Source organism: Ruegeria sp. AE4, assembly GCF_056542185.1.
The window spans coordinates 1-57,371 of sequence record NZ_JBQFZK010000013.1 but is presented as its reverse complement, the minus strand read 5'-3'; the positions used below and the strand labels follow the sequence as shown (position 1 = coordinate 57,371).

Genomic DNA, 57,371 nt, shown 5'->3' with positions numbered 1-57,371 from the left:
CCAACTTGACTATTGTCATGTAAGGGCGGGCGCCTCTGGCATAGGTTCAACGAAATTTCAGTTATCCGGGGAGCACGCCAGATGGACTTCGAGCAATTTTTCAGCCAGAGCCTCGACACTTTGAAAGACGAAGGCAACTACCGGATTTTCATCGACCTGCAACGCCGTCGTGGCGCGTTTCCGAACGCGCGTCAAACCGACGGGCCGGTTCAGCGGGATGTGCGGATCTGGTGCTCAAATGACTATCTGGGCATGGGGCAGCACCCTTCGGTGATCTCTGCCATGCACGACGCACTGGATCGCTGCGGAGCAGGCGCTGGCGGTACGCGCAATATCTCGGGCACCACGCATGATCACGTTCTGCTTGAGGCTGAGCTGGCTCATCTGCATGGGAAAGAAGCCGCGTTGCTGTTCACCTCGGGATATGTGTCGAACTGGGCTGCTTTGGGGACATTGGCCGCGCGAATTCCCGGGCTGATCGTGTTTTCTGACGCGCTCAACCACGCCTCGATGATCGAAGGTATCCGGCATTCGCGTGCCCAGAAGGTGATTTGGAAACATAACGACTTGGCGGATTTGGACGCCAAATTGGCCGCAGCGGATCCCGACGCACCCAAGATGATCGCATTTGAATCGGTTTACTCCATGGATGGCGATATCGCTCCCATCAAGGAAATCTGCGATCTGGCTGACAAATACGGCGCGATGACCTATCTGGACGAGGTTCATGCCGTCGGCCTTTACGGCCCGCGCGGTGGCGGGATTGCTGAACGCGATGGATTGATGGATCGCCTGACTGTCATCGAAGGTACATTGGGCAAAGCGTTCGGCGTGGTTGGTGGGTATATCGCGGCCTCAGCCGCGCTGTGTGATTTTGTCCGCAGCTTTGCCAGTGGCTTCATCTTCACGACTGCCCTACCCCCATCGATTGCAGCCGGCGCTGCCGCATCGATCCGGCATTTGAAGCATTCAAGTGCAGAGCGTGACTTGCAAAAGACCCGCGTGGCGCAGGTACGCGCCCGATTGGATGCCGAGGGCATTCCGCATTTGCCCAACCCCAGCCATATCATCCCGGTGATGGTTGGCGACCCTGTGAAGTGTAAATTCATTTCGGACACCCTGCTTGAGGAGTTTGGCATCTACATTCAGCCGATCAACTATCCCACGGTTCCAAAAGGAACCGAGCGCCTGCGGATCACGCCGTCACCCGTTCATACGGATGAGGATATCGATCATCTGGTGGGCGCCCTGTCGGCGCTGTGGCAGCGCTGTCAGATCGCGCGGATGCCAATGGCCGCACAATAACCTAAGCGTCCCTTTGCTTGGTAACCTGCCGTCCCTTTTAGGGGCGGCTTTTTTCAGATCAGGTAAAGTGCGAAGATCACAGCAGAGAAGCCCGTCAGAACCAAGGTGAAGCCACGCAGCCAGCCCGGGCTTTCAGCCAGGTCCAGATATCGGGCCAGAATCACACGGGTTTTGATCAGGGCAAGGAGCAGGATACCGCCTGCAATGAGTGCGTCAGGCGTTTTCATCAGGGTCAAAAGCGTTGAAGCCAGACTGAGCGCCAAAAGCGCCAGCCACGCGCCGGTGAGTGAGTTCGGACGCCTCCGGCGGGAGTATTTAGCAAAAGATGAAGTTGCCGGCATATTGTTTATCCCAGAAGATAAATCACGGGAAACAGCACGATCCAAACCAGATCGACCATGTGCCAGAACTGTGCGCCCGCCTCGATGTTACGAGGATCATCGCGCCACGCGACCAGCAACAGGATACACACCCCGGCCAGAACATGCGCCGCGTGAAATCCTGTCAGCAGGTAGTAGAACATGAAAAACGGGTGGGTTTCATAGGTAATGCCCTGCCCCGCCTTTCCAGCATATTCCACGCTTTTGACAACCAGGAATGCGATCCCAAGTACGGCCGCCCCTGTCAGGGCAAGTCTGGCCTTGAACCGGAATGCTGCGCGGCGCCAGTTCAGGGCCTGCGCGGCCAGGTAGCCAGATGTGACCAGTATTGCAGTGTTAAAGGCTGCACCTGTTCGATAAAGATGCGATTGCGCCTCGGCAAAGCCTGCAGGGTCGGTCAGGCGAACGCCCATGAACGCGATCAGCCCCGCACCAAAAACCAGCAGCTCACTAATAATCAGAACCCACATCAGCAATTCGCCCGGAAGCTCGTCGATGAAGGAGGTTTCGCTCATGCACCGACCAATTGGCGATATATTTGCGGCAACGCCATGGTCAGGCGATGCGGATCTGGGATAACAGCGAAACCGCCCTGTCCGAACATGCGGGGGAACCAGCTTTTGCCGGTTTTATCGATGGTGACGCCAAAAACCGATTGCCCGGCGCGGCGTGCCTCACGCACGGCCATGCAGGTGTCTTCAATACCGTGACGCCCTTCGTAATGGTCAAGGTCATTGGGTTTGCCATCGGTGATCACCAGCAACAGGCGGCGTTTGCGGGTCTGACTTGCCAGATCCTTTGAACAGTGGCGGATCGCGGCCCCAAGCCGCGTGTAGTGACCGGGTCGCAGTGACGCGATACGTTGTTCAACTTTGGCGTCCATCGGCTCATCAAACCGTTTGCATCGCTGGATATAGACGCGCTGACGTTTCAGCGAACTGAAGGCATGAATGGCGAAATCGTCACCGCAGGCGTTCAGGCCCCAGGCCAAAGCAGCCAGGGCTTCACGTTCAATGTCGATCACGGCGCGACCGGTTACGGCACTTTCAGTGGACCGGCTGACATCCAGCAGGATCGAGACTGCCAGATCGCGCGCCTCGGGGCGGGATTGTTGCCAAATGCGGTCGTTGCTTTCGCCACTGGCCATGCGGTCAGTTTCGGCGCGCACGGCGGCTTCGATATCCAACTGGTCACCGTCCAGATGGCCGCGTGTCATCACGCGTCCAGGGCGCAGCGCCTCGAACTGGCGTTTGACCGCGCGGATACGGCGGGCGGTGGCAGGGTCCTTGCCAAACGCGGCAGCATCGTCGCGGATATCCGCATCCGACAGCAGGACGTTGACGTGATCTGCTAGATATCGGCCCGAACGCACGTCCCATTCGGGATAAAGGATGCGACCGGACAGACGCTCCCGGTTCACATCCTCGGGTGCCAGATCAAGGTGCAGTTTCAGCCGCGTTGGCGGGGCTTTTGATATCTGACCCAGGCCAATCTCTTCCTGGTCATCGGCCGCTTTCTTGGCATTGTCGGGATCATCATCGTCGATGCGGCGGTTGATGTTCAGGAACTCGGCCCAGCTGAGGATGGCTTCGAACTTATGCAGAATGAAACTGTCGCTGCGCTCGGCCTGATCCGATTTGCGACGACGGGCGCGGTGGGTTTTCTCACCGGATTCCTCGGGTGGACCTTCAGTTTCGGGGTTTTCCACCTCGTTATGTTCGGAAAAGCCAACTGCGCGCAGTTCGGGCCACAGGGGAACCGGGCGCATAGGCTGATAGCCGCGAGGGGCGATCAGGTCCTCGTCCAGTGTCAGAAGCTGCTCGGCTTTCGCCGACAGCGGTTGAGGGTCACCCAACTTATGGCGGATCAGCTCTTCAACTGCGTCTTCAATCGGTGGCAGGTTGGGGATATCGCGCTGATGCAGCACGCCCTTGCAAAGTTCGGTGTAAAGCGGGCGCAGGCCGGGGGCGTCGTCCAGCGTCGTATCAACCATTCTCTGCGCAGCGATCAACGCGCGCAGGTCGGCGCGCAGCGGATCGTCTTCATCAATTCGCGTTCCCGCATGGGCAGCCGCAGCGGCCAGCCAGACATACAGCGCGCCATTGGCTTCGCGCGCAGGAAAAACCGCCAACCGGTCCGGCAAGCGCAAGACTTCGCCATCAAACGAAGCGCGCGGCATCAGCTCCACTTCGGTCGCCAGACGCCGACGCCAACTTAGGCGGTGATGTGAAACCTCGGGCGAGACCGGGCGCAATTCTACGCCCGGACCACCGCCCAGCCCTCGAAAGAGGACGGCCAGCCGCCCCGCGACCTCTGAGAGGTCGACCGCGGCTCCATCGTGCACCAGGGGTGCATCGAGGCGGCTGGCAAGGGTGTGCCACAGTTTCCCGATCGTTTCTTCGGGTTCCCATGGCTCAAAATCGATCTTGACCATCGGCCGGCCTCACCCAAAGACAGCCGTAACAAGATCGAGGAGCCCGCGTTTGATATCCTCGTCATCTGTCAGAGGTTCGATCATGGCGGCAAGGATGGCGCGGTCGGTGGACATTCCTTGTGCGATCAGTGTCGCGGCATAAACAACCAGTCGGGTGGAAACGCCTTCCTCAAGATCCTGACCCTTGAGCCCGCGCAGCTTACCCGCCAGCCGCACCAGCGGCTTGCAACGTTCCAGCGGCAGACCGCTTTCCTGTGCAACCACTTCGGCTTCCATCTGCGCGGACGGGAAATCAAACTCCAAAGAGATGAAGCGTTGCCGAGTCGAAGGTTTCAGGGTTTTCAGGATATTCTGGTAACCGGGGTTGTACGACGCCACCAGCATGAAGCCATGTGCGGCCTCAAGCTCTTCGCCGGTGCGGTCGATTGGCAGGATGCGCCGGTCATCGGTCAGCGGGTGCAGAACGACAGTCACATCCTTACGGGCCTCGACCACCTCGTCGAGGTAGCAGATCGCGCCTTCGCGCACTGCGCGGGTCAGGGGGCCATCGACCCAGACGGTTTCCCCGCCTTTCAGCAGATAACGGCCAATCAGGTCAGCAGCCGCCAGATCATCATGGCAGGCTACGGTATAAAGCGGGCGGCCAAGTTTTGCGGCCATGTGGGCCACAAAGCGGGTCTTGCCGCAGCCCGTCGGACCTTTCAGCAGAACTGGCAAGTCGTTGTTATAAGCCGCGGTGAACACATCGCATTCATCGCCTTGGGGCAGGTAGAAGGGGGCGTTTGCCGCCCCCTCATTCAGTTTTATGGAGCCATCCATATCCATCATCACTCCGCAGGGGTTTCGGCGGCGCCGGGTTCAATAACTTCTTTCCGGGGAACCCAGATCGAGTAGATGAACAGCAGCGCGCCAAGGACCACGACGATACCGGAACCCAGACGCATCCAGTAGAAGATTGCGATCTGGTCTTGTACGTCCATGAAGTAATCTCCGACCACACGTTGCATGTGCGTCTGCACGGTTCCGCCGAAGGTCAGCACGAAGGTCATAAAGACCATACCGCTGGTCATCAGCCAGAACGATCCCATGTTCAGCACCTGATTGTAAGGATCACGGTTCTTGAGGATCGGCATCGCATAGCTGAAGATCGCCAGGTTGAGGCAAACATAGGCTCCGTAGAAGGCCAGGTGACCGTGGGCCGCAGTGATCTGTGTGCCGTGGGTATAGTAGTTTACCCCGTGCAGCGTATGCAGGAAGCCCCAGACACCAGCACCGAAGAAGGCAAGCGTTGCGCAGCCCAGCGACCACAGCAAAGCGGCCTTGTTGGGATGGTCACGACGGCCTTTCCAGACCATGACGAAGGCAAAGGCCATCATCGCGAAGAACGGGATCACCTCGAGGCTTGAGAAGATCGACCCAATCCACTGCCAGTAACCGGGGGTGCCGATCCAATAGTAGTGGTGACCTGTTCCAAGAATTCCCGAGAACAGCGCAGCGGCCACGATGACATAAAGCCATTTTTCGACCACCTCACGGTCCACACCGGTCAGCTTCAGCATCAGGTAGGCCAGGATCGACGCCATGATCAGTTCCCACACACCTTCGACCCACAGGTGGACAACATACCACCAGTATTGCTTGTCCAGAGACAGGTTGCCTGGGTTGTAGAAGGCAAACAGGAACAGCAGCGCCAGACCCCACAGGCCCAACAACAGGATATTGGTAATTGCGGTCTTCTTCCCCTTCAGAACGGTCATCGACACATTGTAAAGGAACATCAGAGCGGCAACGACGATACCGGCCTTGACCCATTTGGGTTGCTCAAGGAACTCGCGCCCTTCTTTGCCCAGCAGCCAGTTGCCTTCGAACAGGTTGAAGACATAGGTCAGAACCACGCCCAACGTACCGACCACAAGGATGATCAGCTGCAGATAAGCCAACTTGGGCGAATGGATTTCACGCTCGGCTTCTTCCGGAATAAGGAAGTAGGCTGCACCGAAGAAGCCCAGTATCAACCAGACGATCAGCGCGTTGGTGTGCAGCATCCGCACGATGTTGAACGGCAGAAGCTCGCTCAGGAAGTTAGGGAATACATAGATGAAGCCGGCCAGCAGGCCGCCGATCACCTGTATCGCGAACAGTGCCATGGCTACCGCAAAGTAGGCATAGGCGATTTTTTGGGATTCGTATTTCATTGCTCCATTCCCCTTCTCAGCCAGCCTCGTTGGGCGGCCAGTCCTGAGCGTCGATGTTGTCCGTCCAGATCAGGAAGTTGGTCAGATCCCGGATCTCTTCGTCGCTGAGGTTGAATTGCGGCATCTGCCGACGACCGGGAATGCCGGTGGGTTGTGCCTCCATCCAGCCCTTGAGGGATTCAAAGGCCGATTCCGGGTCGTCCAACACGCCCCAACGTGTCATCACATTGCCGACCTCAGGGGCAAAGTACGCCCCTTCGCCAAGGATTGTGTGACAGTTGATACAGGCGTGTTTTTCCCAAACATGTTTGCCCCGAACCACACTTTCGTCGAGCTTCGCGGCATTTTCGGAATTGACGATATACAGATGTGAATGGGCTGATAGAGCCAGAAAGATGAGGATGAAGAACAGTGACCCGCCATAGAAAATATTGCGAGCCATGCTCTTTGTCATGACTTCTCGCATCGCGCTCTCCTTTGCGCAGATTAGCTAGTGCAGGCAACATGACGTGCGGGTCACAGGGCTGCCTTAACGAAAGTCAAGACTTCTAAAGTATCCTCAGGAACGAGATCAGACATCCGCAAACAGCGAAAATAACGAAATGACCTTGGGATTGCCTTTAAATCTGAGGCAATTGTGAACACTTTCGCGTCGACTTTTTGACATGAAGGACCTATTCAACCACCTGAGAAAAAGGTGAAAAATTCCGTTTCAATGATTGATGGGTGAAAATGGCGAACTATTCCTATATCGGTTATACCCCTGGTGTAATCACGGTGAATACGATTGGGCCGGACACGGTTACGTTGGATGTCAATTTTGATCCCGACACGGATCGACGTTTGTTTAGTGTGACTGACGCAGCTGGTGGTTTTATTCAAAACGGAGGCGGAGCACCTGTTGTCGATACAGGGGATGTTTTCAACGGTGACCGCTTTGACGACGAAGACGGCGATGACCTGACGCAGACCGGTACTATCACCACCCTCGATGGTTCGACCACCTTTTTGAGTGGCTCAATATACCTGGAAGAATCCTACATTCTGTCCAAACCAGGCGGAGGCACAATCACTGTATATCGCGTCGAAGTTGACGGCGTATTGGGCGGCTATATTACCTCTGAACCTCTTGTGCCCGGTACGACCTACTCGATGAACATCGTGAATGTCACGCCGACCAATGCGCCCGACACAACTGACCCTGCTGCCATTATTGACGTGCCGTGCTTTGCTGCCGGAACACTTATCATGACGCCAGAAGGTCCGATACCCATCGAGGATCTGAAGGTGGGTGACATGGTCGTCACTGCCGACAATGGACCGCAACACATACGTTGGATCGGGACGCGAAACCTATCGCATGAAGAGCTGGTGAAAAAACCCAAGCTGCTACCAATCCTCATCAAGGCCGGGGCCTTGGGGTGTGACTTGCCAAAACGCGACCTGCTTGTTTCGCCACAGCACCGCATGCTGGTTCGATCCCGAATCGCCGTCAGAATGTTCGACGCAGAGGAAATCCTGGTCCCCGCTCGTATTCTTGTCGCCAGCCCTGGTATCAGCGTTGCAGATGACACCATGTCAGTCACATATTTCCATCTTTTGTTCGACCGCCATGAAATCATCTACGCAGAAGGTGCCCCGTCAGAAAGCCTTTTTGTCGGCGCACAGGCTCTGTCCAGCGTTCCCCCAGAAGCAAGGGCGGAAATCTTCGACCTGTTTCCGGAACTAGAGACCCCAATGTACGTTCCTCAAGCTGTGCGGCACATACCTGAAAACGGAAGACGCGCTCGTGCGCTCGTGTCCCGCCATGTAAAGAACGAACGCCCCTTGATATTCTGAATAGCAATACGCGGTTAAGGTTCCGTGTCAGCCGTGTTTCGCTGCGCGCGGGCCTGTCAGCGCGGGCCACATGGCAAACAGGTACAACCCGATTGCGGCAATCCATAACCCGTCAGCCGTCAGCATGGCCGTCATATATCCACCTGCCAGCCCGGACCCCAACCAGCGGACCAAAGCCGCCGCCGCCATCAGCCCGTATCCGACCGCCATTGGCGACGGTGCAACAAGGGGGCGGCCACTGTGGCCAAGGGCGGCGCGGCTCATGACGGCAAGGGTCATGCCACCAACGCACCCAATCCCCAAAATGTGCAGCGCGCCGATCTCATTACCATATCCGATGACGGCAGACCCCCACAGCAACAACCCGAGGGCCAGCATCATCAAGCCTAAGTGCAGAGCAATCAGGATCGGCTGCCGCAGCGCCCAACCCGCTCTCCACCGTGCCATGCGCATCAGCTGGGCGCCGCCCAGCAACAACGCGCAGATACCCGCCAAGGAAACACTGCCCAAGCTCAGCACCAACAACGGCAGCACAAGGGCAAGCGCCATCACGGCCTTTTCCAGCGCCGCGTTTGAAGCCGGCCACAGGGCCTCGGGAACACCCTCGCGTTTCATTGCATTGCGCGTAAAGGCCGGAGTTATACGTCCCCCCAGTATCGCTATCATTGAACACAAGGTCAGTAGCCCTGCACGAACCCCGGTATTCAACGTGTCTGCGGCGACACCTATCCATTCCAGATGAACCATCAGGTTGGCCACCCACACCAAACTCAGAAGATACAGAAATATCATGTTCTGTGGCTTGGGCCTTCGTACCAGCTGGCTGGCAATTTTCAGGACAAGAATCGGAACAAAGCTCAGGTCAACAATCGCGACGGTAATCGGAGAGAGCGATCCTGAAAACCACACCGCCAACCGCCCCGCCATCCAGATCAGCGCTACGATCGTGACAAAGCGCGCCCGCACTTCGGGCGTGCCGGTCCAGTTCGGAACCGCGGTCAGAAAGAACCCACCCAGTGCTGCCGTTGCATAACCAAAAATCATCTCATGGGCATGCCACATGACCGGGGGCATTCCATAACTTTGCTCGGCATAGGGTAAGAGCCCATCCAGTGAGGCCAGCCAAACACCCCAGGCGACACCAGCAAACACACCATAAAGACCGGCAGAAAGGAAAAATACCCGAAAGCCTTCGCTGAAAATGCGCGATATTGCAGATGACATGCCTGCTCTCCATGGCCCATCTCGTCCTTCAACAAGCAGTACTGTCCGACGGGATTCGGGCACTTAACCGAAATCAAGACGACAAAAACATGTGCGAAAAAAACAGGTTTTATTGCTGAAATCTGCGTCTGGTTTTTGCCCAAAGAACGAAGTTAGCGCCGCGCCCGTTGACTTTGGTCAAGGATGACAATCCCGTGATGGATCAGTCTCCGCATTGCCTCACCACGCAAATGGAGAGTGATCATGTCACTTGGAATCAGCTACAACAAGACCGGCCGCGCTTTTGGGGTCGGATTGGCAATGTTGTTGGGCAGCGTCGCTGCTCCAGCTTTTGCCGACGAGCCAACACTTAGCGACGAAGCCTTTGAAGCTTCGAAACAACTGTACTTTGAACAATGTGCAGGCTGCCACGGGGTTTTGCGCAAAGGCGCTACCGGTAAAAACCTGGAGCCGCATTGGAAGAAGACCGCAGCCGACGGCACCGTAACCGAAGGCGGCACCCTGAAACTGGGTCAGGAACGCCTTGAGAAAATCATCGCCTGGGGAACTGAAGGCGGGATGAACAACTTCTCGGACATCATGTCCGAGCAGGAAATCAAGGATATGGCGACCTACATCATGATGGAGGCCCCAAAGCCGCCTGAAATGTCGCTGGAACAGATGAAGGCAACCCGCAAGGTTTACGTCGAAGAAGCAGACTACCCGACCGAGCCGCTTCACGGCCGCAACTGGGAAAACTTCTTTGTCGTCATCGAACGCGATGTGGGCAAGGTTGCCGTCATCGACGGTGACACGAAAGAAGTGCTGACGCATATTCCGACCGGCTATGCCGTGCACGTCCTGAAAGCTTCAGAGCATCACAACATCACCGAACCCGAAACACCTGGACGTTTCTGGTACACAATGGGCCGTGACGGCAAGATGACCAAGATCGACCTCTGGCAAACGCCGGACAAGATGCTGGTTTCGGAAGTCAAGATTGCCTATGACGCGCGAGATGTTGCTGTGTCGGGTGACGGCAAATACGTCATCGGTGGGGGATACTGGCCGCCGCACTTCGCAATCGTTGACGCGCAGACCATGGAACCGCTGAAAGTCGTTTCGACGCGCGGAACCAACGTAGACGGTGAATATGTGGAAGAAAGCCGTGTGGCCGCCATCTACACGACACCGAATGAACCCACATGGATTGTTGCCGTGAAAGAGCTGGGTCAGCTCTGGCAGGTTGACTACACCGACCTCGACAATTTGCGGATCGACAAGATCGACAGCGCCAAGTTCCTGCATGACGGGTTCTTCGACCCGACAGGCCGGTACTTCCAGATCGCTGCAAACGCATCCAACAAGATGGTCGTTGTCGATACCGAAACGCACAAGCTTGAGGCGATGATCGACACCGCTGCTCTGCCGCACCCCGGTCCGGGCGCCAACTGGATTGACCCGAACTGCGGACCTGTGGCGGGTACTACCCACCTGGGTGTCGGTACCGTGACAGTCTGGGGCAACGACCCAGAAGGCCACCCGGATCAGGCGTGGAAAACCTGTTACGAGGTGGAAACCGACGGCCCCGGCCTGTTTGTCCGCACCCACCCGAACTCGGATTACATCTGGGCTGATCAGACCAAACACCCCGAGCCGGAAATTCAACAATCGGTTCAGGTCATCTCGAAAGAGACCGGCGAGATCGTGAAAACCATCCAGATCACCGAAGACGAAGGCAGCGCCGCTGTTCACTTCGAATTCAACGCCGATGGTACCGAGGTCTGGGTTTCCAAGTGGAACCTGTCGGACTCGAAGGAACCCAACGGTCAGATTGTGATCTTCGACGCCAAGACATTGGAAGAGATCGGTCGGATTGACGGACTTTACGCGCCAACCGGCAAGTTCAATGTCCACAACCGGTCGAACCACGTCACCTGAGGGGTTCGCAACCTAAACCGGAAAGGGCGGGCCCCTCGCCCGCCCTTTCCTCGTTTGACAGATCCGCCAAACTCACCGGCCTGCCACCCAAGGCCAGACAAGACAGCCAAAACGGAGCCCGGATATGACTTCCGAACCGGATAAGAAAAAACCGATCTGGCGCCGGTATTTCCTGTGGGGAATGCCCGTGGCCGGTATTGCTGCGGCTTTCGCCGCCGGCATCATCTTCTGGGGTGGGTTCAACACCGCCATGGAAGCCACGAATACCAAGGAATTCTGTGTCTCGTGCCACGAGATGCGAGATTTTGTTTATGCGGAATACCAGGGCACGATCCACGACGTGAACCGGTCGGGCGTTGGTGCGGTCTGCTCGGACTGTCACGTGCCCAAGGACTGGACCCACAAAATCATCCGCAAAATAAAAGCCTCGAAAGAGCTTTATGGAAAGATGGTCGGCACCATCAACACCCGAGAGAAATTCGAAGCCAAGCGCATTCATCTTGCCATGAATGAGTGGGAGAGGATGAAATCAACGGACTCGCGTGAATGTCGAAACTGCCATGACTTTGAATCGATGATGCCTGAATTCCAGCGTCCGCGTGCACGTCAGCAGCACCTGAACGCAATGGAAACCGGTCAGACATGTATCGACTGCCACAAGGGCATTGCACACTCGAACATCCGAGACCGCGCATCCGACGAATATCTGGAAGAGCTTGAAGCGCCAAATCCGGCCTTCATTCGACCAATTCCGCCAGAATACCTTGCCAGCCTTGAACGGATCGAAGCCAAGGAAGCTGCCGAGGCCGAGGCTGAGAAAGCTGCAAAGAAAGCCCAGCAGGAGGCCGTTCAGGCCCAGATTGCGGCAGCAGTTGACGCCGCTGTCGCGGAAGAGCGGGCAGCGGCTGCAACCGATGGTTCGGCAACACCTGCCAGCAGTGAAAGCGGCGATGTCGGTGCCAACATCGACTGGAATGCGGTGGCCAGTGCGGACTTGAAACTGTTCTATCCAGGCCAGGCGTCGTTTGAATGGGTGCAGAACGGAAAAACCCATGGCGGGGCCCGTCCGCTGACCAAAGGTGGCGATCAATGTTCGACCTGTCATGCCAAGGAACTGGATGCGATTGGTAACAAGATCGTTGCCGGTGGCGAGTTGGAACCCACTCCGATCCCCGGCAAACGCGGTGTGATCGACGCAACCGTTCAGGCGGCACATGATGACGAAAACCTGTACATCCGTCTGCAATGGCCGGATGTGGGGCACAACCCTGCTCCGTTTGTCGATGGCGGCAAAATGGATCCTGAAAACCAGATCAAGGTCGCTATGATGATCACTGGAACCGGTATCGAGCTGGGCGATCAGGTCGGGTGCTGGGCGTCGTGCCACGCCGACAACACCCATATGCCCTTTGCGCCTGAGGCCGATGCAATTGCCGCAAACGGGGATGTTTCCGGTCGCCTGACCGCTCAGGACACCGTGACCAAGTACCTCAGCGAAAGCCGCACCGAGATCGAGATCAAAGGTCGAGGCGGCAAGGCTTTGGGCGGTTGGGACAAGTTGCAGGCCGCCGAACAAATCGAGCAGTATCTGGCTGACGGTACCTATCTTGACCTGATGCGTGTCTACGCGGACGGCAGTGCCACAAATGGTTATCTGCTGGAACAGCGGGTGGTCAATGATGGTGAGATTGCAGCCTCGGCAAACCTGTCTGGTGGCATGTGGACGGTTGTTTTCACACGTCCGCTGAACTCAGGCGCACCCGGCGATGTTCCGCTGGAGGCCGGTCAAACCTATACGGTCGGTTTTGCCATCCATGATGACTTTGCCGCCGCACGGTTCCACCACGTAACGCTGGATACCAGCCTAGCGCTCGACGACGACAGCGCGTTTATCAACGTGGTCAAGCAATAACAGTTTGGGGCCGGTTCTCCCGGCCCCAATTACTTTGGAAAGGAGACATGGACCATGAAACCCCACCGCCTTCTTCCCGCGCTGCTGCTTCTTGCCGCGCCAGCCTGGTCAGATGAAACCGCCGAGATCTGCGCCGAAGCCGAAGAACGTTATGTCGAGCTGTTCGGCCACCCCTCGGCCTCGGTCGAGGACGCCAAAGTGGTTTTGATGTACAACTACAATTTCTGCCCGTTCGAACTGACCGTAAAGGCAGGTACAACTGTCCGATGGGTGAATGTCGACAAGCGCACCAGCCACAGTGTGTTGCTGAAAGATGGCAGCGAACCCGAAAGCGACCGGTTGTTCCCGGAAGAAACGGTTGAAATGACCTTCCTGACACCCGGCCCTCAGGATTATCTCTGCGGGCCCCATTGGGAGACACAGAACATGATCGGGGTGATCACTGTCGAGCCCTGATCCCGGGTGTTTTCATAGGCTGAACAGAGGGGCGCGGGCGCAAATCCCGCGCTCCTTAACTTATGTCAAGGAGGTTGGTTTTCGATTGCGCCAATCTGCCCTCATGACACGCCCGGCCTACCCAGCAACGTCCCGCAAAAGCATTGGATTCGCGCAGGAAACCCCGGGTTTCGAAGACATTCAGACCCAGCGAGTTTGAACATGAGCGGTAAGGTTTTTCTGATTGGTGCAGGCCCCGGCGACCCCGAACTGATGACGCTGCGTGCCCTGCGAATGCTGCAGGAAGCAGATGTGGTGGTCTATGACAGGCTGGTGTCTGCTGATATCCTGAATCTGCACGCCGAAGGCGCGCGGCTGATCCCTGTTGGGAAAGCGCCCAAATGCCACACCGTCCCACAGGACCGGATCAACGAAATCCTTCTGGAAGAGGCCAGCGCAGGTCACACGGTCGCCCGTCTGAAAGGTGGCGATCCGATGATCTTTGGCCGCGGCTCGGAAGAAGCCGCTTATCTGATGGCCCATGGCGTGGCAGTCGAATACGCACCGGGGATCACGGCGGCGCAGGGCGCGTCCTGCTCGACCGGCGTGCCACTGACCCATCGCGGTCTGGCCACCTCGGTTCAATATGTTACCGGACACCGGCAGGCAGACAAAGTGCTGGACCTGGACTGGAAACGCCTGGCCGACCCGGACACGACACTGGTGGTCTATATGGGTGTGGCCAATATCGGCCAGATCGCCATGGGGCTGATGACCGAAAACCTGCCAGGATCGACGCCGGTTCTGGCCATCGGAAATGCGACGACACCTGATGAACGCCGGCTGGTGTCACGGCTGGACCAATTGGCCAACGACGTGCGCACCTCCGGGTTGAAGGCACCAACGCTTTTCATCATCGGCAAAGTTGTCTCACTCTACGCCGAACAGCCCGTGGCGAACATTCTGGAACGGGCTCATGGCTAAGCTAGGGTGCAGAAATCGTGTGCCGTGTCCCGCGCCGAACAGAAATGTGCCCGGCCACAAGGGGTGGGTCGCCCGAACCTTTCTGACAACTGCGGTTCTGGCCGCAACGTCCGCCTTTGCTGCCGATGTCATTGATCCCAACGCACTGAAAAGACTTGTGCATCAGGATTGCGGCTCGTGCCACGGGTTATCGCTGAAAGGCGGCCTGGGGCCTGATCTGCGCTCGAAAACACTGGAGCATTATGACGCCGAGGTTTTGACCGGCGTCATCCTTGACGGCATCCCCGATACGGCGATGCCCCCGTGGCGGCCCCTGATCAGCGAAGAAGAGGCCGAATGGATTGCCCGATACCTGCTGGAACAGGAGGCACAATGAAACACCTTATCCTCAGCCTTGCGGCGACATTGATGATGACCACGGCCCAGGCCGAGCCGATGGCGACAGGAGACCTTGGGCTGGTGATCGAACGTGCCAGCGGATCGGTCCTGTTGGTGGACCAGTCCGACCGTGCAGCTCTGGCCCGGATAGAAGGATTGGGCGATCTGTCCCACGCCTCGTTGGTCTATTCACCGGATGAACGTTTTGCCTATGTCTTTGGCCGTGACGGAGGCCTGACCAAGGTTGACATTGTCACCCGCCAGATCGTGAACCGTGTTGTGCAGTCCGGAAACGCCATTGGCGGCGCAATCTCGGACGATGGCGCCTTTGTAGCTGTATCGAATTACGAACCCGGCGGTGTGCGCGTGTTTGATGCGCAAACGCTGGAGATGGTGGCTGACATTCCCACCGGCAGCAAAACGATTGGTCTGGTCGACGCGCCGGGCCGCCGTTTCGTTTTCACAATGTGGGACACCGGCGAGACATGGATCGCGGATTTCGCACAAGGCGCGCCCGAGATCACCAAGATCCCCGATATCGGCAAGAACCCTTATGACGCGCTGATCACTGCCAATGGCCGCACCTATATCACCGGCCTGTTTGGCGAGGATGGTCTGACCGCGCTTGATCTGTGGTCCGACAACCCGGAACCGATCCGCGTTCTACCCGGCTATGGCCGTGGTCAGGAGGAAATGCCGGTCTACAAGATGCCCCATCTGGAAGGTTGGGCGCTGACAGGGTCCGAATTTGTCTTGCCCGCCGTTGGCCACCACGAGGTTTTGTGGATCGACGCCACCACCCTGACCGAGACCGGACGCACGCAAACCTACGGACAGCCGGTTTTTGCCATGGCCCGCCCGGACGGGCGGCAGGTCTGGGTTAACTTTGCCCACCCGCTGAACGATACCATTCAGGTCATCGATACCGTCAGCAAACAGATCATCCACGAATTCAAGCCCGGCCCTGCCGTTTTGCACATGGAATTCACTCCGCGCGGGCACGAGGTCTGGATCAGTGTGCGCGATGCGAACAAGGTCATGGTTTATGACACGCGTAGCTTCGAAAAACTACGTGAGATCGAGGCCGAAAGCCCGTCGGGTATCTTCTTTACCGCGCGTGCGCACAAAACGGGTCTGTAAGTCATGCAACACATTACAGACCCGATCGACCGCCGCTTGCTGGATGAATTTCAGCGCGATTTCCCGGTAACCGAACGCCCGTTTCAGGTTCTTGGAAACGCACTTGGACTTGACGAAAGCGAAGTCATCCACCGCCTTTCAAGAATGCGCACTACGGGTCGCATCACGCGGGTTGGCGCAACCATCACGCCCGGCGCGGTGACGGCCAGTACGCTGGCGGCTGTGTCCGTCCCGGAGGAGCGGCTGGAAGAGGTCGCCGCCCTGATCGACGCCGAACCGGGTGTAAACCACAATTATCAGCGCGAGGACGCCTGGAACCTCTGGTTTGTTGCAACCGGCCCGGATCGGGCGCATGTGAATGCTACCCTAGCGCGGATCAGCCGGGTCACCGGGCTGCGGGTGCTGGATTTGCGGCTGGTGCGCCCTTTCAACGTTGATCTTGGGTTCCGCATGATCGGCGGGGTCAAAACCGTGCCTACAGCACGCCAGGTGGATGCAACTGCGATGCGCGAGGGTGATCGGTATCTACTGCAGACGCTGAGTTCGGGACTGTCTCTGGTCGCTGAACCCTATGCAGATTTGGCACATTCACTGAACCGGGACGTTGATGATGTGATGGCGCGAGTCATCGCGTTGCATTCGGCCGGTATCATCTCGCGGCTGGGCGTCATCGTACGTCACCGGGCGCTTGGCTGGTCGGCCAATGCGATGGTGGTCTGGGACCTGCCGGCAGAGCAGATCGACATCGCTGGCCCCGCTTTGGCCGCTTTCCCAGGGGTGACCTTGTGTTACGAGCGCAACCCGGTGCCCGATGTGTGGCCATATCGCCTGTATTCCATGATCCACGCGCGGTCCCGCAGCGAAGCTTTGGACGTACTGGCCCGTGCGACGACCCTGTCCGAACTGACAGGTGCACGGAACAAGGTTCTGTTCTCTACCCGCTGTTTCAAGCAGACCGGTGCACTGATTCAAACCAAAGAGGTCGCCGCATGACGCTGGACCAAACTGACCGTGCGATCCTGAACCGTATGCAGGACGATCTGCCACTGGTTTCACATCCTTACGCAACAGTCGCCAAAGAACTTGACCTGTCCGAGGCCGAATTGCTGGCGCGCCTGACGCGCATGAAAGAGACACGCGTCATCACACGTTTTGGGCCGTTCTTCGATGCCGCTGCAATGGGCGGTGCCTTCTGCCTCTGCGCGATGGCCGTTCCAGCCGGGGAATTTGAAGCCGTCGTGACCAAAGTCAATGCACACCCCGAGGTCGCCCATAATTATGAACGCACGCACCGGCTGAACATGTGGTTCGTACTGGCCACTGAAACGCCCGAAGGAATCAGGGCCACAGCCGATGCAATCGAACGGGAAACGGTGATCGAGGTTCTTTGTTTCCCCAAACTTCAGGAATTCTACATCGGCTTTCGGGTGGCGGCATGATCGACGCAACAGACAGACAGATTATCCAAGCGCTACAGGGCGGATTGCCTCTGGTTTCTGCCCCATATGCTCAGGTTGCTGATGATCTGGGGATGCAGGAAGCCGATCTGCTTGAGAGGCTGTCAGCCCTCAAAGCGCGCGGCGTAATCCGCCGCATCGCGGCCGCCCCCAACCACTACAAGCTTGGCATGACCTCGAACGGCATGACTGTCTGGGATGTCGAAGATGACCGCATCGCCGAATTGGGCGCTCAGATCGGTGCTCTACCCTTTGTCACCCATTGCTATGAACGCCCGCGCGCCCTGCCCGACTGGCCCTACAATCTGTTTGCCATGGTTCACGGATCGGATCGGGATGAAGTCGAGGAAAAACGCGCCCAGATCACTATGATCCTGGGTGATGCCTGCCGGGCCAAGGATATCCTCTATTCCACGCGCATCCTGAAAAAGACCGGGCTGCGCCTGAAAAAGAAAGGCTGAGACGATGTTCCGCCTGACCGAATACATGCACCAGCTGGTCAAACCGACCCCGGTGCGAAAACGCCGCCCCGGTCCTGTGAAACCGGTTGTAATCTGGAACCTGACGCGGCGCTGCAATCTGAAGTGTCGTCATTGCTACACCGTCTCGGCGGATGTTGCGTTCCCGGGCGAGCTCAGCCACGAGCAAGCCATGGTAACCCTTGAGGATCTGGGCCAGTTTCGCGTCCCGGCCCTGATCCTCTCGGGTGGGGAACCACTGGACAGGTTCGATTTCTTCGACATTGCCAAACGTGCCCGCGACATTGTGCCGATGCTGGCGCTGTCGACCAACGGGACACGCATTCATGATGAAACAGCCGACATGATTGCCGACGTTGGTTTCAACTACGTTGGCATCTCGTTGGATGGGATCGGGGCCACGAATGACTGGTTCCGCGGCGTTGAAGGGGCTTTTGCCGACGCCCTGCGCGGTGTGCGCGAATGCAAGAGGCGCGGCATCAAGGTTGGCTTGCGGTTCTGCCTGACCGAAGGCACGCAGCATCACCTGCCGGACCTGCTTCAGCTATGCGATGACGAGGGCGTCGACAAGTTTTACCTGTCGCACCTGGTTTATGCCGGGCGCGGCGACAAGAACCGCGGCGAGGATGCTGAGCATCAGCGCACCCGCAAGGGAATGGATCTGCTGTTGGAGCGCGCGTGGGAGGCTGCCTCGGGCGGTCGCCCGCTGGATATCGTGACCGGCAACAATGATGCAGACGCGGGGTATTTTCTGAACTGGATTCGTGCGCATTTCGACGCTGACAAGGCTGCGCATGTCCGCGAGCATCTGGCCGCTTGGGGAGGAAATTCCAGCGGTTTGGGTGTGGCCAATATCGACAATCTGGGCCGGGTCCATCCTGACACCTACTGGTCCGATTACACAGTAGGCAACGTTAAGACTAATCCGTTTTCCGAGCTTTGGACCAGCGACGATCCGATGCTGGCCATGCTGCGCACGCGTCCGCGCCCGCTTAGGGGTCGATGTGGGGCCTGCGAGCTAAAGGACGTCTGCGGTGGCAACACCCGCATCCGGGCCCTGCAACTGACCGGTGATCCCTGGGCCGAAGACCCGGCCTGTTACCTGACAAACGAAGAAATCGGTGTTGACGACGCAGGCGAGCGTCTGCGGGTTACGCCGTTCCGGGGGAAAAGCCATGATCCGGCGCATCAATTCTTTTAATCCCGTCTGCTCTGAGCCTTCGACATGGGTGCCAGAGACACCCAAGGGAGCCTCCGGCGGGAGTATTTTTGAAAAGATGAAGCTCGTGGTGATGTGTTCCGTGCTGACCGCAGGTGCAGCCTGGGCAGACGCACCAACGGATTATGCTGAACATTGTGCGTCCTGCCACGGTGAAAACCGTCTGGGCGGCGTCGGCCCGGCCTTGATCCCAGAGACGCTCCAGCGCATGCGCGGGCCCCGCATCGCAGCGGTGATAGCCGAAGGGCGCGCGGCGACGCAGATGCCTGCTTTCTCGCACGAACTTGACGCTTTGCAGATTGAAGAGCTGGCTGGCTGGCTAAAATCACCGCTGGAAACCGACCCCGAATGGGGCGAGGCCCATATTATGGACAGCCGCACGCTGGATGACGGTTATTTCCCGGTTGATGCGCCAGTGTGGTCAAGTGACCCGATGAACATCACCCTGGTGGTCGAAACCGGGGATCATCATGTCAGCGTGCTGGATGGTGACACGTTTGAGGTTTTGGACCGGTTCGAGACACCCTTCGCGGTTCACGGCGGGCCGAAGTTCAGCCCGGATGGGCGTTACGTTTTCATCATGTCCCGGGATGGCTGGGTTCAGAAATACGACATCTGGGCCCTGCAACAGGTGGGGCGCGTACGGGCGGGGCTTAACAGCCGAAACATCGCAATGTCCGGTGACGGCAAGTGGCTGGCCGTTGCGAATTATCTGCCAAACAGTCTGACCCTGCTGTCGACCGAAGACCTGTCGGTGGCAAAAGTCATTGCGATCAAAGGAAAAGCGGGGAAATCCAGCCGCGTATCCGCAGTGTATCAGGCCCCCCCGCGCGAGAGCTTTGTTCTGGCGCTCAAGGATGTTCCCGAGATCTGGGAGGTCTTTTACGGAGCCAACCCGCCGCAATCCGGGTTGGGTCACGACTTCCGCATCGAAGGGCAGTTCAAGAACCCTGACCCCTTCCCGGTGCGCAAGATCACCACGCCCGACTATCTGGACGATTTCTTTTTCGATCAAAGCTATGAATACGTCATGGGTGCCGCGCGCGATGGCAAGGGCGGACAGGTGATCGACCTTGTTATTGGGCACAAGGTGGCCGATCTGGACTTGCCGGGGATGCCGCATCTGGGCTCGGGGATTACGTGGAAACATGGCGATACGACCGTTATGGCCACACCGCATCTGACCGACGGCACGGTGTCGGTGATCGACATGGAGACTTGGGAAACCGTCAAGCGGATCAAGACCGAAGGGCCGGGCTTCTTCATGCGGAGCCACGAAAATTCGCCTTACGTCTGGGCCGATGTCTTCTTTGGCCCCAACAAGGATGCCATGCATGTGATCGACAAGCAAAGCCTTGAAATCGTAAGGACTTTGCGCCCTGCACAGGGCAAGACCGTGGCACATGTCGAGTTCACAAAGGATGGCCGCCACGCGCTTGTATCAATCTGGGAAGATGACGGCGCGGTGATTGTTTATGATGCGCAGACGCTGGAAGAAGTGCGCCGCCTGCCGATGCGAAAACCGTCTGGGAAGTACAATGTCTGGAACAAAATCACCTTCTCGGAAGGCACCAGCCACTGAAGGCAAATGGCCGGTCTGGAAACTGGCAATTCTGCTTTATCCAGCCACCATGTTGACCGTGGCCATCAACCTGTTTCTGGCCGGGCTGATCCTGCATAGCGCCGGTTTCGGGGTGATTGGACCGGTTCCGGCAATCCTTTGGTCAATACCTTTAGGCATACCCGCGTCCTGGTTGGCGGGGCGATGGGTGCGTGGGTTGATGGACGAAGCGGACGGCTGAAGGGAATTTCCAAAGGCCTGACGAAAGTCAAGTATCGGACAGGGAAAACCGCCTACGACTCGGGAAAGAATACCGAGTTGGATTCTCCATGCCTGCCTTTAACTCCTTCCACACCCTCCCTGTTCGCGCATTACGCGCGGCGTGTGGACTGGCAGGTATTTTCCTTCTGTTGTTGCAAATGCTTGGCCCGGTTCTGGCGAGTCCCGGTGAGAGCATGTGGGTGGAGATCTGCTCGGAGGCGGGCGCGGTCTGGGTTCAAGTTGACCTTGAAAAAGAAGGCGACAACGATCCAACCGCGCCCTGCCCGAAATGCGCGGACTGTGCGCTTTGTGCGGTGACGGTGTCAGCACCGATGCCGGGCGCTTTGCAGCCCGCAAGCGTCGGAAATGTTCAAAATGTACGCTTTGAACATGGGGGGCAGTGCATTTTGTACAGCCCCAAATACCTGTGGCCCGAAACCCGGGGACCCCCGTTCACGACCCAAGAAGAATCTGAACGCGCCCCGCGCGCGTCCATGGCGTCCACCCAATTGATCGGAGGTGCGCCGTGGTCGTAAGTCGCGCAATCCATTTCCTTCTGGCCCTCATTCTGTCCTTCGGTGTTGCAATCAGTGCACGCGCCGACAGTCTTGCCAGCTTTCTTCCTGACATTGATCCGGCTGACCTGGCCCCGGGTGCCGACGCGTTTGGCCCGGTACGCAGCGACGTGAAGGTTGCCCCGGTCCTTCGGGGTGGCGAGACCATCGCGTGGGCTTTTCTGACTTCGGACTTTGTCGGCACAACCGGATATTCCGGCAAACCCATTCACGTGGTTGCCGCCATCGACGCGGATGCTGTTCTGACCGGTGTTCAGCTGGTCAAGCATTCCGAACCCATCGTGCTGATCGGCATTCCCAATTCCCGGATGGTTGAACTGACCGAAGGCTATGCGGGCCTTGACCTGAAACGAGAGGCCGAGACCGGGGGTGAGGGGCATGACCTAGACATTATCTCGGGTGCGACCGTGACGATCATGGTGATCGATGACAGCCTTGTGCGCGGAGGGATCAAAGTGGCCCGCGCGCTGGGGCTGGGCGGATTGTCTCCGGTGCAGGCTGGAGGTCCGAAGCGCGAAGTCGATATGGCGCAGGATGCCATTTACGACTGGACCACATTGTCTGGAGACGGCTCGGTCCGGCGGATGACGCTGGATGTCGGGCAGGTCAATGCCGCCTTTGAAGCCACCGGGGATCAGCGCGCGATCAAGCGACCCGAACCGGGCGCGCCGGATGACACCTTCATCGACATGCACATGGCGCTTGTTTCGGTCCCGTCTATCGGCAAGTCGCTGCTGGGTGAGGCTGAATACCAGAACCTGACCAACTGGCTGGACGAAGGTGAACAGGCCATTCTGGTTCTGGGGCGCGGGGCCTATAGCTTCAAGGGCTCAGGCTATGTCCGGGGTGGGATCTTTGACCGGATTCAACTGATCCAGGGCGACAGCTCGGTGCGGTTCTTTGACAAGCAGCAGCGCCGTCTGGGTGAGGTTGCCGCGCCAGATGCCCCCAGCTTTACCGAATTGGATATCTTCAAGATTCCCGCTGATGCCGAGTTTGACCCGGCCGAGCCGTTCCGCCTGCAATTGCTGGTGCAGCGTGCCGTCGGGGCGGTTGAAAAGACCTTTCTGACCTTCGATCTGGGATACAAACTGCCGGAACAGTACCTGTTGCCCGTCACCGCGCCTTCGGTCGTGGATGATGCAACAGGCGAAGCGGCCGCCAAGGCCGCCCTGTGGCAGCGCATCTGGAAGGATCGCACCGTCGAGATCGCCGGGCTTGGTGTCATGCTGCTGGTGCTGACGGCCACGTTCTTCTTCCAGTTCCACGCCACGATGAATGCGCGCGTCTTCTACTGGTTCCGCATCGGGTACCTGACGATAACCCTGTTCTTCATCGGCTGGTATGCCAATGCACAGCTGAGCGTGGTGAACCTGATGGCGCTGGCGGGCAGTTTGCGCACGGGGTTCTCGTGGGATGCGTTCCTGCTGGATCCGCTGGTCTTTATCCAGTGGTTTGCCGTGGCCGCAGCCCTGTTGTTCTGGGGTCGTGGGGCCTATTGCGGATGGCTGTGCCCGTTTGGCGCGCTTCAGGAGCTGACCAACAAGATCGCGCGGGCGCTGAAAGTGCCGCAATGGACTTTGCCCTGGGGCCTGAACGAGCGTCTCTGGCCTGCGAAATACATGATCTTTCTGGGTCTTTTTGGCCTGAGTTTCGTATCGATCCCGCTGGCCGAGCAATATGCCGAGATCGAGCCGTTCAAGACCGCGATCATTCTGAAATTCATGCGCGACTGGCCGTTTGTGGTCTTTGCGCTGGTCCTGCTGGGGATCGGGCTGTTCGTTGAACGGTTCTATTGCCGCTATCTTTGCCCGCTGGGCGGAGCGCTGGCGATCCCTGCCCGTATCCGCATGTTCGACTGGCTGCGCCGCTACAACGATTGTGGCACGCCCTGTCAGACCTGCGCCAATGAATGCCCCGTTCAGGCGATCCACCCCACCGGTGAGATCAATCCGAACGAGTGCGTCACCTGCCTGCATTGTCAGGTGCTCTATCAGTCCGAGGACAAATGTCCCGTCGTTATCCGCCAACTGAAACGGCGGGCCAAGACCGGGTCGGTCACACCTAAGACCCCCCTCGGGCAACCACCGGCGAACCATCCGAACGCCAAACCGAAAACCGTTTCCTAAAAAGGAGGAACGACCATGTCGGACCAAGAAAACAAACTGAACATCACGCGCCGCGGAATGCTGGGGGCCACTGCCACCGGTGCCGTCATCGCCGGGACCGGTCTGGGATCGACCCTGATGACCGCGAAAGAGGCCAGCGCTGCCGCCAAGCAGCATCTGGAGCCGGGCGAGCTGGACGAGTATTACGGCTTCTGGTCGTCGGGCCAGACCGGCGAACTGCGCATTCTGGGCGTGCCGTCCATGCGCGAGCTGATGCGGGTGCCTGTGTTCAACCGCTGCTCGGCCACGGGCTGGGGCCAAACCAACGAGTCGCTGAAGGTTCTGACCGAGGGCCTGCTGCCTGAAACCAAGGAGTTCCTGGCTGCAAACGGCAAGGTCACCTATGACAACGGCGACCTGCACCACCCGCATATGTCGTTCACCGACGGCACCTATGATGGCCGTTATCTGTTCATGAACGACAAGGCCAACACCCGCGTGGCCCGTGTGCGCTGTGACGTGATGAAATGCGACAAGATCATCGAGATCCCGAACGCGCATGACATCCACGGCCTGCGTCCGCAGAAATTCCCGCGCACCGGCTATGTCTTTGCCAACGGTGAGCACGAGGCCCCGCTGGTCAATGACGGCCAGATCCTTGATGATCCGTCACAATATGTGAACATCTTTACTGCCATCGACGGCGACAGCATGGAAGTTGCATGGCAGGTGATGGTGTCGGGCAACCTCGACAACACCGACTGCGACTATCAGGGCAAATACGCCTTCTCGACCTCGTATAACTCGGAAATGGGTATGAACCTGGCCGAGATGACCGAGAACGAGCTGGACCATGTGGTCGTGTTCAACCTCAAAGGTATCGAAGAAGCCGTAGCGGCCGGGAACTATCAGGAACTGAACGGCGTCAAGGTCGTGGACGGGCGTAAAGAGGCGGGTGGAAACCTGACCCGGTACATCCCGATCCCGAACTCGCCGCACGGTGTGAACGCGGCCCCCGACAAGAAACACATCATGATCAACGGCAAGCTGTCGCCGACCGTGTCCGTGATCGATGTGGAAAAGGTCGATGCGCTGTTCAGCGAAAACGCCGATCCGCGTTCCGCGGTTGTCGCCGAGCCGCAGCTGGGTCTTGGCCCGCTTCACACGGCATTCGACGGCAAGGGCAACGCCTATACCACCCTGTTCCTGGACAGCCAGGTGGTGAAGTGGGACATCGCCAAGGCGATCGAGGCCTATGCGGGTGCCGATGTTGACCCGATCGTCGACAAGGTCGACGTGCATTACCAGCCGGGCCACAACTCGACCTCGATGGGTGAAACCGCCGAAGCGGATGGCAAGTGGCTGATTTCGATGAACAAGTTCTCGAAAGACCGCTTCCTGAACGTGGGTCCGCTGAAGCCCGAGAATGAGCAGCTGATCGACATTTCCGGCGACAAGATGAAGGTGGTCCATGACGGCCCGACCTTTGCCGAGCCGCATGACTCGATCATTGTTCACCGGTCCAAGGTGAACCCGGTCAATGTCTGGGACCGCAACGACCCAATGTGGGAAGAGGCGCGTGCGCAGGCTGCCGCTGACGGTGTCGATCTGGACGAAGGTGCCGAGGAACCGATCCGGGATGGCAACAAGGTACGGGTCTACATGACCTCGACTGCGCCCGTGTTCAGCATGGAGAAGTTCACCGTCAAGCAGGGTGACGAGGTGACCGTCTATGTCACCAACCTGGACGACGTGGATGATGTGACCCACGGCTTCTGCCTGTCGAACTTCGGTATCGCGATGGAAGTTGCACCGCAGGCCACCGCCTCGGTCACGTTCATTGCAGACCGTCCGGGCGTGCACTGGTTCTATTGCCAGTGGTTCTGTCACGCGCTGCACATGGAGATGCGCGGCCGGATGTTTGTTGAGCCGCGGAGCGCATAAACATGCGTTGGCCCCTGCTCATACCGCTCCTGCTCGGCTCGCCCCTTTGGGCGGCGGACTGGGATGTGCCCAACCGGGCGGGGGCCATCAACGAGATACTGGCGCAGGCGGCGGATGGGGACACCCTTCGCCTGAGCCCCGGCGTTTACGTCGAGCAGTTGGTTCTGGACCGGCCCGTGACCCTCGACGGGCTGGGACAGGCCACCATCGACGGCCAAGGCCAAGGCAGCGTGATCACAGTGACCGGGCCGGGCGTGACCCTGCGCGGGCTGACGGTGATCGGATCAGGCTCGGATCATGACGGGATCGACAGCGGCATCCAGCTGACCAAGACGGCGCGCGCGCCGGTGGTCGAGGATAACGTGCTGCTGGGCAATCTTTACGGCATCGACATCCACGGTGCGAAGGACAGCATCGTACGACGCAACCGGATTGAAGGGCGACAGGATCGCCACATGAACGCGCGTGGCAATGGTGTCTATGTCTGGAACGCGCCGGGTGCGGTGGTTGAAGGCAATGACATCCGCTATGGCCGCGACGGGATCTTTGTGAACTCGTCCAAGAAGAACACCTTTACCGGCAACCTGTTCCGCGATCTGCGGTTTGCCGTTCACTACATGTATGCCGATGACTCGGTCGTCAGCGACAACGTCTCGATCGGCAACGATCTGGGCTATGCGGTGATGTTCACGACCAACGTGCGGGTCGCCAACAATGTCTCGATCGGGGACCGCGAACATGGCGTGATGCTGAACTATGCCAACAAGAGCGTCATCACCGGCAATGTCGTGAAAGGTGCCAAGGAAAAGTGCACCTTCCTGTATAACTCGAACAAGAACGAATTCACCGACAACTGGTTCGAGGGATGTGGCATCGGTATCCACTTTACCGCTGGCAGCGAACGCAACCGCATTGTTGGCAATTCATTCATCGGAAACCGGACGCAGGTGAAATACGTCTCGACCAAGTGGGTCGAGTGGTCCGAAGACGGGCGCGGCAATTACTGGTCCGATTTTGCCGCCTATGATGTGGATGGCAACGGTATCGCCGATGTCCCCTATCGACCCAATGACAGTATGGACCATGTGCTGTGGACCCAACCCGCAGCCAAATTGCTGCTCGGCTCGCCTGCCGTGCAGCTGGTGCGCTGGTCGCAATCGGCCTTCCCGGCGTTGTTGCCGGGGGGTGTGATGGACAGCAACCCATTGATGCAAGCCCCTGAACCCCCAGCTATGAAAAAGGTGCCTCATGACGGATAAGGCCCTGTCAATTGACCATGTCAGCAAGAACCGGGGGAAAACCTGCGTTCTTGACGATATCACCCTGTCCCTTGCCCCCGGTCAGCGCGTCGCGCTGCTGGGCCATAACGGCGCGGGCAAGTCGACCCTGATCAAATCCATCCTTGGCCTGACACCAATTCAGGACGGGACCATTCGGATCGGGAACGCCACCCCCGGCAGCGCGCAGGCACGACGGGATACGGCCTATCTGCCCGAGGCGGTCTCGTTTCACCCGGCGTTGACCGGGCGCGAGCAGCTGACGCTGTTTGCGAAACTGTCCGGGTCGAAAGCCGATGTGCCCGGTCTGCTGGAACGCGTCGGCCTGAGCGACGCTTTGGACCGCCGGATCGGAGCCTATTCCAAGGGGATGCGGCAACGACTGGGGCTGGCGCAGGTGCTGCTGGGACAGCCGAAAGTGGCGCTGCTGGATGAGCCGACATCGGGCCTGGACCCGATCTCGCGTCAGGACCTCTATGCCATTATCGACGAATTGGCCGCGCAGGGTACCGCCGTGCTGATTGCCAGCCATGCCTTGACCGAGGTTGAGGCGCGCACCGACCGGATCGCCATCATGCGCAAGGGTCGGATGGTGGCCGATGACACGCTGAACAACCTGTCGGCGCTGGCCGGTCTGCCGATCCGCCTGAAGGTGCGCGCCAGCGCCAATGCGGATGCCCTGGCCGCTGAATTGGGCGGCAACCGGATCAACGGCGCATCGGTCGAGCTGCTCTGCACACCCGAAGACAAGATGGAGGCCCTGCGCCGGATCGCCGGATTGGGCGATGCGGTGGCGGATGTGGAAATGACACCGCCCAAGCTGGAGGATCTTTATCGCCACTACGCACAAGAGGAGAGGACATGACCCGCTTCCTTGCCATCACCCGAACTGAAATGCTGATCCTGCGCCGCAACCGCTGGCTGTTGGTTGCCACGCTGATCATGGTGCTGTTCGCCTTGGCGCTGACCTTTGCGGGCAGTGCGCCCACCGGCACTTTGGGTGTTGATATGCTGACCGTCTCGGTCGCGTCGATGACCACATTGTCGGTTTACCTTGCGCCTTTGCTGGCGCTGATGATTTCCTTTGACGCCATCGCGGGCGATGTGGACCGGGGCAGCCTGTCGCTGCTGCTGTCCTATCCGGCTGGACGCGGGGAAATCCTGTTGGGCAAGTTCTGCGCCCATCTGGCCGCGCTGGCCTTTGCCATGACCGTGGGTTTTGGCACCGCAGGTGCGGTAGCCGCGTTCTTTGGTGGTGCCGGGCCGGAAAGCCTGATGGCGCTGGTGCGACTTATCCTGACATCAATCCTACTGGGCGCCGTGTTTCTGGCGCTTGGATACCTGCTGTCCGCTTTGGCGAGGGGCGCCACGGCGGCAGCGGGTCTGTCGGCCGGGCTTTGGCTGGTTTTTGTCGTCCTTTATGATCTGGGCCTGTTGGGGGCCGTCGTCATGGACAAGGGCGGCGCATTCACCCAATCCGTCTTTCCATGGGTGATGGTGGCCAACCCGGCCGACGCGTTCCGTTTGTGGAACATCGCCGCGACGGAAGGCGTGGCCATGGCTTCGGGCATGACCGGGGCCGCACAGGCCCTGCCGGTCTGGGCCGCACCCGCGTCGCTGCTGATCTGGCCGGTGCTGGGCTTTGCCCTCGCCCGGCTGGCTTTCCGGAGGGTCGAGCCATGAGACGCCTTGCCCTGATCGCATTGCTTGCACTGGTGGCCTGCAAGGAAGAGCTGGCCGAGGCCCCCGATCCGGTCGATCTGACACCGGATGCGCTGAGCTATTTCTGTCAGATGAATGTCGCCGAGCATGGCGGGCCCAAGGGGCAGATTCATCTGAAAGGCTATCCGGCCCCGCTGTTCTTTGCACAGGTGCGGGACATGGTGGCCTATCTGAAAAGCCCCGAGCGCGATGCGGATATCACTGCCATCTATGTCAGCGATATGGGCGTCGCGCCAAGCTGGCGGCAGCCGGGGATTTCGAACTGGATCGCTGCGGATGATGCGACTTTTGTGGTTGGTGCCGATGTGGCTGGCGGCATGGGTGCGCGCGAAGTGGTGCCCTTTGCTGATCCAGCGGATGCCCAGATTTTCGCGGAGACCTATGGCGGGACCGCGATGCGCCTGCCCGACATTCCCGATGCCGAAGTGCTTGGCCCTGTCGATCTTGATCTGACATTGGAGACCCCCGTATGACCGCCCTGTCCCGTCGCCGTTTTCTGATCATTTCCGCCGCCTGTGCGGCCACTCCGGCCATGGCTTCGGACGCGTACTGGCGCGGAACCGCCCTTGGGGCTGCGGCCAGCCTGCGGCTGGTCGGGCTGACGGATGCCGAGGCCGCACCGATCATTGCCGCCGTCGAGGGTGAGGTGACCCGGCTGGAGGATATCTTCAGCCTGTACCGTCCGCAGTCACAGCTGAGCCGCCTGAACCGCGACGGTGTTTTGACCGCACCCGCGCCTGAGCTGTTGGAGGTATTGAGCCTGAGCAGCGCCCTGCATCAGGCATCCGGCGGCGCATTCGACCCCAGCATTCAGCCCCTGTGGTATGCTTTGGCAACAGGCGCAGGCCCCGGAGATCTGGTTGCCGCCCGCGCTGCCGTGGGTTGGGAACGGGTGTCTTTCGATGCTGCGTCGGTGCGGCTGCCGGCGCCGGGCCAGTCGGCCCTGACGCTGAACGGTATCGCCCAAGGGGCCATCACGGATCGGATCGCCGCGCTGCTGCGTGGCTTTGGCTTGCGTGATGTTCTGGTCGATATGGGAGAGGTTGCCGCCATGGGTACACGAGGCGACGGCGCCCCCTGGAAAGTCGGGTTGGCCGCGCCGGATCAGCGGGTTCTGAAGCGGGTCGCGCTGCGTGACCGCGCTGTCGCGACATCATCGTCGCTGGGGACGCCGCTGGGACAGGGTTTGGGCCACATCATCACCCCGGACGGGCCTGCAAACCGGGACAGAACGGTTTCGGTTTCTGCCCCTGACGCGGTGATCGCAGATGGGCTGTCTACTGCGATATGCGCGGCACCAGAAAGCCAAGTCGCTGAAATCTTGAGACATTTTCCCGAGGCCCATATCGAGCTGAATGTATGACGCATGGTCGCAAATCTCAGGTGGGTCAGGAAAATTCACCAAGAACATGATATTCGCGAAAAACATGATATAGGTCAATTCGTGCGCTGCTTCGCGCAGTTAGGAAGTAAGGACGCGAACCAATCTATCCACACTCGAGTCGCCAGCCATGAGCCAGTTGACCAGCAGACGCGCTTTTCTGAGCGCACGTATCCTACGGGAGGATCCTGATGCGATTCGACCGCCGGGCGCGGGCGTGACAGGCTTTGCCGATCTGTGCACAGGCTGTGAAGACTGCGCCGGGGCCTGCCCGGAAGACATCATCACATTCGACGACAGCGGCTTTCCGGTTCTGGATCTTTCCGCAGGCGGCTGCACCTTATGCGGTGCATGTGCCGAAATCTGCCCGACCCCGGCGCTGTTGCCCGAGCGTGTGGCCGAGTGGCCGTGGCGCGCACGGATCGAGGCCGCAAGCTGCCTGTCGATGAACGGGGTGAGCTGCCGCCTGTGCCAGGACACTTGCGAACAGGAAGCCATCCGCTTTCGCCTGCAACTGGGCGGGCGGGCTGAACCGGCGCTTGAAACCGAAACCTGTATCGGATGCGGCATATGTTCTGCCGCCTGCCCTGCCGGGGCCATCACGATGCACCGCCCCGCCCCTTTGCACCCGGAGGTGACCCAATGAATATCTGTGGCTGTCTTGTCCACATCGCCCCCGATCACACCGACGCCGCGCGCGCGGCGATAACCGGCACCGATGGCGTCGAGCTTCATGCGGAGGCCGAGGATGGCCGGTTCGTCGTGGTTGTCGAGGATACAGCCGACCGGCTGGCCTCGGAAACCATCATGGATCTGCACCAGATCCCCGGCGTGATCTCATTGTCGCTGACCTATCACCATTTCGAAGATCTCGCGGAGGCTGCTCCGCGTCCTGATGCTCCAAGCCAACCGTCCAGCAGGAGGCCCATGCAATGACCATCTCTGAATCCCGTCGTACATTCCTGAAAGCGTCCGCAGCGGCTGCCACGGCCTCGGCTGCCGGCATCCCACTGGCCGCTGGTTCGGCCAGCGCTCAGGCCGCCGCGCCTGATATCCGCTGGGACAAGGCCGCCTGCCGGTTCTGCGGTACTGGCTGTTCGGTTCTGGTGGGCACCAAGGATGGCCGCGTAGTCGCCACACAGGGCGACCCTGACGCGCCGGTCAACCGGGGTCTGAACTGTATCAAGGGCTATTTCCTGTCCAAGATCATGTATGGCAAGGACCGCCTGACCACGCCGCTTTTGCGCAAAACCAACGGCGAATATGACAAGAACGGCGAGTTTGAGCCGGTCAGCTGGGACGAAGCCTTTGACGTCATGGCGGCCAAGTGGAAAGAGGCGCTGGCCAAGAAAGGCCCGACCAGCGTGGGCATGTTCGGTTCCGGTCAGTGGACCGTCTGGGAAGGTTATGCGGCGGCCAAGATGATGAAGGCCGGGTTCCGGTCGAACAACATCGACCCCAACGCGCGTCACTGCATGGCGTCGGCCGTGGTCGGCTTTATCCGTACCTTCGGCATCGACGAGCCGATGGGCTGCTATGACGACCTTGAGCACGCGGATACGTTTGTTCTGTGGGGGTCGAACATGGCCGAGATGCACCCGATCCTGTGGTCGCGCCTGACCGATACGCGCCTGACCAAGCCGGGATGCGAAGTGCATGTTCTGTCGACCTTCGAGCACCGCTCGTTCGAGCTGGCCGACAATGGCATGGTGTTCAACCCTCAGACCGATCTGGCGATCCTGAACTATATCGCCAATTACATCATCCAGAATGGCGCGGTGAACGAAGAGTTCGTCAAGAACCACGTCAACATTACCAAGACCGCCACCGATATCGGTTATGGCCTGCGCGACAATCATCCGCTGCAACAAGAGGCCGCGAACCCCAATGTCGGCAAGATGGAGCCGATCAGCTTTGAGGAATATGCCGAGGCGGTATCGGCATACACGCTGGAATACACTTCGGAGTTGTCCGGTGTTCCGGCGGACAAGTTGGAGCGTCTGGCCCAGCAATATGCCGACCCGAACCGCAAGGTCATGAGCCTGTGGACCATGGGGTTCAACCAGCATACCCGCGGGTCGTGGGTGAACTCGTTGATGTATAACGTGCACCTGCTGGTGGGCAAGATTTCCGAGCCCGGAAACTCGCCCTTCTCGCTGACCGGTCAGCCGTCGGCCTGCGGAACCGCGCGTGAGGTTGGCACCTTTGCCCACCGTCTGCCTGCCGACATGGTTGTCATGAATGACGAGCACCGCAAGATTTGCGAAACCGCCTGGAATGTGCCTGCGGGTACCATTCCGGCCAAGCCCGGCTTTCACGCCGTACTGCAGCACCGCAAGCTGAAGGATGGCGATCTGAACGCCTATTGGGTGCAGTGCAACAACAACATGCAGGCGGCACCGAATATCAACGAAGAAGGTTATCCCGGGTATCGCAACCCCGAGAACTTTATCACCGTTTCAGACCCCTACCCGACCGTCACGGCCGTGTCCGCCGACCTGATCCTGCCCACCGCCATGTGGGTCGAGAAGGAAGGCGCCTATGGTAACGCCGAGCGCCGTACACAGTTCTGGCGGCAGCAGGTCAAGGCACCGGGCGAGGCCAAGTCGGACATGTGGCAGGTGATGGAATTCTCGAAACGTTTCACCGTTGAAGAGGTCTGGGGCGAAGAGTTGCTGGCCACCATGCCGGAACATCGCGGCAAGACCATGTACGAGGTTCTGTTTGCCAATGGCAGCGTCGACAAGTTCCCGCTGTCGGAAACGGCCGAGGGCTTTGACAACGACGAATCCGAGCATTTCGGGTTCTACGTTCAGAAGGGTCTGTTCGAGGAATATGCCAATTTCGGACGCGGCCACGCGCACGATCTGGCTCCGTTTGAAACCTATCACCAAGCCCGTGGTCTGCGCTGGCCGGTCGTGGACGGCAAGGAGACGCTGTATCGTTTCCGCGAAGGCTATGACCCTTATGTGCCCGAAGGCGCGGGCGTGAAGTTCTATGGCAAGAAGGATGGCAAGGCGAGCATCATCTTTGCGCCTTACGAGCCTGCGGCCGAGGAACCGGATGCGGAATATGATTTGTGGCTGTGCACTGGTCGTGTGCTGGAACACTGGCATTCGGGGTCGATGACGCGCCGTGTGCCAGAGCTGCACCGCGCCTACCCGGCGGCTGTGGTTTACATGCATCCGCAGGACGCCAAGGATCGGGATCTGCGCCGGGGTCAGGAGATTGTTCTGTCCACCCGTCGGGGCGAGGTCACCAGCCGGGTCGAGACCCGTGGGCGCAACAAGGTGCCGCGCGGCCTGGTGTTCATGCCGTGGTTCGATGAAGGCCAGTTGACCAACAAGCTGACGCTGGACGCGACCTGCCCGCTGTCGAAAGAGACCGACTTCAAGAAATGCGCCTGCAAGGTCGAGCGCGCATAGGCAACAAGGATCGTACGGGTAAATCCTCATGTCTTTTGCCGACAAACCCCTTTCGCCGCAGCGGCGCCGTTTCCTGCAGGATTCGGCGCGGGTGGCGGGCGGCTGCGTGGTCGCCGGGACGGTGCTGGCCTATCTGGCCCGCGACGCCCGCGCCCTGCCGGCCGAGGCTTTGCGCCCGCCCGGCGCGCTGCCGGAAAAGGAGTTTCTGTCGGCCTGCATCCGCTGCGGATTATGCGTGCGGGATTGCCCATACGATACGTTGAAACTGGCCGAGTTGGGCTCGGACGCGGTGGCGACGGGAACGCCCTTTTTCACCGCCCGGGATATTCCCTGTGAGATGTGCGACGACATCCCTTGCGTTGCCGCATGTCCGACCGGGGCACTGGATCCCGCGCTGGACAATATCGACGACGCGAAGATGGGGGTCGCGGTTCTGGTCGATCAGGAGAACTGCCTGAACTTCCTCGGGTTGCGCTGCGATGTCTGTTACCGCGTCTGCCCCGTCATCGACGAGGCGATCACGCTGGACACCACGCACAACACGCGGTCGGGCCATCACGCGATGTTCATCCCGACCGTCCACGCCGACCGCTGCACCGGCTGCGGCATGTGCGAGAAAAGCTGTGTTCTGCCCGAGGCCGCCATCAAGGTGCTGCCTGCCCGGCTGGCGCGGGGCAGTTCGGCAGAGCATTACCGCAAGGGTTGGGAAGAAAAGGCCGCGAAAGGCGCGCCGGTGGTCGAGGGGATCATCGACCTGCCGGACCGTTTGCCCGGACCGGGCACGGACAATCTGGCCACGCCCGGCGGCTTTGCGCCGGGATATGATCTGCCGGGGGTGGGACAATGAGCGCCCGCACAGATATGCCCACAGGTCACGAGGCCATCGCCAGCAAGGGCTGGATCGGCGCGCACCGCTATCTGCTGCTGCGCCGTGCAAGCCAGCTGTTCTTTCTGGTTCTGTTTCTGCTGGGCCCATGGTTCGGCATCTGGATCGTTCAGGGCACGCTGGCCGGGTCGCTGACGCTGGGCGTGCTGCCTTTGACCGATCCGTTCATCCTGTTGCAGAGCATGGTTGCGGGCCACTGGCCCGAAATGACCGCGCTGATCGGTGGGCTGATCGTTCTGGTGGTCTATGCCCTGATTGGTGGCCGTGTCTATTGTTCCTGGGTCTGCCCGATCAATCCGGTGACGGATGCGGCCAACTGGTTGCACCGCAAGCTGGACCTGCCGAAAGGCTGGCAACCCAAGCGCGGGACGCGCCTGTGGATTCTGGCAACCGTTCTGCTTGTTTCGGGTCTGAGCGGAATGATCGCGTGGGAACTGATCAACCCGATCACCATGCTGCATCGCGGGCTGGTCTTTGGAATGGGCTTTGTCTGGGCCCTGATCGCCGCCATCTTTGTCTTTGACGTCTTCGTCTCGCGCCACGGATGGTGCGGACACCTGTGCCCGGTGGGTGCGTTCTATGGCCTGATCGGAGCAAAAAGCCTGCTGCGGATCAGCGCCACAAACCGCGCCGCCTGCGATGACTGCATGGATTGTTACACGGTCTGCCCGGAAAATCAGGTGATCTCGCCCGCGCTGAAGGGCAAACCGGGAAGTACCCCGCTGATCCTGTCACCCGACTGCACGAATTGTGGCCGCTGCATCGATGTCTGCGCGGTCGACGTTTTTACCTTTACTCACCGGTTCGACGACCACGTCGTCCAACCTTCCGATCCAGTTGCCGCGCCCGAGCCGCGCGCCGCCAGACCTATCTAGGGGAGTGCCAAGATGAAAAAATCTATCGTTACAGGCGGAATTGCCCTTCTACCCGTATTATTGCTGAGCGGATGGGCCCTCGCGCAATCTGCTCAGGTTGAATCCCTGCGCGGTGCGGACGTGGATGAGCCGGTGCCGCTGGACCAGATCCACCGCAATGTCGAAGGGCGCCAGCAGCGCAATTACCGGCAGCAGCCGCCAGTCATCCCGCATTCGGTCGAACAGTACCAGATCGACATCCGTACCAACCAGTGCCTGTCCTGCCATGACTGGACCAAAGCCGGTGACCGCAACGCGCCGACGCTGTCGATGACTCATTACCTGGACCGTGAAGGCCGCGAACTGGATCGGATCGCCGGAACCCGGTATTTCTGCAACCAGTGCCACGTACCGCAGGCCGACGCCCCGCCGCTGGTCGACAACGTGTTCCAGCCCTCCGCCGGCAATTGATCCAACGCAAGACTGAAAGGAGCACCGATATGGCCGACTCTCCTGAAAACCGCGGCTTGCTTGGTCGCCTCTGGAACGCGATCTGGACGCCGACGGTGCTGTTCAGTTCAGGCTTTCTGGTCCTGGCCGGATTTCTGGCCGGTATCCTGTTCTGGGGTGGATTTCACTGGACCCTTGAGCTGACGAATACCGAAGAATTCTGTACCTCGTGCCACACGATGGAAACCAACCTGGGCGAGTATCGCGAAACGGTTCATTACAACAACCATTCCGGCGTTCGCGCGATCTGTTCCGACTGCCACGTGCCGGATGAATGGAGCCACAAGATCAAAGCCAAGATCATGGCCGTCAAAGACGTCTATCATGAGCTGGCCGGAACCATCAGCACACCCGAGCAGTACGAGGCGCATCGCCTGAGCATGGCTTCGGCCGTGTGGAAGAAGATGAAGGAGTCGGACAGTCGTGAATGCCGCAACTGTCACAACTTTGACTACATGGACTTTACCATTCAGGAAACCCGCGCCGCGTCGGAACACCAGCGCGCCATCGACACCGGCATGACATGCATCGACTGCCATCAGGGCATCGCGCATAATCTGCCCGCGAACTATCTGGAACAGTACCAGAAGATAAGCGAGGCCGTGGAGGGCGAGGTTCTTCAGGAACATGCATCCGCCTCGGGCAGCGACATCCGCGCGTTTCTGAACAACAGTTCGAATTAGAGTGGGGGCAGACATGTTAGACTTACTTGGAACAATCGGCGCCAATGTCCTGGGCCTGCCCGGCATACTTGGGCTGGCGCTTGGAATGATGACCCGCAAGCTATGGCTGGGTGCGGTACTGGGGGCCGTTGTCGGCATTCTGGAAACGCTGGTTTTCGCGGGCTTTCAGTTTGCCCATGTGGAAGCGCTGGAACTTGGTATCTCGGTTCTGGTCGGGCTTTGCGCGGGCAGCCTTGGCACTGCCATCCGCCTAAAAGGCGCAACCGTCTGAAGAAGAAACCGGTTCTGCCCGTTTGGTGGAGCCGGTATCCTGCCGGGTCACGTTTCCCGCGCCAAAGCAGATGCTTGTGCCGCGCGCGACGCGTCTATTGACGCTAGGGAAGCGTTTAAGGCGCGCGGTGGCGCCAAAAATTGGCAGGGTGTGATTTTCGCATTTCCACAACTTCAATGAAATCGCATGAGGCCCTAGAGCCTAGGGAAAAACACCCATTCCCATTCCGTGCGGCAAGGCAGCAGGCCCGGCCCAGATTTGCGCGTGAAAAATCAATATGAAACCGAAAGCCAATGATTTGACAAGAAAAATTCAAAGTGGAGTGGAAATTCGAAACGACATCTGTCACAGCAGATAACAAGTTAATAATGGTGTCCCTGCGTCATGTGGATAGAACGTAAATTCCTCTCTATTTTTGCTTATACAAATACAATATGTTTTGAGGGGAGTAAGGGGGGAAGGAAAATGGGCGGGGGCGCAGAACGATGACGGGGGTCCTTGAGGCATCGCCGCGTATCTCAAAAGTTCTTCAACTGGCTGATCTGGAAAACCATGCCACGCTGTTTCGGCAGGAAGGCGTGGATGATGATATTCTGGACGAGCTGACAGATCCCGAACTGCGCGATCTGGGGCTGACGGTTGGTGAAAGAAAGCGGTTTCGCAAGGCGCAGGCGCGTCTGAAATCTGAGGAAGCTTCGACCCGGCAGGAGCTTAGGTCGGAAGCCGAACGGCGGCAGCTTACGCTGGTTTTCTGCGATCTCGTAGGGTCCACGCAGCTGGCCCAGCGGTATGACCCGGAAGACCTGATGCAGATCATGAATCTGTATCTGGATACGGCGATCGGCACCCTGAAACAGCATGGCTGTCATCTGGCCTACAGGCAGGGCGACGGGATCATGGTCTATTTCGGATATCCCAAAGCCATGGAGGACGATGCCGAGCGCGCCGTTCGCGCCGTGCTGGAGACCATCGAAGCCGTACAAAACCTTGAAAACAGGTTTGGCGAAAAACTGGATCTGCGCGCGGGAATTGCCACCGGTATGGTTGTTGTAGGGGTGGTTTCGTCGACAAGTCTTGGGTCGCAGGACTTTCTGGTCGGTGAAACCGCGAACCTTGCATCCCGCCTGCAAGGTCTGGCCGAGCCGGGTGAGGTGATCGTTTCCGCAGAGACGTGGCGATTGACACAAGGCGCATTCGAATTCGAGCCCCGTGGCAGCCAGAACCTGAAAGGGTTTGACAATCAGCGCACCGTCTATCGCGCCATTTCCGAAAGCGTCGCGACCAGCCGGTTCGATGCGCGTGTCGGACAGTCAGCCGTTGATCTTGTCGCCCGGGGCGACGATCTTTCGGTCCTGACCCAGCTTTGGAAAGATGCACAGGCGGGCTCCGGCAGGTTTGCGTTTGTCGGTGGCGCCGCAGGCATTGGCAAATCGCGGCTGATCAAGTCCCTGTCTGAAACAATTGGCGTCAAACCCTTTACCTTGCAGTGCATTCCGCATCTGGCCAGCCTTCCGCTTCACCCGATCGTGGGAGAGTTGAGGCGTGTTTCAGGCGACAAGTCCGATGACAGCATCCGGGGCGCGATTTCCGATTTTGTTCAGGCCGCCTCTCGTCTGAGCGACGCGGATTTGCCTGTTCTTCTCGATATGGCCGGGGTCGAAACGGGCGCAGAGCCGGATCCAGACCCCCTGAAGAAGGCCCGCAAATCGCTGGACGTGTTGTTGCGCAGCCTTGGCAGCCTGTGTGACAGGCGCGGCACCTTGTTGCTGGTGGTGGAAGACGTGCACTGGGCTGACGCAACCACGCTGGACGTGCTGGAGGCGCTGGCATCAGGACTGGACGGGTTCCCGATACTGGTGGTCCTGTCGCATCGCCCTGAATATGAACCGCCTGAGCATTACGAGGGCCGCGCGGCGCGCATCGATCTGACGCCTTTGGCCAGCAGTGAAGCCTCGGAACTGGTCCGGCGCGTGGCCGAGCCATACAGTTTGCCGGTCATCCTGATCAGGCAGATTGTCGAAAAAGCCGATGGCGTGCCGCTTTACATCGAAGAGATGACAAAGGCGGTTCTGGACCAGCTGCCGCAAGATGCGCCGATCAACGCCGAGGTTCTGGATGCCCTGAGTATCCCCGCGACCCTTCAGGATTCGTTGATGTCGCGTCTTGACCGGATGGAAAACGCAAAGCCCATCGCGCAGCTTGGGTCTGTTATCGGGCGCAGTTTCACCTCGGCGATGATCCAGGCGGTGGCGCAGGAAGACATGGATGTGGAAAGCGCGCTGATGCAGCTGATGGCGGCTGGGGTTGTGCTGATCACGGGCGAAGCCGGAACGGCCACCTATACGTTCAACCACGCGCTGGTTCAGGATACGGCCTATAACTCGCTGCTGCGCGAAGACCGACAGAAGGTTCATCTGAAAATCGCCCGGGCCTTGCTGGCCGGACATAACGCATTCGGGAACCCCGCCCCCGATACCGTGGCGCATCACTGCGACCATGGCGGGTTGAAGGATGAGGCGGTGTCCAACTGGTTTACGGCAGGCGAACAAGCCCTGACGCGGTTGGCGAACCTGCCTGCGATCTCGGCGTTTCGCGCGGCACTGCGTAATATCGGAACGATGCCCGCCAATGCCGAGCGTGACGGATTCGAGCTTCGGGTGCAGATGAATATCCTTCCGGCTTACATGGCGATCTATGGATGGTCCTCCGACCAGGTCGGAGAGACAGCCGCCCGCGCGATGGAGCTTGCCCATGCCTTGGGCGATGGCGAAACCCTTTTCGCGGCCACCTTCTGCCGCTGGACCAATTTCTTTGTCGCGGGCCAGATGAACCGGGCAATGGAGATGGGGCAGGCTCTGGACGCGATGGCCGGTATGAGTGGCGATCCTGTCGCCAACGTGCTGGCGGCCCGCGCGCTGAGTTTCACGCATTACTTCCGCGGGGAATTTGCGGATTGCGAGCAGCAGCTTGACCGTGCCTTTGCGCTGATCACGCCCGAGCTGGACATGGCCATGATGCCGATGACCCAGTCCTCGACCACGGCGTCGTTGCTGGCCATTCAGGGGTGCCTTCTGTGGCAGCAGGGCAAGTTTGATGAGGCGGAGGCCGCACGTCTGAAAGCCATCGACGTCAGCCGGGCACTGAACCACGCACCCAATCTTGTCTATGTCATGGGCGCGTGCAGCATGTTCCTGCCCTACGCGGGCGAATGGGACCGGCTGGACGTCACTATGAAAGAAGCGCGCAAGATCGCCGATGAGGAAGGGTTCCTGTATCTTCACGCCATGCAGGATATCTACATGGGTCTTGCGCAGGCGGGAAAAGGTGACATCGAGGGCGTCCCGGCCCATATCGAGGCCTGCATGAACCTGATCTCAAAGTCTGGTGGAAACTTTACTTTTCCGCAGAATCAGATTGTTCTGTCTGAGTTGATGATCGATCACGGGGATATTGATCAGGCCCTGGACCGGCTTGAAACCGTGTGTACCCCCGGTTGGGAACGAGGAGAAACGCTGAACAAACCGGAATATCACCGCGTGCGGGCCAAAGCCTTTGCTGCCAAAGGTGATCGGGACAGCGCGATTGCCGAGGGTGAACTGGCATTGGCGCTTGCCCGCGAATGTGGTGCCGTTGTTCAGGAACAACGCGCCGAGGCACTTCTGGACAGTTTGACGAAAGCCGAATGAACGAGACGGACTGCCCGGCCAAACAGGGCAGCATCACCAAGAGGGATTTACAATGACCGACGCATTGGATTGGAACACCGAACAGTGGAATGCCGTTAACAAGGCCGTCCATGATGAAGCGCTGCGTGCGCGGGTGGCTGCGAGTTTTCTGCCGCTTTATGGGCCGCTGCCGGCGGACACGCAATCTGTTCCCCTGAACAAGCTGGGTCTGGTCGACAACGCATCAGGCGCGGCCAAGCGTCTGGAAGTGAATGATTATGACACCCTGCGGCTGACGACGGTTTCCGTCAACGTCTACCTGAAAGGCGCGCAGGTGGCTGATCCGGAACTGGCCGCGGCCATGATCATGTTCCGCCGGGCCGCCGCCGTCGTGGCCAAGGTCGAGGATGACATCGTTTTCAACGGCCAGCCAGGCAGCAGCGAAGCGCCCAAACATGCCGGTGGCGCACCTGCGGATCTACCGCCGATCTATACCGTCAGCGGTGGCGGCAAATACCCGGGGCTGCTGGAGGCTGGCGAAGGTCAATCCATATCGATCAACGGGAAGAAAAAACCCTGTTCCGGCCCCGAGGTTTTCGAGGCCGTGGTCGCGGGCATCAACAAGCTGGAAGCGCATGGATACCTTGGGCCTTTTGCCTGCGTGATGGGCAATGGGCTGTTTCAGGCCGTGACCACGCCGATCGAAAACTCGATGGTGCTGCCGCGTGACAGTATTCTTCCGTTCCTTGACGGCCCGCTGCTGCGATCGGGCACCCTGCCCGCAAACAAGGCAGCACTTGTATCGCTGCAAGGTGCGCCGGTCGAGATTGTCGTGCCTTCGGATATCGCGGTGAAGTATCTGCAAACCTCGTCTGACGGTGAGCACATCTTCCGCGTGCAGCAGAAGTTCCACCTGAGGATCAAGGAAGCACAGGCGATCTGCACCATCACGTGCTGACCGGAGAACTGGTCATGCGAGAATTCACAGACCGGGGTGTGACATTGCGTTGGTCCGAATTGATCAACGTAAATGGGTTAAATCGGGTGCTGATCGAAGCCGGACCCGCCGTGTCTTCGCATGACGTGGTGCGTGTGATCTTTTCCGAAGATGGCGGCCCCGAACGCGCCATTCGCGGCTGGCCCTTGCAATGCGACCCGATGACGGGGTTTCAGCAGTTTGCAGCCATGCTGCCATCTGTGACCCAGGAAAAGACATTGACCTGGCGACCGGTGCTGACGACCGGTGGTCGCGAATATGATCCCGGCCCCGGAAAGGCCCCCGAGCCTGCGCCGCCAAGCCCGGCAAAGCCTGTCACGCAAATGCCCGCGCTTGAACACGTTGGCAGGTTTGTGGTGCCGTTCACCGACGAGTTCTATCCGTCAGGTGAAACACCGGACGGCATCTGGCTGCATTTCGGGATCAAAGAGGGCGGAACGGTTGAAGGACCTCATCTGAAGGGGACGATCGATCCGCTGGGGGGCGACTGGATGCGCGTGCGATCCGACGGAGTTGGGCTTTTGCACGCCCGAGCGCTTATTCAACCCGTTGAAGGGGGTGCGCCGATCCTGTTTGAAGATACCGGCGTGTGTGACTTTGGCCCGGATGGGTTTGCCGGGCTGGCGAAGGGCACTCTGCCCGCCTCGGCCCCGGTCCGGCTGGCACCGCGATACCTGACGTCAAACCCGAATTATGCCTGGATGAACAGGTTGCAGGGGTTCGGCATCGGCGAAGCCAGCCTGTCCGATATCACCCTGCGCTTTGACGTCTATTCCGCGAAAGGAACATCCGATGGCTGAAAAGGTTGTCATACTGGGCGGTGGCGTGGCCGGAATGAGCGCCGCGCATGAGCTGATCGAGCGCGGGTACGAGGTCGAGATTCACGAGCGCCAGCTGATCCCCGGCGGTAAGGCACGCAGCATCCCCGTGATGAAGGGCGAAGGCGATCACGGGTCCAAGGCGAAACACATCAAGGCGCTTGAAAAATGGGCCGAGATGGACGGTGCCAGTTATCCCCCCGGTGTGAAACGCCCCTGGCTGCCCGGCGAGCACGGGTTCCGGTTCTTTCCGAATTTCTACCGCCATATCACCGATACGATGGCACGCACGCCCTATTATGGCAAAGGCACCTGTTACGATAATCTGGTGTCCACCACTCAGGTTCTGGTCAGCCAGTTCGATGACCCTGGCATCATCGTTCCCGAACGGTTTCCCCGCACGCTGAAAGACGTGGCCGACGTGCTCAAGACGGTTGCATTCACGCTCTCGCCACGGGACCAGATTGCCTATGAGGATGTCGAACATTTCATCGCCTGCATGTGGCGCATCGCGACATCCTGCAAGGAGCGCCGGTTCGATGAATATGAACGCATCGGGTGGTGGGATTTCATCGGTGCCGAAAAACGCTCGGAAGCGTATCAGAAGTTTTTGGCGATTGGCCTGACCCGTTCGCTGGTGGCCGCGAAGGCGACAACTGCCAGTACAAAGACGGTGGGCGACATTGCGGTTCAACTTCAGCTGGGTATCGCGACGCCCGAGCCGCATGGCAACCGGCTGTTGAACGGTCCCACCAACCTTGTCTGGATACAGCCGTGGCTGGATTACCTCAAAAGCAAGGGGGTCGTGTACAAGTTCAACTCAAAGGTCACGGGCATCGACTGCGAGGATGGCCGCATCGTCAGCGCGACGGTTGAACAGGATGGCGAAGAAAAGCAGGTCACCGGGGACTGGTTCATCAGTGCGATGCCGATCGAACGGATCGCTCCGCTGATCACCCCTGCGATGACGGCAATCGACCCGTCTCTGGCCAAGCTGCCCCTGCTGGCCGATGACGTGCAATGGATGAACGGAATTCAGTTCTATCTGACCAAGGATGTTGAACTGACGCACGGCCATGTCATTTTCATTGACAGCCCCTGGGCCCTGACCGCGGTTTCGCAAAAACAGTTCTGGTCGGCCATCAACTTTGAAAACTGGGCAGAAGGCAAGACCAAGGGTTTGCTTTCAATAGATATTTCGGAATGGGACAAGCCGGGCCTGAACGGAAAAACCGCGCGTGATTGCAGCCGCGAGGAGATTGCGCAAGAGGTTTGGGAACAGCTCAAGCGGAGCGTCAACGTGGATGGCCAGACCGTCCTGCGCGACGAGGACATGCATTACTGGTTCCTTGATCCGGATATCGTACAGGATCCCAACGACCCCAAGCGCCAAACCAATGTGGAGCCGCTGTTGGTCAACCGCATCAACAGCTGGCGGTTGCGCCCTGAGGCGGCCACATTAATCCCGAACTTCATGCTGGCGTCGGATTATGTGCGCACCTACACCGATCTTGCCACCATGGAAGGGGCGAACGAAGCGGCACGTCGGGCGGTCAATGCCATCCTGCAACGCGGCGGATCAAAAGCAGAGCCCTGCCAAATCTGGGACCTGCACGAGCCGGATATCCTGAAACCGCTGCGCGCCTATGATTTTGCCCGCTATCAGGCCGGCCTGCCCTGGGACAACCGGTTTGCGGTTGCAGTCGAAGCCGCGCTGAGGATGGGACAGGATTCCGTGGGTGTTGAGCGTGGCGGTGAAGGGCCGCTGGCCGTCATCGGGGAACCGGCGGCTGAGTATTCAAAACCCGGCGGGATTACCGAAGACCCTGCTATTGCGGACGCGTTGCGCATGATCTGCCCTCCGAAAGAGCTGTTTGACCTGATGGCGGCCTACGAGCCGACCGCTGATCTTCCGATCCCGGGAGAGGAGATTGCAGAGGATGTTGCCTTTGATCTGGGACGGGACAGCGGCCAGTCGGGGGTGTTGTCCAAAGCCTTGCCGCTGACGGATTCACCTTTGTCCGCAACCGGAACCAACCTAGCCGAGACGGGCAGGAACGAGACCAAAACCCGTGTGATCATCACCCAGAAGGGATGACCCTGTGGCCACTGGCACAGCACATCTGGATCCTGCGGCACAGCAGGATTTTCTGAAAACGCTGACCTCATACGGGGATCGGGCCCGTGAGACGCTTTTGCAACTGCTGCCGACGGGCGAGCCGCAGGCTTATCTGTACGGGCCGATGCGGGATTACATCGAAACCTCGGGCAAGGGGTTGCGGCCCGCGCTGTTGCTGGCCACATGCGAGGCTTTCGGCGGTGACAGCGAAAACGCACGGGTGTCTGCCGCCGTTCTTGAACTGCTGCACAACGCATTTCTGATCCATGACGATATCGAGGATCAAAGCGATTTCAGGCGCGGGCGCGAATGTATGCACAAGCGGCTTGGGGTTCCTCTGGCGATCAATACCGGCGACGGGATGCAATCGCTGGCCCTGCGCCTGTTGCGCCAGAACCTTGGGCCGCTGGGCCCTGAAACGGGTATACGCGTGGTGGACGAGTTCGATCACCTTTTGCAGCAGTCCATTGAAGGTCAGGCGCTGGAGCTTGGCTGGATACGGGACAACCGGCTGAACGTGGATGCATCGGATTATCTGACGATGTGTCTGAAGAAGACCTGCTGGTACAGTTTCATTCACCCCATGCGCATCGGGGCGCTGATTGCCCGGCCACATGATGTGGCGTCAGGCGCGCTTAATCTGGACGATTTCAACGCGTTTGGGTTTTTTCTGGGGGCCGCGTTTCAGATACAGGATGATGTTCTGAACCTCGTGGGCTCGCAGGACAAATATGGCAAAGAGATCGGCGGGGACATTTACGAAGGCAAACGCACGCTGATGCTGGGGCGGCTTAGCTTGCAGGCGGATGAGCCCGAAAAAGCGCGCCTGTCGGAGATGCTGTCAAACCCGCGTGACAACCGTTCGACGCAGGATGTCAGCTGGGTTCTGGATCGCATGGATCACTATGGCTGCATCAGATATGCACAGGACGCGGCCAATGACTTGCTGGCCTCGGCCCGTCAGGAGTTTGCGCAGGTTTTTGCAGCCACCGAAGAGGTGCCGCGCGCGTTTCTGGGTCATTTCATGGACTATCTCGTAACCCGTCAGGTTTGAGCGCCCGCCACCTCATACATCACGACGATCGAGGTTTGCACTGTGCCTGTGCAGGCAATCCGACCGTGATATTCGCCGGGATCGGCAAGATCCGGCACGGTTACAATGACGGCAACATCTGTTGACTCGCCGGGGTTTAGCTGGATTTGCGGGGGGACAACATTGACCCGGTTTGCCGGAAGAGTGTCGCCGTTCCGGTTGATCAGGTCGCCCGGTTCGAACTGTAGTGCGACGGGCCCGCCATCGTTTGGTGCGTCAAAGGACAGCAATATGGTCGCGGTGCCGCCGGGGTGGCAGGTTTTGCGGCACGCAAATGGCCCTTCAAGCGGCTGTTGCGCGCCCCGTTCAGCCCCAAGCACGCGGCGGGCAATGTCCGAGATCGGTTGCGCATCCGGCTGTGGCGCGATCGGGCTGACCGGAAGTGGCGTGCTAACGTATGGTTTTCGTTCGAAATAAGGCATGCCTAACTGTGCACCTGTGGCGCGGATCAGTAAATGGGAAATTTACCGGATCCGCGCGACAAACACACCGCGTTATTATTTGCCTTTCCAGACCGGATCGCGTTTTTCAGCAAATGCACGCGCGCCTTCAAGCTGGTCCTCGCTGGAATAGAGGACATCCACGCTGCGCAGTTGCCGTTTGGTGATGCGGTTCATGGCGTCCTGAAACTTGGCGTCTTCGGCATCGCGCACGATTTCCTTGATGGCCGCATAGACCAGCGGCGGCCCTGACGCCAGCAGTCGGGCGAGGTCCCACGCGCGGTCCATCAGCTGATCAGCGGCGACAATCTCGTTCACCAGACCCCAGCGGTTGGCTTCTTCGGCATCAAACCAGCGGCCTGTCAGAAGCAGCTCCATCGCGATGTGATAGGGAATGCGCTTGGGCAGTTTGACGCTGGCGGCATCCGCAACGGTGCCCGAGCGGATTTCCGGCAAGGCAAAAGTGGCGTGGTCAGCTGCAAGGATCATGTCTGCTGACAAGGCCAGCTCTAGCCCGCCGCCGCAGGCGATACCGTTGACGGCGGCAATCACGGGTTTGTTCAGGTCGCGCAGCTCTTGCAGGCCTCCGAACCCGCCGACGCCGTAATCTCCGTCCACCGCGTCGCCGTCGGCGGCAGCTTTCAGATCCCAGCCGGGGCAAAAGAATTTTTCGCCCGCGCCGGTCAGGATGGCCACGCGCAGGTCCGGGTCGTCGCGGAATTCGGCAAAGACATCGCCCATTCTGCGGCTGGTGATCAGATCAATCGCGTTTGCCTTGGGGCGGCCCAGCGTGACCTCGAGGATCGAACCATCGCGGCGGGTTTTGATCGGGTCCATATCTCAGGCCTTTCTTATCAGGGCGTCCACGGCAACAGCCTTGTCCGGCGTGCACAGGAGCGGGTTAATCTCGACCTCGCTAAGCGTGTCGGCATTTTGCATGACATAGGTCTGAACGGCCTCGACCGCGGCAACAATCGCATCCATATCAGCCGCCGGTTGGCCGCGATAGCCCGCCAGCAGTGGGGCGATCTTCAATTGACCGAGGGCGGAGCGGATGTCTCCGGGCGGGCTGGGCACCAGCAAGGATACCGTGTCGCGCAGCAGTTCGGTCAGCACGCCCCCTGCCCCAAAGGTCAGAACAAACCCATGGGCGGGATCACGCACCACGCCAATCAGAAGCTCGGCAACGGTTCCGGTGACCATCTCTTCGATCAGGATGTCTTCGGTGCCGATATCAGCCGCGACAGCCGCGACGTCGCCGGCCCGGATGCCCAGCCGAACGGCGCTGTGTTCGGATTTATGCGCAAGCCCGACACCCTTGACGGCAAATGGGCCTTCCATCTGGTCCGCTGCGGCACGGGCAGCTTCCGCGCCCCGCACCGTCCGGTTTTGCGGGATGCGTAGGCCGCATTCCGCCAGCGCCGCCTTCGAGGCGCCTTCGGTCAGGGTTTGGGTTGGTTCCATCATACCCGGTTGCAAAACGGGCGCAGCGGATGGGGCCTTGACCTGCCCTGCCGCGCGGGTCGCAGATAGCGCCTCGCGCAGGCCCATGAAGGGGACAACACCCCCGGCCATCAGCTGTTGTGCGATGTCTTCCGGCAAAAGTTCCGGCAAGGTGGCGACAATCGCAAACCGGGCACCGGTTTCTGCCCGTACGTTCAGCGCTGCCTGCGTTGCGCAGGCCCAATCGGTAGAGTCGGTGGTCGGGTAGTCGACGATCGAGAATGTCATGTCGATATCGTCGCCCGTCATGCCCGACCAGGCCCGCGTCATCGCCAGCTCGTCACGCCAGATATAGGTGTGATAATCCAGCGGGTTGTTCAGCGCGACCATGGGCCCGAGCGCGTCACGCAGGCGTGTCAGTTTTTCATCGTTCAGCCTTGGAAATTGCAGCCCCGTGCCGACAGCCATATCGGCAATCAGGCTCGCCTCGCCCCCCGAACAGCTGATCGAGGAGATGTTGCCCCCCGGCAGCGGCCCGTAGCAGTGCAGCAGTTTGAGTGTTTCAAGGAAGTCGGGCAGTGCCGGAAGGCGTGGAATGCCAAGCCGGTCAAGCAGCGCCTGCGCCCCGGCATCGCTGCCCGCCAGCGACGCGGTATGGGAAACTGTTGCCGCCTGCGCCTGTTCCGATGCGCCGACCTTGAGGGCAACCAGCGGGACGCCCTTTGCATGGGCTTTGGCGGCCAGCGCTTCCCACTCGCGGATGTTCTTGAAGCCTTCGATATGCAGGCCCACTGTGGTCACGCGCGGGTCATCGATCAGGGCCGAGGCGATCTGCGCCTGACTGGTCTGAGCCATATTTCCGCAGGTGACCATATAGGCAATCGGCAGCCCGCGTTTCTGCATGGTCAGGTTGATCGAGATGTTCGAGCTTTGCGTCAGGATCGCCACGCCCTTGTCGACGGGCACAACCCCGTGCTGATCGGGCCACAGCAATGCCCCGTCCAGCGCGTTGATGAATCCATAGCAATTCGGGCCCAGAATGGGCATGTCTCCGGCCGCGGCGATCAGTTGATCCTGCAAATCCCCGCCGGTGTCGTCCTCGGCCACAGCCTCGGAAAAGCCCGAGGCGAAGCAGACGGCGCCACCCGCACCCATGCTGGACAGGACTTGAACCGCTTCAATCGTGGCGTGGCGGTTGATACCGATAAAAACCGCGTCAGGTGCGTTGGGCAGGTCTTCGATATGCCCATAAACCTTGTGGCCCGCAATGTCCGAAGCCTTGGGGTGGACCGGCCAGATCTGACCGGCATATCCCATGCGTTCGGATTGCAGGATAACCTGTTGGCACCATGCACCGCCGCCAATGACAGCGATGGATTTCGGGCGCAGCAGCCGGGTCAGGTCTTTGGTCATGGTCAGGCGCCCAGCGGACGCAGAAGATCGCGGCTGATGATGTGGCGCTGAATCTCGCTGGTGCCGTCCCAGATCCGTTCGACCCGGGCGTCGCGCCAAAACCGTTCGATCGGGAAATCATCCATCAGGCCCATGCCGCCGAAGATTTGCAGCGTCGTGTCGGTGACCCGCGCCAATGCCTCGGAGGCATAGAGCTTGGCCGAGGCGATCTCGCGGTTTGCGGGCAGGTTCTGATCCAGACGCCAAGCGGCGGCAAGGGTCAGCCAATCGGCGGCGTCAATCTCGGTGATCATGTCGGCAATCTGGAAGCCAACGCCCTGAAACTTGCCGATGGGCTGGCCGAATTGCTTGCGCTCGGCGGCGTAATTCAGCGCATAGTCAAAGCAGCGCCGCGCGCGCCCGACCGAGAAGGCCGCAACCGTCAGACGGGTCGCGTAAAGCCATTCGTTCATCACCGCAAAACCGCCATCGACCTCGCCCAGAACCTGCGCATCGGACAGGCGGCAATTGTCGAAATACAGGATACAGTTTTTATAGCCCCTGTGGCTGACGGATCTGTAGCCGTCGCGCACTTCAAAGCCCGGTGTGCCGCGATCCACCAGGAAGGTGGTGATGCGTTTTTTGGGGCCTTTAGGGGTCTCATCCACGCCGGTGGCAACGAAGACAATGAAGAAATCCGCGTGTTCCGCGCCCGAGATGAAGTGTTTTGATCCGTTGACGACCCAGTCGCCACCGTCGCGCACCGCCTGACATTTCATGCCGCGCACGTCCGATCCGGCATCCGGTTCGGTCATCGCCAGCGCGTCCATCTTTTCCCCGCGCACTGCGGGCAGCAGATAGCGTTCGCGCTGTTCGTCGTTGCAGGCCATGAGGATGTTTTGCGGGCGGCCAAAGAAATGCGTCAGCGCCATCGACCCACGGCCCAGTTCACGCTCGACCAGTGTAAAATCCAGATGCGACAGGCCCGCGCCGCCCACTTCTTCGGGGAAGTTGCAGGCATAGAACCCCAGATCGATACATTTCTGCTTGATCTCGTTGCCAAGCTCCGGCGGGACCGTTCCGCTGCGTTCGACCGCGTCTTCATGCGGGTAGATTTCTTTTTCTACAAAGCTGCGGACCGTCGAGACGATCATGTCCTGTTCTTCTGTCAGACCAAACTGCATGGCGCGTGTTCCCTGGATCGGTGGTTGACCAACCAAACGCCATCGCTCATGGTCGCGGCATGCAGAGATAGATCATTTTCATGCCGAGTTCGAAAATATTATCGCAGCAATACAATGTCCTTCTGTTCGACGGGTTCTCGAACCATTGCCTTGCGAACATGGTCGAACCGTTGCGGGCGGCAAACACCCTGTCGCGGCAGGCATTATATGCATGGCGCTTCTGTTCGCTTGACGGCAACCCTGTTCAAAGCTCCAGCGGCCTTGTCGTCACCCCGAACGGGGCCATCGGCGATCAACAGGGGGATTTTCTTGTTGTCATGCCGTCATATGGGTACCTGAAGCTGGATACGCGGTCGACCATGCGTGCCGTGCTGGCAGCGGCCAAGAAACACAAGCACCTGGCCGGGCTGGACACGGGAAGCTGGCTGCTGGCCAGCGCGGGATTGCTGGATGACCACAGGGCGACCATTCATTGGGACGAGTTTTCGCGGTTCGAGGAAAGGTTTCCGGCGGTGGAGGCCGTGCAGGAACGGTTTGTCATCGATGGCTACCGGCTGACCTGTTCCGGGGCCATGGCCGCCTTTGATCTGGCCCTGACCCTGATCCGCCGGGATCACGGCCCGCTGCTGGCGATGGAGGTCGAGCACCTGTTCATGAGCCGGAACGGGCGCGGCCATTATGACCTGCCTCTGAAATCCGAGGACACGCTGGTCAATCGCGCGCTGACTGTCATGCAGGCGCATCTTGAAGCACCGCTGTCAGTCCGAAGCGTTGCCCGGAAAATCGGGTGTTCGCAAAAACGGCTTGAAACGCGTGTTCAGGCGGAACTGAAAACAACTCCGCAAGCGCTGTACCGGCGTCTGCGCCTGAACCGCGCACGCAATCTGACCGAGGATACGGAACAATCCATCGCCGAGATCGCGGGGCGCTGTGGATACGAAAATGCCAGCGCCATGACGCGTGCGTTCAAGGCCGAGTTCGGTCAGACGCCGACCGCATTTCGGAACGGAAACCTGTCGGGGCGATAAGCCGGGACTGGCGGGAAGCCGTTTGTTGCTTTTCACAACCTGCAATAAAGCATGCGGTTTTCTGATATCACTCCAGCGAAACCCACAGAATCCTGGCGTCTTCGTCGCTGGTCGAGATACAGCCATGGCCCATTCCACTGTCGTAATACAGTGAATCCCCGGCCTTCATGGGCAAGGGTCGGTAATGTTCGGAAAGGAAAATCAGCTCGCCGCTGAGTACATACATGAATTCTTCGCCAGAGTGCCGAATCCAAGTGTCGAACTCGGATACATCCCGCGCCTTGATCGTTGCGATATAGGGTAGCATCCGTTTGCTGGTCAGTTCGGAACACAGCAGTTCGTGATGATAGGTGGGCGTGGTCTTGAATTCTCCCTCGCCTTTTGGAGTGAAATCGCGGCGACCCGAGATGCCCGACTGACCCGATTGCAGGAACAGCTGTGGCGTGCTCATGTCGAGCGCCTGTGTCAGGCGCCGCACGATTTCAAAACTGGGCCGTGTCTGGTTGTTTTCGATCTTGGACAGAGTGGACCGACCAATACCCGCAGCACGGCCAGCCTCTTCCAAAGTCCAACCTTTTGATCGTCGCGCATCGCGAATGGAGCGGCCCAAAGCCTCGCCTTCGTCCGGTTCTTCCAGCCCGGAAACATCGTTTTGGCTTTCATCGACCATGGATTTCCCCCTGTTTTTCAAAGGCTACAGGTTTTCCCATACATACGCAACTTCTTGAATAAGAGATTTATGTTGCCCTATTGGATCATTTTCCACTATTGGAAACAAAGTTTCGTACTGAGGATTCGGAACCGAAGGAGGGGATAATGTTCAAAACGTCGCTGAATGAGGCTGACCCGGTAATCGCCGCGTCGATCGCGCGCGAAGGAATACGTCAGGCGGAACAGATTGAATTGATCGCGTCCGAGAACATCGTCTCGAAAGCTGTGATCGAGGCTCAGGGCTCGGTCCTGACCAACAAATACGCCGAAGGTTATCCTGCGCGCCGCTATTATGGCGGGTGCGAATATGTCGACGAGGTCGAAGTCGAGGCCATCGAAAGGCTGAAACAGCTGTTCGGTTGTGAATACGCCAACGTTCAACCCCATTCCGGCGCTCAGGCGAACGGGGCGGTCAAACTGGCGTTGCTGAGCCCCGGTGACACCATCCTGGGCATGTCGCTGGATGCGGGCGGGCACCTGACACACGGTGCAAAACCTGCCCAATCCGGCAAGTGGTTCCGGCCGGTACAATACGGTCTGACCCAAGCCGGCCTGATCGATTACGACCAGGTGGCCGAGCTGGCCCGGGCGGAAAAGCCCAAGCTGATCATCGCAGGCGCATCGGCCTATTCCCAGAAGATCGACTTTGTCCGTTTCCGCGAGATCGCAGATGAAGTTGGTGCGTGGTTGCTGGCGGACATGGCGCATATCGCGGGTCTGGTCGCAACTGGCCTGCACCCTTCGCCCATTGGGCACGCGCATATCGTCACCTCAACCACCCACAAGACACTGCGCGGCCCGCGGGGCGGGATCATTCTGACCAATGACGAAGCGCTGGCGAAAAAGATCAACTCTGCCGTATTCCCGGGCTTGCAAGGTGGCCCGCTGATGCATGTGATCGCCGGCAAGGCGGTTGCATTCGGAGAGGCGCTGAAGCCGGAGTTCAAAGAATACATGCAGCGCGTTGTCGACAGTGCATCGGCTTTGGCCAATGTCATGATGGCGCGCGGATGTGACATCGTTTCGGGTGGCACCGAAAACCACCTGATGCTGGTCGATCTGCGCCCGATCGGTGTGACCGGCAAGGATGCCGAGGCCGCGCTGGAACGTGCCGGGTTCACCTGTAACAAGAACAGCGTTCCGGGCGATCCCCAGAAACCCACCATCACCAGCGGTATCCGTCTGGGCACTGCCGCCGGGTGCAGCCGGGGTTTTGGCCCTGAAGAGTTCAAACAGATCGGCCATCTGATCGGCGATGTTCTGGACGCGTTGGCGCAGTCGCCCGAAGGCGACGCGGCCATCGAAAAAGAAACCCGCGAAAAGGTTCGCGCGCTTTGCGCAAGCCACCCGATATACTGAAAGTGCGCGAAATGAACACCTACGATCTGATTGTCATCGGAGGCGGACCGGGCGGTTATGTTGCCGCGATCCGCGCGGCTCAGCTGGGACTGAAAGTTGCCTGCGTCGAAGGGCGCGGCGCTCTTGGCGGCACCTGTCTGAACGTGGGGTGCATCCCCTCCAAAGCGTTGCTGACCTCCTCGGCCAAATATGCCGAGCTTGCACATCTCTCCTCCCACGGTGTTGCGGTCGAGGGGGCCAGCATCAATGTCGGCGCGATGATGGAGCGCAAGGACAAGATCGTGGGCGACCTGACCAAAGGCATCGCATTCCTGTTCAAGAAGAACGGCGTTGACCTGATCGAAGGTTGGGCCAGCATCCCTTCAGTCGGGCAGATCAAGGTTGGCGCTGACATCTATGAGGCAAAGAACATTCTGATCGCGACCGGGTCGGAACCTACCACGCTACCGGGGATCGAGATTGATGAGCAGGACGTCCTGAGTTCGACCGGCGCGATTGCGATGGAAAGCGTGCCGGATCATCTGGTGGTGGTCGGCGCAGGTGTGATCGGTCTGGAACTTGGTCAGGTCTGGGCGCGTCTGGGCGCGAAAGTCACCGTCGTCGAATATCTGGACCGTGTGCTGCCCGGCATAGATGGCGAGATTGCAAAACTGGCGCAGCGGGCGCTGGCCAAGCGCGGCCTGAAGTTCCAGCTTGGTCGGGCATTGAAATCCGTCAACAAGACCGCGGCCGGACTGACGCTTGCTCTGGATCGGGTTGGCAAAGACAAGGAAGAGGTGATCGAGGCCGACAAGGTTCTGATCGCCGTCGGACGCCGACCGGTAACGCGCGGGTTGGGGCTGGAAGAACTGGGGGTAGCCTGCGACCCGCGCGGCTTTATTCAGGTGGATGACACATTCTGTACCTCTGTTCCCGGCATCTATGCCATTGGCGACTGCGTTCCAGGGCCGATGCTGGCACACAAGGCCGAAGAGGATGGCGTTGCCTGTGTCGAGATGCTGGCAGGCGAAGTGGGACATGTTGACTACAATACCGTGCCCGGCGTGGTTTACACCGACCCCGAGGTCGCCTCGGTCGGGCTGACCGAAGAAGCCTTGCAAGAATCGGGCATTGAATACGTGGTCGGGAAGTTTGCCTTCATGGCCAATTCGCGGGCGCGCTCGACCGGCGAGACCGACGGGGCCGTCAAGGTGCTGGCCAGTTCCGAAGGCAGGATCTTGGGCGCGCATATTTGCGGTGCGCATGGGGGAGATCTGATTGCCGAGCTGGTTCTGGCCATGGCCCAGTGCATCACCGTCGCCGAGGTCGCAGCCACCTGCCATGCCCACCCGGCGATGGGCGAGGCTGTGAAAGAAGCCTGCCTTGACGCCCTGGGCCGGGCAATTCACGCGTAGCGGGGAACAGCCAGATGACCATCCAGCTAAGACCACGTCACCCGGAAAAAGCCAAAAAGGCCGACAGCGTCATTCCGCGCAAACCCAAGTGGATACGCAAGAAAAAAGGCGACAGCTCCGCCTATTACGAAACCCGGCGCCTGATGCGGGATCACAATCTGGCGACGGTCTGCGAAGAGGCGGCCTGCCCCAATATCGGCGAGTGTTGGTCCAAGCGCCACGCAACCATGATGATTATGGGCGAGGTCTGCACACGCGGATGCTCGTTCTGCAACGTATCGACTGGCCGCCCCGACGCGCTGGACGCTTTCGAACCCGGTCGCGTTGCAGCGGCGGTCAGGAAGCTGGGCCTGCGCCATGTCGTCATCACCTCGGTCGATCGCGACGATCTGGCCGATGGCGGGGCCGAGCATATTGCCCAGACCATTCGGGCGGTACGCCACCAAAACCCCGGCACCACGGTCGAAGTTCTGACCCCCGATTTTCTGGGCAAGGGCGACGCCGCCAAGGCAGTCTTTGACGCCGCACCGGACGTGTTCAACCACAATCTGGAAACCGTGCCGCACCTATATCCGACCGTCCGTCCTGGCGCGCGGTATTACACGTCGCTGCGGCTGCTGGATGATGCCAAGCACGCCAATCCGGAACTATTCACCAAATCCGGCCTGATGGTGGGCCTGGGGGAAACACTCACGGATGTGCGTCAGGTCATGGATGATCTGCGTGCAGCGCAGGTCGATTTCCTGACCGTTGGCCAATATCTGCAACCAACCCCGAAACACCATCCAATCGACCGGTTCTGGACACCGGAAGAGTTCGCCCAGCTGGAACAGATTGCCCGGTCCAAGGGCTTTTTGCACGTGTCAGCAACCCCGCTGACCCGGTCGTCGTTCCATGCGGACGAAGATTTCGCTGCTCTCAGGCAGGCTCGCCAGCGGGCTATCGCCAAAGGGGCATAAACCAAACGCAAATGGGAGGGAATCCATGGAAGCGTTAAATTCAATCGTAGGGGCCATCAATGGCGTCGTGTGGGGGCCGCTGATGCTGGTTCTCATCCTTGGCGTCGGCTTCTTCCTGCAGGTCGGACTGAAGTTCATGCCGATCCTGCGCATTGGCACGGGCTTCAGCCTGCTGTTCAAAGGCCGTGAAGGTCAGGGCGAAGGGCAGATCAGCCCGTTCAACGCGTTGATGACTTCGCTGTCGGCCACCATCGGTACGGGGAACATCGCCGGTGTTGCCACTGCTGTCTTCCTGGGCGGTCCGGGCGCATTGTTCTGGATGTGGATGACCGCCCTGGTGGGCATGGCCACCAAATATGCCGAGGCTGTCTGCGCGGTGAAATACCGCGAAAAGGACGAGCTGGGCAACTTCGTCGGCGGCCCGATGTACTACATCAAGAACGGCCTGGGCGCGAAATGGGCGTGGCTGGGTGTTGCCTTTGCCCTGTTTGGCGCAGTTGCGGCCTTTGGCATTGGTAACGGCGTGCAGGCCAATGGTGTTGCACAGGTTCTGGAATCGAATTTCGGAGTAAACACCTCGGTCACCGGTGTCGCTCTGATGGTTCTGACTGCCGCTGTTATTCTGGGTGGTATCACCCGTATCGGTGCGGTCGCCGGTAAACTGGTTCCGTTCATGGCGATTGCCTATATCGTTGCCGGACTGCTGGTCCTGATCATCAACATCGGCAACATCGGTCATGCGCTGTCGCTGGTCTTCACCTACGCCTTCACCCCATCAGCCGCCGAAGGTGGTTTCGCAGGTGCAGCCGTCTGGGCCGCCATCCGCTTTGGTGTTGCGCGCGGTGTCTTCTCGAACGAAGCGGGTCTGGGTTCCGCTCCGATCGCGCACGCGGCAGCCGAGACCAAAGGCCCGGTCAATCAGGGCCTGATCGCGATGCTGGGAACGTTCATCGACACTATCATCGTCTGTTCGATCACCGGTCTGGCGATCATCTCGTCAGGTGCTTGGACATCGGGAGAATCCGGTGCGGCGCTGACCTCGCTGGCGTTCGAGACCACTCTGCCGGGTATCGGCGGGTCGATCATCGCCATCGCTCTGTCGATCTTTGCCTTTACCACCATCCTCGGCTGGTCCTTCTATGGCGAGAAATGCGTCGAGTTCCTGCTGGGCGTGAAATCCCTGCTTCCCTACCGCATCCTGTGGATCATCGCGATCTACTTCGGCGCAACCGCGGATCTGGGCTTTGTCTGGCTGCTGGCCGACACGCTGAACGCCATGATGGCCATTCCGAACCTGATCGCCCTGGCCCTGCTGAGCCCGATCGTCTTCAAGCTGACGAAAGAGTTCTTCGCCTCGGGCGGCAAGTCCGAAGAGCCGGGCGGCGCGCCTGCCGAATAAGCTTGGTCTGACTTGAAACCGGGGGGCCATTCCGGCCCCCCGCCTTTAAAAACAGAATTCCATATCTCGAGGAGAGACGTGATGGCCACGAAAATCCTGCTGCCCATTGATCACACCGACGACCGTTCGTGGAAAAATGCCCTGCCAGTCGCCTTGGAACAGGCCAGGTTCTACGGGGCTGAACTGCACGCGGTTGCCGTTATCCCCGAGATCATCCAGCTGCCGAACCTTCCCGCAAACTATGGTGCCGGTGCCAAAGACCACGTGCGAAATGCGGTTCAGGCCATTCTGGATCATGGCAACGCATCGGACGTGCCTATCCATGTTGAAGAAGGCAGCGTTTACCGTGAAATCCTCAAGCGCGCCTACAAGGACGGCTTTGACCTGATCGTCATGGCCTCGACCAAGGGTGATTTTCCGAATTATGAAATCGGTCCGAACCTGGCCCGTGTCGTGCGCAACGCGCATTGCACCGTCATGGTTGTTCGCGACCAGTCCCGTTGAGTGAAAGGTTGGATCAATGACCGAGATTAGACGCACGCCGCTTTTTGGGCTTCACGTTGAGTTGGGCGGCAAGATGGTTGATTTTGCCGGGTGGGAGATGCCGGTTC

General features: G+C 59.4%; 52 protein-coding genes. 40 read left to right on the top strand and 12 right to left on the bottom strand.

Going from position 1 to position 57,371, the window contains the following annotated elements; genetic code table 11:
• Positions 1–81 precede the first annotated feature (81 nt).
• Positions 82–1,305: a 5-aminolevulinate synthase gene (gene hemA / locus ACR0EK_RS15205; protein WP_480900563.1), complete on the top strand. Its 1,224-nt coding sequence runs from the start codon at positions 82–84 to the stop codon at positions 1,303–1,305.
• 53 nt (positions 1,306–1,358) lie between these two features.
• Here hemA and ACR0EK_RS15200 read toward each other — a convergent pair whose 3' ends face one another.
• From ACR0EK_RS15200 to ACR0EK_RS15175, 6 genes are read right to left on the bottom strand one after another with little or no spacing between them, the layout of a single operon-like run.
• Positions 1,359–1,646, bottom strand: coding sequence for a cytochrome C oxidase subunit IV family protein (locus ACR0EK_RS15200; RefSeq protein ID WP_267365170.1), 288 nt, complete (start codon positions 1,644–1,646; stop codon positions 1,359–1,361).
• A 5-nt stretch (positions 1,647–1,651) separates the two neighbouring features.
• Complete coding sequence (locus tag ACR0EK_RS15195; protein ID WP_480488714.1) at positions 1,652–2,200, bottom strand: cytochrome c oxidase subunit 3; 549 nt, start codon at positions 2,198–2,200, stop codon at positions 1,652–1,654.
• Positions 2,197–4,119 (bottom strand): nitric oxide reductase activation protein NorD, encoded by a 1,923-nt coding sequence (locus ACR0EK_RS15190; protein WP_480900561.1) that lies wholly within the window; start codon positions 4,117–4,119, stop codon positions 2,197–2,199. The genes ACR0EK_RS15195 and ACR0EK_RS15190 overlap by 4 nt, the downstream gene beginning before the upstream one ends.
• A 9-nt stretch (positions 4,120–4,128) precedes the next feature.
• The gene (locus ACR0EK_RS15185; protein ID WP_480774218.1) at positions 4,129–4,938 is read right to left on the bottom strand and encodes an AAA family ATPase; all 810 of its coding nucleotides are present in this window, start codon (positions 4,936–4,938) and stop codon (positions 4,129–4,131) included.
• An 8-nt stretch (positions 4,939–4,946) separates the two neighbouring features.
• On the bottom strand, positions 4,947–6,314 hold the full coding sequence (locus ACR0EK_RS15180) for a cbb3-type cytochrome c oxidase subunit I (protein WP_480477361.1): 1,368 nt from the start codon (positions 6,312–6,314) through the stop codon (positions 4,947–4,949).
• Between the two features lie 16 nt (positions 6,315–6,330).
• Positions 6,331–6,780: a c-type cytochrome gene (locus ACR0EK_RS15175; RefSeq protein WP_209597154.1), complete on the bottom strand. Its 450-nt coding sequence runs from the start codon at positions 6,778–6,780 to the stop codon at positions 6,331–6,333.
• A 266-nt stretch (positions 6,781–7,046) separates the two neighbouring features.
• Between ACR0EK_RS15175 and ACR0EK_RS15170 the strand changes: the two genes are divergently transcribed.
• Positions 7,047–8,153 (top strand): Hint domain-containing protein, encoded by a 1,107-nt coding sequence (locus ACR0EK_RS15170; protein WP_480967913.1) that lies wholly within the window; start codon positions 7,047–7,049, stop codon positions 8,151–8,153.
• Between the two features lie 27 nt (positions 8,154–8,180).
• Here the strand turns inward: ACR0EK_RS15170 and ACR0EK_RS15165 are convergent, their stop codons facing one another.
• Positions 8,181–9,377 (bottom strand): NnrS family protein, encoded by a 1,197-nt coding sequence (locus ACR0EK_RS15165; protein ID WP_480900558.1) that lies wholly within the window; start codon positions 9,375–9,377, stop codon positions 8,181–8,183.
• Between the two features lie 243 nt (positions 9,378–9,620).
• On the opposite strand from ACR0EK_RS15165, the gene ACR0EK_RS15160 reads away from it, so the two are divergent.
• From ACR0EK_RS15160 to ACR0EK_RS15005, 32 genes are all read left to right on the top strand, one after another.
• The gene (locus ACR0EK_RS15160; protein WP_209597150.1) at positions 9,621–11,297 is read left to right on the top strand and encodes a cytochrome D1 domain-containing protein; all 1,677 of its coding nucleotides are present in this window, start codon (positions 9,621–9,623) and stop codon (positions 11,295–11,297) included.
• A gap of 124 nt (positions 11,298–11,421) precedes the next feature.
• Positions 11,422–13,209: a NapC/NirT family cytochrome c gene (locus tag ACR0EK_RS15155; protein ID WP_480900557.1), complete on the top strand. Its 1,788-nt coding sequence runs from the start codon at positions 11,422–11,424 to the stop codon at positions 13,207–13,209.
• Positions 13,210–13,263: 54 nt separating this feature from the next.
• Entirely contained in the window at positions 13,264–13,665 is a 402-nt protein-coding gene (locus ACR0EK_RS15150; protein WP_480488725.1) for a cupredoxin domain-containing protein, read from the top strand.
• 201 nt (positions 13,666–13,866) lie between these two features.
• Entirely contained in the window at positions 13,867–14,628 is a 762-nt protein-coding gene (gene cobA, locus ACR0EK_RS15145; RefSeq protein ID WP_480484311.1) for a uroporphyrinogen-III C-methyltransferase, read from the top strand.
• A 46-nt stretch (positions 14,629–14,674) separates the two neighbouring features.
• Positions 14,675–15,004, top strand: coding sequence for a c-type cytochrome (locus ACR0EK_RS15140; RefSeq protein ID WP_480488726.1), 330 nt, complete (start codon positions 14,675–14,677; stop codon positions 15,002–15,004).
• Positions 15,001–16,146: a cytochrome D1 domain-containing protein gene (locus tag ACR0EK_RS15135; protein ID WP_480871204.1), complete on the top strand. Its 1,146-nt coding sequence runs from the start codon at positions 15,001–15,003 to the stop codon at positions 16,144–16,146. Before ACR0EK_RS15140 ends, ACR0EK_RS15135 begins: the two co-directional genes overlap by 4 nt.
• A gap of 3 nt (positions 16,147–16,149) precedes the next feature.
• Positions 16,150–17,139, top strand: a complete 990-nt coding sequence (gene ahbB, locus ACR0EK_RS15130) for a siroheme decarboxylase subunit beta (protein ID WP_480967912.1) — start codon at positions 16,150–16,152, stop codon at positions 17,137–17,139.
• Positions 17,136–17,585, top strand: a complete 450-nt coding sequence (locus ACR0EK_RS15125) for an Lrp/AsnC family transcriptional regulator (protein ID WP_480488731.1) — start codon at positions 17,136–17,138, stop codon at positions 17,583–17,585. Before ahbB (ACR0EK_RS15130) ends, ACR0EK_RS15125 begins: the two co-directional genes overlap by 4 nt.
• Entirely contained in the window at positions 17,582–18,064 is a 483-nt protein-coding gene (ahbB, locus tag ACR0EK_RS15120) for a siroheme decarboxylase subunit beta (protein ID WP_480484307.1), read from the top strand. The genes ACR0EK_RS15125 and ahbB (ACR0EK_RS15120) overlap by 4 nt, the downstream gene beginning before the upstream one ends.
• Positions 18,065–18,068: 4 nt before the next feature.
• Positions 18,069–19,283 carry a heme d1 biosynthesis radical SAM protein NirJ gene (gene nirJ / locus ACR0EK_RS15115; protein WP_480900545.1) on the top strand — a complete coding sequence of 405 codons (1,215 nt, stop codon included), beginning with the start codon at positions 18,069–18,071 and terminating at the stop codon, positions 19,281–19,283.
• 76 nt (positions 19,284–19,359) lie between these two features.
• Complete coding sequence (locus ACR0EK_RS15110; RefSeq protein ID WP_480900543.1) at positions 19,360–20,883, top strand: cytochrome D1 domain-containing protein; 1,524 nt, start codon at positions 19,360–19,362, stop codon at positions 20,881–20,883.
• Positions 20,840–21,103, top strand: a complete 264-nt coding sequence (locus ACR0EK_RS15105) for a hypothetical protein (protein WP_209507042.1) — start codon at positions 20,840–20,842, stop codon at positions 21,101–21,103. Before ACR0EK_RS15110 ends, ACR0EK_RS15105 begins: the two co-directional genes overlap by 44 nt.
• A 546-nt stretch (positions 21,104–21,649) precedes the next feature.
• A complete protein-coding gene (locus ACR0EK_RS15100; RefSeq protein ID WP_480967911.1) occupies positions 21,650–23,827 on the top strand; it encodes a 4Fe-4S binding protein in 2,178 nt (725 codons plus the stop codon).
• Between the two features lie 15 nt (positions 23,828–23,842).
• Positions 23,843–25,750: a TAT-dependent nitrous-oxide reductase gene (nosZ, locus tag ACR0EK_RS15095; protein WP_480488737.1), complete on the top strand. Its 1,908-nt coding sequence runs from the start codon at positions 23,843–23,845 to the stop codon at positions 25,748–25,750.
• A gap of 2 nt (positions 25,751–25,752) precedes the next feature.
• Entirely contained in the window at positions 25,753–27,009 is a 1,257-nt protein-coding gene (locus ACR0EK_RS15090) for a nitrous oxide reductase family maturation protein NosD (RefSeq protein WP_480588486.1), read from the top strand.
• Positions 26,999–27,892 carry an ABC transporter ATP-binding protein gene (locus ACR0EK_RS15085; protein ID WP_480967910.1) on the top strand — a complete coding sequence of 298 codons (894 nt, stop codon included), beginning with the start codon at positions 26,999–27,001 and terminating at the stop codon, positions 27,890–27,892. Before ACR0EK_RS15090 ends, ACR0EK_RS15085 begins: the two co-directional genes overlap by 11 nt.
• Complete coding sequence (locus tag ACR0EK_RS15080; protein WP_209507037.1) at positions 27,889–28,710, top strand: ABC transporter permease; 822 nt, start codon at positions 27,889–27,891, stop codon at positions 28,708–28,710. Before ACR0EK_RS15085 ends, ACR0EK_RS15080 begins: the two co-directional genes overlap by 4 nt.
• Positions 28,707–29,222 carry a nitrous oxide reductase accessory protein NosL gene (locus ACR0EK_RS15075; RefSeq protein WP_480774210.1) on the top strand — a complete coding sequence of 172 codons (516 nt, stop codon included), beginning with the start codon at positions 28,707–28,709 and terminating at the stop codon, positions 29,220–29,222. The genes ACR0EK_RS15080 and ACR0EK_RS15075 overlap by 4 nt, the downstream gene beginning before the upstream one ends.
• Positions 29,219–30,112, top strand: a complete 894-nt coding sequence (locus ACR0EK_RS15070) for an FAD:protein FMN transferase (protein ID WP_480900533.1) — start codon at positions 29,219–29,221, stop codon at positions 30,110–30,112. Before ACR0EK_RS15075 ends, ACR0EK_RS15070 begins: the two co-directional genes overlap by 4 nt.
• 148 nt (positions 30,113–30,260) lie before the next feature.
• On the top strand, positions 30,261–30,776 hold the full coding sequence (napF, locus tag ACR0EK_RS15065; RefSeq protein WP_480520467.1) for a ferredoxin-type protein NapF: 516 nt from the start codon (positions 30,261–30,263) through the stop codon (positions 30,774–30,776).
• The gene (locus tag ACR0EK_RS15060; protein ID WP_480967909.1) at positions 30,773–31,066 is read left to right on the top strand and encodes a chaperone NapD; all 294 of its coding nucleotides are present in this window, start codon (positions 30,773–30,775) and stop codon (positions 31,064–31,066) included. Before napF ends, ACR0EK_RS15060 begins: the two co-directional genes overlap by 4 nt.
• Positions 31,063–33,555: a nitrate reductase catalytic subunit NapA gene (napA, locus tag ACR0EK_RS15055; protein WP_480967908.1), complete on the top strand. Its 2,493-nt coding sequence runs from the start codon at positions 31,063–31,065 to the stop codon at positions 33,553–33,555. Before ACR0EK_RS15060 ends, napA begins: the two co-directional genes overlap by 4 nt.
• A gap of 28 nt (positions 33,556–33,583) precedes the next feature.
• Positions 33,584–34,402 carry a ferredoxin-type protein NapG gene (gene napG / locus ACR0EK_RS15050; RefSeq protein ID WP_480967907.1) on the top strand — a complete coding sequence of 273 codons (819 nt, stop codon included), beginning with the start codon at positions 33,584–33,586 and terminating at the stop codon, positions 34,400–34,402.
• Entirely contained in the window at positions 34,399–35,316 is a 918-nt protein-coding gene (napH, locus tag ACR0EK_RS15045; protein ID WP_480900528.1) for a quinol dehydrogenase ferredoxin subunit NapH, read from the top strand. Before napG ends, napH begins: the two co-directional genes overlap by 4 nt.
• A 12-nt stretch (positions 35,317–35,328) precedes the next feature.
• Complete coding sequence (locus ACR0EK_RS15040; protein WP_209507029.1) at positions 35,329–35,766, top strand: nitrate reductase cytochrome c-type subunit; 438 nt, start codon at positions 35,329–35,331, stop codon at positions 35,764–35,766.
• Positions 35,767–35,795: 29 nt separating this feature from the next.
• On the top strand, positions 35,796–36,488 hold the full coding sequence (locus ACR0EK_RS15035) for a NapC/NirT family cytochrome c (RefSeq protein WP_480900526.1): 693 nt from the start codon (positions 35,796–35,798) through the stop codon (positions 36,486–36,488).
• A 13-nt stretch (positions 36,489–36,501) separates the two neighbouring features.
• A complete protein-coding gene (locus ACR0EK_RS15030) occupies positions 36,502–36,759 on the top strand; it encodes a hypothetical protein (RefSeq protein ID WP_209507027.1) in 258 nt (85 codons plus the stop codon).
• Between the two features lie 485 nt (positions 36,760–37,244).
• Positions 37,245–40,445: an adenylate/guanylate cyclase domain-containing protein gene (locus tag ACR0EK_RS15025; RefSeq protein WP_480900524.1), complete on the top strand. Its 3,201-nt coding sequence runs from the start codon at positions 37,245–37,247 to the stop codon at positions 40,443–40,445.
• Positions 40,446–40,497: 52 nt separating this feature from the next.
• Positions 40,498–41,382, top strand: a complete 885-nt coding sequence (locus ACR0EK_RS15020) for an encapsulin (protein ID WP_209507025.1) — start codon at positions 40,498–40,500, stop codon at positions 41,380–41,382.
• 14 nt (positions 41,383–41,396) lie between these two features.
• Positions 41,397–42,221, top strand: a complete 825-nt coding sequence (locus ACR0EK_RS15015) for a DUF3237 domain-containing protein (protein WP_480559924.1) — start codon at positions 41,397–41,399, stop codon at positions 42,219–42,221.
• Positions 42,214–44,337, top strand: coding sequence for a hydroxysqualene dehydroxylase (locus ACR0EK_RS15010; RefSeq protein WP_480914699.1), 2,124 nt, complete (start codon positions 42,214–42,216; stop codon positions 44,335–44,337). The genes ACR0EK_RS15015 and ACR0EK_RS15010 overlap by 8 nt, the downstream gene beginning before the upstream one ends.
• A 4-nt stretch (positions 44,338–44,341) precedes the next feature.
• Positions 44,342–45,412: a polyprenyl synthetase family protein gene (locus tag ACR0EK_RS15005; protein ID WP_209507022.1), complete on the top strand. Its 1,071-nt coding sequence runs from the start codon at positions 44,342–44,344 to the stop codon at positions 45,410–45,412.
• Here ACR0EK_RS15005 and ACR0EK_RS15000 read toward each other — a convergent pair.
• From ACR0EK_RS15000 to ACR0EK_RS14985, 4 genes are all read right to left on the bottom strand, one after another.
• Positions 45,403–45,873, bottom strand: coding sequence for a hypothetical protein (locus ACR0EK_RS15000; RefSeq protein WP_480484288.1), 471 nt, complete (start codon positions 45,871–45,873; stop codon positions 45,403–45,405). The genes ACR0EK_RS15005 and ACR0EK_RS15000 overlap by 10 nt on opposite strands.
• A 75-nt stretch (positions 45,874–45,948) precedes the next feature.
• Positions 45,949–46,728: a carnitinyl-CoA dehydratase gene (locus ACR0EK_RS14995; protein WP_480967906.1), complete on the bottom strand. Its 780-nt coding sequence runs from the start codon at positions 46,726–46,728 to the stop codon at positions 45,949–45,951.
• Between the two features lie 3 nt (positions 46,729–46,731).
• Complete coding sequence (locus ACR0EK_RS14990; RefSeq protein WP_480967905.1) at positions 46,732–48,747, bottom strand: acetate--CoA ligase family protein; 2,016 nt, start codon at positions 48,745–48,747, stop codon at positions 46,732–46,734.
• Between the two features lie 2 nt (positions 48,748–48,749).
• A complete protein-coding gene (locus ACR0EK_RS14985) occupies positions 48,750–49,910 on the bottom strand; it encodes an acyl-CoA dehydrogenase family protein (RefSeq protein ID WP_209507018.1) in 1,161 nt (386 codons plus the stop codon).
• Between the two features lie 80 nt (positions 49,911–49,990).
• Between ACR0EK_RS14985 and ACR0EK_RS14980 the strand changes: the two genes are divergently transcribed.
• Positions 49,991–50,938, top strand: coding sequence for a GlxA family transcriptional regulator (locus ACR0EK_RS14980; RefSeq protein ID WP_480900516.1), 948 nt, complete (start codon positions 49,991–49,993; stop codon positions 50,936–50,938).
• A 67-nt stretch (positions 50,939–51,005) separates the two neighbouring features.
• On the opposite strand, the gene ACR0EK_RS14975 is transcribed toward ACR0EK_RS14980, so the two are convergent.
• Positions 51,006–51,608 (bottom strand): helix-turn-helix domain-containing protein, encoded by a 603-nt coding sequence (locus tag ACR0EK_RS14975; protein WP_480484283.1) that lies wholly within the window; start codon positions 51,606–51,608, stop codon positions 51,006–51,008.
• Between the two features lie 146 nt (positions 51,609–51,754).
• On the opposite strand from ACR0EK_RS14975, the gene glyA reads away from it, so the two are divergent.
• From glyA to ACR0EK_RS14950, 5 genes are all read left to right on the top strand, one after another.
• On the top strand, positions 51,755–53,008 hold the full coding sequence (gene glyA / locus ACR0EK_RS14970) for a serine hydroxymethyltransferase (RefSeq protein WP_480484282.1): 1,254 nt from the start codon (positions 51,755–51,757) through the stop codon (positions 53,006–53,008).
• A gap of 11 nt (positions 53,009–53,019) precedes the next feature.
• A complete protein-coding gene (lpdA, locus tag ACR0EK_RS14965) occupies positions 53,020–54,402 on the top strand; it encodes a dihydrolipoyl dehydrogenase (protein ID WP_480900514.1) in 1,383 nt (460 codons plus the stop codon).
• A gap of 14 nt (positions 54,403–54,416) precedes the next feature.
• Positions 54,417–55,361 carry a lipoyl synthase gene (lipA, locus tag ACR0EK_RS14960; RefSeq protein WP_480900512.1) on the top strand — a complete coding sequence of 315 codons (945 nt, stop codon included), beginning with the start codon at positions 54,417–54,419 and terminating at the stop codon, positions 55,359–55,361.
• Between the two features lie 25 nt (positions 55,362–55,386).
• Entirely contained in the window at positions 55,387–56,760 is a 1,374-nt protein-coding gene (locus tag ACR0EK_RS14955) for an alanine/glycine:cation symporter family protein (RefSeq protein WP_480488771.1), read from the top strand.
• An 81-nt stretch (positions 56,761–56,841) separates the two neighbouring features.
• Positions 56,842–57,264: a universal stress protein gene (locus ACR0EK_RS14950; protein ID WP_480559942.1), complete on the top strand. Its 423-nt coding sequence runs from the start codon at positions 56,842–56,844 to the stop codon at positions 57,262–57,264.
• Positions 57,265–57,371 lie beyond the last annotated feature (107 nt).

What these genes read in the sequence shown, in the direction of transcription:
- hemA (WP_480900563.1), top strand. Translation starts at nt 82, where the DNA reads ATGGACTTCGAGCAATTTTTCAGCCAGAGCCTCGACACTTTGAAAGAC.
- ACR0EK_RS15200 (WP_267365170.1), bottom strand. Translation starts at nt 1,646, where the DNA reads ATGCCGGCAACTTCATCTTTTGCTAAATACTCCCGCCGGAGGCGTCCG.
- ACR0EK_RS15195 (WP_480488714.1), bottom strand. Translation starts at nt 2,200, where the DNA reads ATGAGCGAAACCTCCTTCATCGACGAGCTTCCGGGCGAATTGCTGATG.
- ACR0EK_RS15190 (WP_480900561.1), bottom strand. Translation starts at nt 4,119, where the DNA reads ATGGTCAAGATCGATTTTGAGCCATGGGAACCCGAAGAAACGATCGGG.
- ACR0EK_RS15185 (WP_480774218.1), bottom strand. Translation starts at nt 4,938, where the DNA reads ATGGATGGCTCCATAAAACTGAATGAGGGGGCGGCAAACGCCCCCTTC.
- ACR0EK_RS15180 (WP_480477361.1), bottom strand. Translation starts at nt 6,314, where the DNA reads ATGAAATACGAATCCCAAAAAATCGCCTATGCCTACTTTGCGGTAGCC.
- ACR0EK_RS15175 (WP_209597154.1), bottom strand. Translation starts at nt 6,780, where the DNA reads ATGCGAGAAGTCATGACAAAGAGCATGGCTCGCAATATTTTCTATGGC.
- ACR0EK_RS15170 (WP_480967913.1), top strand. Translation starts at nt 7,047, where the DNA reads ATGGCGAACTATTCCTATATCGGTTATACCCCTGGTGTAATCACGGTG.
- ACR0EK_RS15165 (WP_480900558.1), bottom strand. Translation starts at nt 9,377, where the DNA reads ATGTCATCTGCAATATCGCGCATTTTCAGCGAAGGCTTTCGGGTATTT.
- ACR0EK_RS15160 (WP_209597150.1), top strand. Translation starts at nt 9,621, where the DNA reads ATGTCACTTGGAATCAGCTACAACAAGACCGGCCGCGCTTTTGGGGTC.
- ACR0EK_RS15155 (WP_480900557.1), top strand. Translation starts at nt 11,422, where the DNA reads ATGACTTCCGAACCGGATAAGAAAAAACCGATCTGGCGCCGGTATTTC.
- ACR0EK_RS15150 (WP_480488725.1), top strand. Translation starts at nt 13,264, where the DNA reads ATGAAACCCCACCGCCTTCTTCCCGCGCTGCTGCTTCTTGCCGCGCCA.
- cobA (WP_480484311.1), top strand. Translation starts at nt 13,867, where the DNA reads ATGAGCGGTAAGGTTTTTCTGATTGGTGCAGGCCCCGGCGACCCCGAA.
- ACR0EK_RS15135 (WP_480871204.1), top strand. Translation starts at nt 15,001, where the DNA reads ATGAAACACCTTATCCTCAGCCTTGCGGCGACATTGATGATGACCACG.
- ahbB (WP_480967912.1), top strand. Translation starts at nt 16,150, where the DNA reads ATGCAACACATTACAGACCCGATCGACCGCCGCTTGCTGGATGAATTT.
- ACR0EK_RS15125 (WP_480488731.1), top strand. Translation starts at nt 17,136, where the DNA reads ATGACGCTGGACCAAACTGACCGTGCGATCCTGAACCGTATGCAGGAC.
- ahbB (WP_480484307.1), top strand. Translation starts at nt 17,582, where the DNA reads ATGATCGACGCAACAGACAGACAGATTATCCAAGCGCTACAGGGCGGA.
- nirJ (WP_480900545.1), top strand. Translation starts at nt 18,069, where the DNA reads ATGTTCCGCCTGACCGAATACATGCACCAGCTGGTCAAACCGACCCCG.
- ACR0EK_RS15110 (WP_480900543.1), top strand. Translation starts at nt 19,360, where the DNA reads ATGAAGCTCGTGGTGATGTGTTCCGTGCTGACCGCAGGTGCAGCCTGG.
- ACR0EK_RS15105 (WP_209507042.1), top strand. Translation starts at nt 20,840, where the DNA reads ATGTCTGGAACAAAATCACCTTCTCGGAAGGCACCAGCCACTGAAGGC.
- nosZ (WP_480488737.1), top strand. Translation starts at nt 23,843, where the DNA reads ATGTCGGACCAAGAAAACAAACTGAACATCACGCGCCGCGGAATGCTG.
- ACR0EK_RS15090 (WP_480588486.1), top strand. Translation starts at nt 25,753, where the DNA reads ATGCGTTGGCCCCTGCTCATACCGCTCCTGCTCGGCTCGCCCCTTTGG.
- ACR0EK_RS15085 (WP_480967910.1), top strand. Translation starts at nt 26,999, where the DNA reads ATGACGGATAAGGCCCTGTCAATTGACCATGTCAGCAAGAACCGGGGG.
- ACR0EK_RS15080 (WP_209507037.1), top strand. Translation starts at nt 27,889, where the DNA reads ATGACCCGCTTCCTTGCCATCACCCGAACTGAAATGCTGATCCTGCGC.
- ACR0EK_RS15075 (WP_480774210.1), top strand. Translation starts at nt 28,707, where the DNA reads ATGAGACGCCTTGCCCTGATCGCATTGCTTGCACTGGTGGCCTGCAAG.
- ACR0EK_RS15070 (WP_480900533.1), top strand. Translation starts at nt 29,219, where the DNA reads ATGACCGCCCTGTCCCGTCGCCGTTTTCTGATCATTTCCGCCGCCTGT.
- napF (WP_480520467.1), top strand. Translation starts at nt 30,261, where the DNA reads ATGAGCCAGTTGACCAGCAGACGCGCTTTTCTGAGCGCACGTATCCTA.
- ACR0EK_RS15060 (WP_480967909.1), top strand. Translation starts at nt 30,773, where the DNA reads ATGAATATCTGTGGCTGTCTTGTCCACATCGCCCCCGATCACACCGAC.
- napA (WP_480967908.1), top strand. Translation starts at nt 31,063, where the DNA reads ATGACCATCTCTGAATCCCGTCGTACATTCCTGAAAGCGTCCGCAGCG.
- napG (WP_480967907.1), top strand. Translation starts at nt 33,584, where the DNA reads ATGTCTTTTGCCGACAAACCCCTTTCGCCGCAGCGGCGCCGTTTCCTG.
- napH (WP_480900528.1), top strand. Translation starts at nt 34,399, where the DNA reads ATGAGCGCCCGCACAGATATGCCCACAGGTCACGAGGCCATCGCCAGC.
- ACR0EK_RS15040 (WP_209507029.1), top strand. Translation starts at nt 35,329, where the DNA reads ATGAAAAAATCTATCGTTACAGGCGGAATTGCCCTTCTACCCGTATTA.
- ACR0EK_RS15035 (WP_480900526.1), top strand. Translation starts at nt 35,796, where the DNA reads ATGGCCGACTCTCCTGAAAACCGCGGCTTGCTTGGTCGCCTCTGGAAC.
- ACR0EK_RS15030 (WP_209507027.1), top strand. Translation starts at nt 36,502, where the DNA reads ATGTTAGACTTACTTGGAACAATCGGCGCCAATGTCCTGGGCCTGCCC.
- ACR0EK_RS15025 (WP_480900524.1), top strand. Translation starts at nt 37,245, where the DNA reads ATGACGGGGGTCCTTGAGGCATCGCCGCGTATCTCAAAAGTTCTTCAA.
- ACR0EK_RS15020 (WP_209507025.1), top strand. Translation starts at nt 40,498, where the DNA reads ATGACCGACGCATTGGATTGGAACACCGAACAGTGGAATGCCGTTAAC.
- ACR0EK_RS15015 (WP_480559924.1), top strand. Translation starts at nt 41,397, where the DNA reads ATGCGAGAATTCACAGACCGGGGTGTGACATTGCGTTGGTCCGAATTG.
- ACR0EK_RS15010 (WP_480914699.1), top strand. Translation starts at nt 42,214, where the DNA reads ATGGCTGAAAAGGTTGTCATACTGGGCGGTGGCGTGGCCGGAATGAGC.
- ACR0EK_RS15000 (WP_480484288.1), bottom strand. Translation starts at nt 45,873, where the DNA reads ATGCCTTATTTCGAACGAAAACCATACGTTAGCACGCCACTTCCGGTC.
- ACR0EK_RS14995 (WP_480967906.1), bottom strand. Translation starts at nt 46,728, where the DNA reads ATGGACCCGATCAAAACCCGCCGCGATGGTTCGATCCTCGAGGTCACG.
- ACR0EK_RS14990 (WP_480967905.1), bottom strand. Translation starts at nt 48,747, where the DNA reads ATGACCAAAGACCTGACCCGGCTGCTGCGCCCGAAATCCATCGCTGTC.
- ACR0EK_RS14985 (WP_209507018.1), bottom strand. Translation starts at nt 49,910, where the DNA reads ATGCAGTTTGGTCTGACAGAAGAACAGGACATGATCGTCTCGACGGTC.
- ACR0EK_RS14980 (WP_480900516.1), top strand. Translation starts at nt 49,991, where the DNA reads ATGCCGAGTTCGAAAATATTATCGCAGCAATACAATGTCCTTCTGTTC.
- ACR0EK_RS14975 (WP_480484283.1), bottom strand. Translation starts at nt 51,608, where the DNA reads ATGGTCGATGAAAGCCAAAACGATGTTTCCGGGCTGGAAGAACCGGAC.
- glyA (WP_480484282.1), top strand. Translation starts at nt 51,755, where the DNA reads ATGTTCAAAACGTCGCTGAATGAGGCTGACCCGGTAATCGCCGCGTCG.
- lpdA (WP_480900514.1), top strand. Translation starts at nt 53,020, where the DNA reads ATGAACACCTACGATCTGATTGTCATCGGAGGCGGACCGGGCGGTTAT.
- lipA (WP_480900512.1), top strand. Translation starts at nt 54,417, where the DNA reads ATGACCATCCAGCTAAGACCACGTCACCCGGAAAAAGCCAAAAAGGCC.
- ACR0EK_RS14955 (WP_480488771.1), top strand. Translation starts at nt 55,387, where the DNA reads ATGGAAGCGTTAAATTCAATCGTAGGGGCCATCAATGGCGTCGTGTGG.
- ACR0EK_RS14950 (WP_480559942.1), top strand. Translation starts at nt 56,842, where the DNA reads ATGGCCACGAAAATCCTGCTGCCCATTGATCACACCGACGACCGTTCG.